The organism is Izhakiella australiensis, from assembly GCF_002006995.1.
In the GTDB taxonomy this organism is placed as follows: Bacteria; Pseudomonadota; Gammaproteobacteria; order Enterobacterales; family Enterobacteriaceae; genus Izhakiella; species Izhakiella australiensis.
On the sequence record NZ_MRUL01000025.1, the window covers coordinates 1 to 45,894 of the forward strand.

Consider the following 45,894-nt stretch of genomic DNA (forward strand, 5'->3'; position numbering starts at 1 on the left):
CTGTAACGTCCTGCGCAGCTTATCAGGATATTTGCCCGGATATTTCTCCTGCAGATACTCAAGAACCGTTGCCGGCGAGATTTGCGGCCGGGATTCAAGTAAGGGAAGAATGTCGCTCAGCCAGACATCCTCCAGAGGATCCTGGCGGGTCCGCCAGTGTCGCTCCCCGAACGGTTGCCACTGTCCTTTTTCAATACGCCGGCCTGAACGGACCGAGATGCCCGCAGTAGCCGCAGCGGCTTCCTGGGTAAGACCTTTATTACGTTGAGTCATGTAAAAACTGACCTGCCTGATATTCAGCGCCACAACCTCTCCCGGGTGGGGAAAAAACGGGACGCTAAGGTTACAAACAGGCCAGAGTAATTGTCGCGAATCGGACGGGGTAATTGTCGCCTAATAGCTGAAATTCATGCTTGATACCAATATCTGTATTTTCACCATCAAAAATAAGCCTGAACACGTCAGAGAACGCTTCAACCTCAACACGTCCAGAATGTGTATCAGCTCCGTCACCCTGATGGAGCTGATTTATGGTGCTGAAAAAAGCCAGGCACCGGAACGTAATCTTGCCGTGGTGGAGGGGTTTGTATCCCGCCTGGAGGTCCTGGACTATGACACGCAGGCAGCGATACATAGCGGGCAAATCCGGGCCGAACTTGCCCGCAAGGGAACGCCTGTCGGACCTTACGACCAGATGATTGCCGGACATGCCCGTAGCCGCGGACTGGTAGTTGTCACAAATAACCTTCGCGAGTTTGAACGTATTCCGGGTATCCGAACAGAAGACTGGTGCTAGGCTGCGTCCCTTAATTTGTATTAGTCGCGACTTGATCTGACACTGGACCTTGAAAGGTTGAGAGTTACCGGTTTTGATATGGGTGTCTAATCCTTATACAAAACACGAGGTAACTCTCATGCTTCATACTAACAATCCCATCATCAAACACAAAGCCGGGCTGCTCAATCTCGCCGGGGAACTCGGTAACGTATCAAAAGCCTGTAAGATCATGGGCGTCTCACGTGGCACGTTTTATCGTTATCAGGAACTGGCTGCAGAAGGTGGTATCGATGCCCTGGTTAACCAGAACCGTCGGGTTCCCAACCTGAAGAACCGCGCCGATGAGGCCACGGAACGCGCTGTCGTTGATTACGCCATCGAGTTCCCGGCCCATGGACAGCACCGGACCAGTAATGAGCTGCGTAAAAAAGGCGTGTTTATCTCGGGCAGTGGCGTGCGCTCCATCTGGCAACGACACGACCTGGAGAACTTCCGTAAACGCCTGAAGGCGCTTGAGGAAAAGGTCGCCAGGGAAGGTATCGTGCTTACCGACGCTCAAATCGCAGCACTGGAGAAGAAGGCTCACGATGACGAGGCCTGCGGTGAAATCGAGACAGCACATCCGGGTTACCTGGGGTCGCAGGACACCTTCTGCGTGGGCAATCTGAAAGGTGTTGGCCGTATCTGCCAGCAGACGTTCGTGGATACATACTCGAAAAGTGGCGCACTGTAAGCTGTATACGAGTAAAACGCCGACCTGCTCAATGATCGTGTACTGCCGTTCTACGGGGCACAGGGACTGCCGATGCTGAGAATACTGACCGACAGGGGTACGGAGTACTGTGGCAGAGTGGAGCAGCATGATTATCAGCTGTATCTGGCCATCAACGACATCGACCATACGAAAACGAAGGCGATGTCTCCGCAGACTAACGGCATCTGCGAGCGCTTCCATAAAACCATTTTGCAGGATTTTTACCAGGTTACGTTCCGCAGGAAGTTATATGGAGACCTTGAAAGTCTGCAGGCAGATCTGGACAACTGGTTGTGGCATTACAATAATGGGTAATGCCTCCAATTGGTTGAACTTGCTGTATAATGCTCGCTTTTGAGGTTCTCTCATGGCCAGCGTTAATGTTCATTGTCCCCGTTGTCAGTCTGCTCTGGTTTACCGGCATGGGCAGAACCCTGAAGGCCGTGACAGATTTCGCTGCCGTGACTGCCACCGCGTGTTTCTGCTGACTTACCTCTATGAAGCCCGTAAACCCGGTGTCAAAGAGCTGATCACCGAAATGGCATTCAACGGTGCCGGTGTTCGCGATACCGCAAGAACGCTAAAAATCGGCATGAATACCGTCATTCGCACTTTAAAAAACTCTCGCCAAAGCGAATAACCTCCTCTCCGGTTGCTCATGCTGACGTGGCGCTTATCTGCGAGCTTGATGAGCAATGGGCCTTTATCGGCAGTAAAGCCCGGCAGCACTGGCTCTGGTATGCATACAATACCAAAACGGGCGGTGTTCTGGCTTATACGTTCGGGCCACGGACGGATGAAACCTGTCGTGAGCTGTTGGCGCTACTCACCCCTTTTAATATCGGAATGATAACCAGCGATGACTGGGGAAGTTATGCCAGAGAAGTACCGAAAGATAAGCATCTGACCGGTAAAATATTTACCCAACGTATTGAGCGTAATAACCTGACGCTCCGCACCCGCATTAAGCGGCTGGCTCGTAAAACGAGCGGCTTCTCGCGCTCAGCTGAGCTCCACGAAAAAGTCATCGGAGCCTTTATCGAAAAACACATGTTCTACTAATTGGAAGCATCACCCATAGTTTGTACATCCATTAAATTGAGAGAATATAATGCCAATCACTCCCGTTATACAACAACCAATATCTTCCCTCCCTGAAAAAGGAAGCCAGTCACTTAAAAATGAATTTATTGGTGTAGTTCATTACATACAGGATGCATTCCCCGGGAAAGTGTCACCATGTTATCTCCGGGGAGCTATGCAAGGTGAAGGGGTTATATCTTCCTATAACAGCAAAAAAGATGATAACTATCTTTATTCGTTAAATGCACAAACTTGTGTTATCGCAACTTTATACAATCATGATAACCGAACTGGCGCGGTTATTCATTTTGACCATAATATATCACATCTTATTGACGATGCTGTTAATACTACGATATCTGGGTCGTGACGCAGACTTAGTGGTAATGGTTAATTGTCAGGTACCATCCTATAATCTTATCGTGCACTTCTTCTGACTTTGAGAAGCAGATAGTCTTACGGGCTAACCGCTTGAGATGAGTTCGCAAATTAAGATTATGACGCTCTATCCGTTGGGTATACTTTTTGCTTATAACATGTAACATGGCTGGCTGAAGTGAGCAGTGTTCGGTATACCGGCCAGGCGTCAGTCATGCAGAAAGCGTTCTTAAACCGGCTCAACAGTACAAGAAGACGCTTTAAAGTCAGAGCATTGCGTGGACCGGGGACATGGGCAAGGACTCGCTTTCGGATGCGAGCGTAAGCATAAAACAACCATCGCTGATTACCTTTGCACCGGACATATGACCACTGCTCATCGGCTTCACAGCAGATAACCACCTCTGCGCCAGGCTCTGCGTTTTGCGCTACCTGATGCGGCGTAAGTTTTTTAGGTGACGCAGAACGGTATTGAGGCTTATCCGCAGAACCCGTGCTGTATCACGGCATCCGGAGCCGTTCATCGCCATATCAACGATGGCCTGATGGATTTCGGGTTTAGCACCGTTGTAGTGACAGCTGAGCTGGAAGGTCTTCAGGCAGTGTTTACAACGATAGAGCTGCGCCCCTGAGCCGGAGTGGCCGTTTCGGATAACCCCATGAATTTCAGAACAGCGGGGACAAACCACATCAATCTTTGCCATCAATCATCCATCCAAAAGGCAAAGGATACAACAACACTAAGTCTGCGTCACGACCCAAGCTTAATACGACACAACCTATTGGCGGTACCCGCGTACAGCCCACAGGATGATGTCGCGCTGAAAATGCCGGCCTTTGAATGGTGCTCCGTCAGCAAAAAGTGAGGATGAGTTTATCATCTACAGATTTTTGCAACAGTCCCTTAAATTAATGCGAAAAACGTTTTTTGATATCGGCATAGTCTGCAGTTGTGGTCAGCTGCGCTTCTGGCTGAGGCCCCCTTAACCCCGGACTGACTTATGCGAATAAACCCTGAACAAAGAAGCGCTGACCGCCTGATGGCGGTCGTTGCAGATACCCTATCTCCCCCTCGTACGCTCTTAGGCCGGATAACCTCTGTCTGTAACGTAATGACGACGCCCGGGGCCAGTAAACTGCAGGGGGATATACGCGACGGTATAAAGGACATCCGGCTCGGACAGCATCTCATTCAAATCCGTTCGCTGCCCCGGCCCGGGAACTATAGTGTCGAGGTCAGGAAGCCTGGCGTTAGCAACACTGTATACAGTAAAAAAATTTTGGACAAAGCCGAATTAACAGATCGGGCTGTGGAATTAAGAAAAAAAATAGCGAAGTCAAAACCATTTCATAAACCGTTACGCGGTGAGTTTTATGATGTTAACGGACGGGTCAATTTACAGGGCGCCTGCCTGCCGAGTATTGACCTGGCAGAGTCTGATCTTAAAGGTATAAATCTTCAAGATGCCCACCTGAGGGGAGCCAATCTGAGAGGTGCTAACCTGATTGGAGCAGACCTGAGCAGGGCAGACCTGATTAGTGCAGATCTGAGTGGGGCAGATCTGAGAGGAAGCAACCTGAAGGGGGCCAATCTGAATTCTGCCAACCTGGATGGTGTCAAGCTGGGTGGTGCCGACCTGAGGGGAACCAGCCTGTGTTATAGCAGCCTGAGAGGAATCAATCTGAGCGGGGTAGACCTGAGTGGTGTCAACCTGAGTGGTGTCAACCTGAGTGGTGCCAACCTGAGTGGTGCCAACCTGAGTGGTGCCGACCTGCATGGAGCCGACCTGTGTGGAGCCAATCTGTGTGGTGCCAGTCTGAGGAATGCAGACCTGCACAAGGCAGAGCTGGGTAATGCCAACCTGAGTGGTGCCAACCTGAGTGATGTCAATCTGCGTGGTGCCGACCTGAGGGGAACCAACCTGATGAATACAGACCTGAGGAAAGCAGACCTGCGCGAGGCAGATCTGGGTAGTGCCAAGCTGAGTGGTGCCAATCTGAGTGGTGCCAACCTGAGTAATGCAAAGCTGTGGGGAACCAACCTGAAAGGCGCTAACCTGGAGGGTACCGACCTGAGGTGGGCTGAGCTGAGTGGTGCCAGCCTGAGTGGTGCCAGTCTGAGGAATGCATCGCTGTGGGGAACCAACCTGATGAATACAGACCTGAGGAATACAGACCTGAAAGAGGTACTTCAGAAGAATCGCAACCTGAGTGGTGCCAACCTGAGTGGTGCCGACCTGCATGGAGCCGACCTGAGTGGAACCAACCTGAGTGGTGCCAACCTGCGTGGTGCCAACCTGAGTGGAGTCAACCTGAGTGAAGTCAACCTGAGGAATGCAGACCTGAGTGGTGCCAACCTGACGGGGACTAAGCTGAGGGGATACGGCGAGTCGTGGCTCCCCAGGGGGACTGAACGCTACCAGCCAGTCCTGAGCGGGGCCAACCTGAACGGGGCCAGCCTGGACTGGGAGCAGCTGCTCAGCATTGACCCGGACAGTTTTACCTGCGAAGGAGCGTTGCTGCATTTTCCTCAATGGGATAACGATAATTTAGACGTACATCTCAATCATATAAACAATACCGCTGACGGCAGCTGGCTGACCAGAATGGACCGCATTGCTGACCGGCACGCTGGTTTAAAACTACACATGGCCCGTGAACTGGTGAGGTCGCTGCGGGATGCGCGGGCCGACACGTCCGCAGTGGCTCTCCCGCTGATGGATGTTCTCTCAAAATCGCCCTATAACCAGGACGCAGAGATTAACGGATGGATGGATACGGTCTGCGAAAAATACCTGCAGCAATATAACAGACTGCCCCTCCCCGGGAATGAGGGCGTGCTCAATCAGTCCTTTAATCTGTTCGCTCAGAAGCCGGAAATGATGCTCACCCACAACGGGGCGTTTATTCAGGTTATTGCCCTTGGAATGTCGGCAAGCAGCAGCCCGGCGATGAAAGAAAAGGCCGCCAGTCTTTATACAAAATATTTAGAGCACGACCAGATAAAACCCTATTGCGGGACGTCATTTTTTGGCGATTTCAGCCAGAAGCCTGACTGGGAAGATGAGGATGCGGTTAATTATATTCTTGTCGCCTCCGGGCAGGGTGCACGCTCCGGGGCGTTCAGCACCATGTTACTGTCGCAGAATTCGCTGAAAAACATGCTGAGGCCGGGGCCGGACTCCGCGTGGGATAAATTTTATTTGTACCGGGGCCCGGAGCATTGCCTGACGCAGGACGAGTTTCCCGCACCCGGTGAGCTCTTTGCCAGAGACTTCCCGTTATTTCAGGACAGCTATCAGTACGCGCATAAAAAAGCCCGATTCGGCTTGTTACTTAAGGCACTGAACCTGGGGAGTCTGCATGAGGCGTTTGTCACGGCCACAGGTAAGCGAACCTCGGCGACAAAGCTGGTCGATACCGATTCCCAGCGTAGTCTGAGCGACATATTCACCCCCAAACTCAGGTTTGCGGCAGAAAGCGGTCGCTGTCGCCTGAGCGACGCGCACTATGATGAGGTCATCCGCACATACGGTTTAGGGGATGCCGGCGACAAAGACAAAAGCCGGACGCTGCTTTGCCTGGCCGCCGTGTTTACCAGATATTCCTCCAGTTACATTTTTGGTACACATGATGACTCGCCGCAGCTGCTGAGAAACTATGCGTATGCACTGATGGATAAAGCGCATTCGCTGGACGCGTCTCTGCTTACCCCGGAGGTGTTTAAAGACTGGGAAAAGCGGCTGCTGGGCCTGGACAGAGCGTTTGCCTGCAGCGAGGTGTTATCCCGGATGATGACTGGACATATCAACTCGCAGTTTCCTGAGGTGCTGGCGGATATTATGCCGCCGGCCTGGCGCTGATGCGTCAGACCGGAAGGAGCTGAAAAGGCTCCGTCGCATTAACGGCAGGGTTGACAGAATCCTGGATTGCTTGTTTTTTGATACGATCAAAAAGTAAAGCTGCTCTGCCGGGGGGCAGAACGTCCCCGCAGGGGGGCTGGTATTGCCCCTTTGCGCAGCATATGTATAAGTTCGATGCTGGCCAGCGGACTCTGCGCCCGGCGGAACGATTTAAGGCCGGGCATCGGCTTTATCCGGGGTCAGTCGCATTAAGGCGTCATCAGGTAACCAGACTTATTGCCAAATTCTACCAAGTTGCTGATCTTTGCAACAGTGCCCTTGATTTTCCATTCCACATAAATGCGTCTATGTCGAACAGGGTTATGTCTCATCTTGAGGAGCTGGCGCCGCGCGTGGAGCAGTACAGCATCGACGAGATGTTTCTGGACATTCGCGGCATAGACCGCTGCATTAATTTTGAGGACTTCGGCCGGCAGCTGCGCGAGAAAGTGCGCTCCGGTACCGGGCTGACAATCGGCGTCGGGATGGGGCCGACCAAAACGCTGGCTAAAAGCGCGCAATGGGCGTCTAAGGAATGGCGGCAGTTTGGTGGCGTACTTGCTCTGACTTCAGGCAATCCAAAGCGAACGGAGAAACTGCTCTCACTACAGCCGGTGGAAGAAATCTGGGGAGTAGGTCGCAGGATCTCAAAAACGCTTAATACGATGGGCATCACTACGGCACTGCAGCTGGCGCGCGCGAATCCTGTATTTATCAGGAAAAATTTCAGCGTTGTGCTGGAGAGAACCGTTCGGGAACTCAACGGAGAAAGCTGTATTTCGCTTGAAGAAGCGCCGCCGCCAAAACAGCAGATTGTCTGCAGCCGGTCCTTTGGGGAGCGTGTCACGACGTATGAAGCCATGCGCCAGGCAGTTTGTCAGTACGCTGAGCGTGCAGCTGAAAAGCTGCGCGGTGAGCGTCAGTTCTGCAGGCATATTGCCGTTTTTGTGAAGACGTCACCGTTCGCTGTGAACGAACCGTATTACGGGAATGTGGCCAGTGAAAAGCTGATGACTCCCACGCAGGATACCAGGGACATCATAGCCGCAGCGGTGAAAGCACTGGATCGGATCTGGGTGAATGGCCATCGGTATGCAAAAGCAGGTTGCATGCTCAATGATTTCACTCCTACCGGGGTTTCGCAGCTGAATCTGTTCGATGATACTCAGCCCCGAAGCAACAGTAATCAGCTAATGAAAGTCGTGGACGGTATTAACCATTCCGGTCTGGGGAAAGTGTGGTTTGCGGGACGAGGCATCGCACCTGAGTGGCAAATGAAACGAGAAATGCTTTCTCCTGCATATACGACCAGGTGGAACGAACTACCGATGGCCATCATAAGGTGATCGGACACTTAAAGATTTCGCATGCGAAATCTTATGAATTAATCACGCCTGTGCAGCTGTATGAGTGCCTGAGAGGGCCGATAGTGCTGCTTCGCCCACCGCCCGTAATTATTAACGGACTCATACTGACGTTCTGCAGCACCATCACGGTAATACAGTACCTGAATAATCCCATGCAACTGCAGATAGCTGGCTACCGTAGTTACATTATTGCGAACGAAGTGTGTGTGGCCCTGGAAGTTATCAAGATCAACTCCGTCCTGTCCGTCATCAAGCGCATCAAGAATAAAAGCTATCAACGCTGAAGCTATAGAACGACGGCCAGAACCTGCGATACAAGCATCAAGCTCCTGAAAGGTCATCTGGATTTCCTGTTATAACGGTAATGGGCGTCCTCTTCGATTGCAGCCACGAGCCATCCGGTAGCGGTTCGCCTGTCTATGTTCTCAGGCAAGGAAGCGACGAGCTGCTCAAGTGGAAGTGTACGATTAGATCTGAATATAAGCGCCGACATTCCACACCAGTCTTGGTTACTTTCTGGCTTCCAGCCGGCGCCGAGCATCAACGTTAATGCCGTCTGAGCCGCCCATAACGGAGTTTCTGCCGGGCTCAAGGACCATGTGGCTAACGCTGCTCCGGGTACAGGCCTGCTTCTTGTTACGTACCCAAGTTTGATAGCCGCTTCTGTTAGTGCGGCAGCAGCTTCGGATTGAGTTCCGGGATACTGAAGCGCCCAGAGGCGGACAATTTGGCCACGGAATTCCGTGGCCATTTCGGTGAATGGAGTAGATTTCATTACTGAGATCGCATCCCTTTAACACGGAGTTCAGATGCCTCAACTGAAATTTCACCAATTTCCAGTTTCACCCACACATATCCCTCTGCGTCTGGCGCGCGGTCAGTCATTATAGTCCCTTGCTGACCGTCTATGTCGACAACGACCTGCCAGTGTTTTACACCTGAATTGCTGTCTACAGGCCTGGCAGGTTTTTTGTTCTGAGCCTTAGATTTCGCATGCGAAATCTTATCTTTGCCTTTGTTCTTTACTTCATCAAGAACAGCTTTAACCTGCGCGCGTGAAATACCTGACTCCCTCGCAGCTGCGACGAGCTTCTCGGCTTCTTCGGGGGAGTTTTCATTCACCTGAATCAATGTGTATGCCAGATCGACATCGGATGTAACTTTATCCCGAAGAAGGGCAGTAACATTTTCTGGTGCATCAATGAGACGAAGGTGTTTACTCACAAACGAGGTAGGTTTGCCCATCGTTTTTGCGATCTGCTCACCTGTCATGTTGAACTGATGCTTGAGCTCATAAAACGATTTTGCAGTCGCTAAAGGTTTCAAACCAGACTGCTGCAGGTTTTCAATGAGCTGACCGATGATGCGTTCTTTTCTTTCCCTCGGTGGTTTACCAACATAAATATCAATATGGGTATCACCACGTTTTCGAGCAGTACGAACACGCGTTTCGCCTAACCATATCTGGTAGCCGCGCCTGTCACGAGGATAGCAACGAGGTGGAGTAAGCATCCCTATAGTTTCAAAGGTGTCCGACATACCCTCGATAACTTCTTCATCGAAGTCTTCTTCAGGTCGCACTTGTTCTTCAGCATATACAAGATTTATATCTACACGGATTATCTGCCCATCAGGTTCGATGTCCGGGCGTGCTATATCCGCCATAATCTGGTGCGCAGCTATATCATGGCTCTGCTCATCTGGCTGTTTGTTTACAATGACATGTTCGATATCAGGTACAGCAGTCGCATTTTTTTTCATTTCCTGCTGCGCCTGGAGACGTTTCATGAACGGTTTCTTAGCCATCACTTACCTCCAGCGAGCTTAATAATTTTCTGTGTAAGTTCTTTATACTGGATTGCAGGAAGACATTTAGGGTCATATTCATCAAAGGATAGACCAAGCTCGATTGCCTCTTTTGCAGCTGCAGGTACAAATGATATATAAGCGAGAATGTATTCTTCGGAGTACCCCTTACCCTGAAGGATCTCGATGAGGAGATTCAGGTTCAGTGTATCAATAGGCCCCAGATACCCTTCTTTGAGCGGCTTTTTATAATTTTTCACCTGCGTCTGGGTCACATACGTCCCCATAAACTGGAGAGAAGGGTTATAGTTCCGCTTAATTTTCTGCATATAGGCAAGCTGTTTACCTACTGCATTACGGGCCTGTTTCTCCAGCAGAGTAGGGATTAGAAGGTAATCAGCTGACATATGAGCTGCGATCATGACATTCGAATATGATGGTGCTGAATCGGCAATAATAAAATCAAACTGCTTCTTCAGTTCTTCAATACGGTCCCTGAAGTCGAACATGCAATCGCTGTTGCGATAGTTAATTTCATTTAGTTCACTGGTAGCACCAATAAAGAAGCGCCCGCCGGGAAGTTCAATGGGTCGAACCTCTGTATCCGGGAAGAAAAGCTGATATGTGTTCGACTCGCCAGGAGTAAAACTGTTACTTAAAGGTTCACGTTCAATTTCATAAGGTAAGTCATCGGGGAAAGCCCTCTCCGTCAGACCAGTTGTCCAGTCCATATCAATTTCAAGCACACGAAAGCCAGCACTACGAAGGTCATGTGCAATTTCACTGGATGACTGCGATTTAACGATTCCGCCCTTCTGGCTGCATACAACGATGAGTTTTCCGATGGGTCCAATTTTCAGGGTCATGGATCTGTCCTTAAGATTTCGCATGCGAAATGTTTGAGAAGGGGCGGCACGACTTGAGAGAGCATTTCAGTAATGTAATGAGATGATTACGGTATTTCATACACACTCCTATGAGTCAGGCGTTTCGCCAGATGCAGAAGCAGCTATCTGCCTCTGCGTTGATTGTCGTGCTTTCAGGACGACACAAACAGTATACAGAAAAACCATTAAGTATCAATAATGATACGCAATGGTTTTCGCATGCGAAATCACATATTGAGTATTTCTGGTGATCATATTTGATTTTGTTGACGCACAGCGCCTGTTCATAGCTTGCATCTGAGCAGGTGAAGGATTAGATATGCCCGACGGGCACGTCAGCCTAGCACATTGGGGTTTTCAGAAAGGTCATGCCAGTGGTCCTGATTAATAACCTCGAACTGCCACTACAATACCGCAGATGATGCAAAGGACAATTACCCAAAGAATGGCTGGCATTGGATTGCCATTTTTAGCTTCAGATGCCAAATACGCATTAAACTCTTTTTTACTTTGTCTTCGACCATGAGATGTAGAGAAATTGTGCTGCCTTAGCGGAACAGTACCAGACTCAACATATTCCTTAGCTGCCGCTAATGTGGGGACAGGTCCAAAATCATGAGCGCCATTAGCATCGACAATAAGCCACCCAGAGTTATTTTTTATAATGCAACGCCCATCATCTACTGCGTATCTTCCGGCCTGAATTCTGGTTACCTTAGCCAACGTTTGCTCCGTGTTGTCTTATGCCCAACGGGCTACTTTGTTCATCAGTAAAAGTTTACAGCTTTATCCCTGCGCCGCAATGGGTTGGACACTCAGCTAATTCTGTCCAGTGGCGCTGCACGATCTGTCCTGGTAGAATGAATTAATCAGCAACATGCGAGGTAATGATGAAGACGGGAACCGGAGTTAACACGGTACGTATCGGTGATGAGGTCAAGCACATTACCGAACTTGATGACACGACGCTCAGTTACGAGTGGTCAAAGCTTAAAACGGAGAATGCTGACCTTTACGGTTATAACCGGAAGGTTAATCAGGGCTGGCGCGGCTTTATTCTTCGTATGATAGGTGTACATTTGCCGGATAAAGAACGAGTTATGCTTGGCGGCATAAATGCCAGGAAAGATTCCGTCTATCCAGACTGAGGCTGCGCCAGCGGCCTTTTTTACGTCCTCGCTTTATTACCTCCTTACCTGGACGTACAGGTAATTCTGCCCAGCATTATGTTTGCCATCTTAATCCACTTGTTGCGGCCCTTCTGTAATGCACAAAAAATGCTATCCATATTGGACATTTCGGCACTATCGGAAAAAGTGTCCACAAAATATTTCAGGTGATCGTATTTTATTTTGTTGACAAGCAGCGCAAACCGTGAGTCTGTTCAGAACTCGTTTTTGAACAGGGGAGGGGTTGGACAAGCCCACCGGGCGCGTCAGGTTGTAACAATTGGGTATCCCCAAAAGATGCTAGCGACTTAGAATCTAAAACCCTGCTAAGATACCATTTAAATGTTACCCACAATTATGATACCACTTAAAAGCAACCACAGGCGATAAAATGTACATTTATGCGTATCTTCGCGCGTCAACAATTGAGCAGGATGCACTTCGAGCAAAAACCAGACTGAAGGAGTTTGCTGCTCATCATGGACAACGCATAGCTGGCTGGTATGTTGAAAACGCATCTGGAGCATCGCTCGACCGTCCGGAACTTAATCGGATGCTGTCTGATATGGAATCAGGTGATGTAATTCTGATTGAGCAGGTAGATCGTCTTTCACGTCTGAGTGATGCCGACTGGGATACACTTAAACGGCGGATAATTGAAAAAGAACTTTCGGTTATCAGTCTAGATCTCCCAACTAGCCATATAGCGCTTACCCATGCTGCTTCAGACAACTTTACACGCAGCATGCTCAGGGCTGTAAATGGGATGATGCTCGATATGCTTGCAGCTATAGCACGCAAAGACTATGAGGATCGTCGAAGGCGCCAGAAAGAGGGCATTGAAAAGGCCAGGCTTGAGGGTAAGTATGCAGGGAGACAGCCGGACATGGCCAAGCATGAACTTATAAGGACATTACGTTTATTGAACGGTAAATCATTAAATGAGACAGCGCGTCTTGCAGGCGTTTCCAAAATGACTGTTATTCGGGTTTGTAAAAACAGTCAGACTGGGCAGGCTACAATTTACGGTAATAAAGAATGAAATTTACAGAAAGTGATATCAAAAATATAAACCAGCTTTTTGAAGACCCACATAATGCAGGCTATGTTCTGAATTTCACAAACAAATCAATGCGCGAGTTTTTCGAATCTGAGCTGTCAATCGATATAGACAACGACATCTATCGGAAAGATGGCGACTCAAAAATGAAGCGGTTGCGTTGCCTTTTGAAGCAAGATGACAGGGAAACAGTTCTTAGAGTGGTCACTCGACTCTGGGAACACAGGAAAACAATGCCTGACAACGTGATCACTGCTCAGGATGATGCTGTCTACGGTAGATTGATATCCAAAATTCAGGGGGCAGACAGTCTTACAGCAGCCGGCAAGACACCCGCATTGATCGTCCCCACCGGCATCGATAATAATTATTTTCTTAAAGGCCTGGAAACCCTCCATAACCAACCGCCTCACCAACGGGGTCACAGCTTTGAATTATGGCTTAACGAACTATTTACCGCTTTCTATCTTTCCCCTAAAGGCGCATTCAGGTTGAAGGGCGAACAGATTGACGGCAGTTTTCTGTTAAATAATGAAACCTATCTTGTGGAAGCAAAGTGGCATAGCACTAAAACAGGAAACGCTGATCTCCATGCATTTCATGGCAAGCTGGATCAGAAAATTTCATGGGCTCGCGGCGTATTTATCAGTTGGGCTGGATTTACAAAAAGTGGTCTGGATGCATGGGGGAGGGGAAAGAAGGTCATCTGTGTCAGCGGTTATGATCTTGTTCTCATGTTAAAAAATAACATCAGTTTCAGAATGTTGATGGAAGAAAAAATCAGACGGGCAGCCGAAACTGGCAACTTATATGTAGCGGCTCGCGTTTGAAAACGCCCATGCTCGCGTTTATCGGCTTTTTTTGCTCACATTAACTGCAAATGAAAATCCCCGCGTGCTCACATTAACTGCCACTGTGCTCGCGTTTATCTTTTCATGCTCGCAATCATTTTTCCCGTGCTCACAATAACTGCAAATCAAAATTCACCTCCCGACGCCACCAACCGTCCTTTTTGGGTATACCACAACAAGACAAAACCATGAGACATTTCGGTGTCTCATGGTTTTTTGTATACCTCAGTATTAACCATACGCTCAGAAGCGGTACTGCAGACCCGCTGTTAGGCTATAATTTTTATTTTCTATACCTGCAGCATCGCCGCCCACATGGCTCGATTCGCCACTCACACGGTCAATTATCTGCGTACCCCCTTTACCCTGAGAGTATCGGCTCCAGGTAAACTCGGTGAATACTTTGGCGTTAGGGGTGACGTAATATCCTACATCCACCGAGGCCGAATAATAATTGGAGCCGCTGGTCTTTTCACGGAAGGTCAAATCACGCATATAGTGTTCATCGTTGTCTTTGGCTTCAACCCACGGGCTGAACTTCAACAATGCATTAAATTCAACATCCCGATACCGATAGCCGCCAGCCAGACCTAAGTACGGCATACTGAATTTTTGCTGGTAGCCAATGCCGCGTTCTCCGCGAGGAAAATTGCCGATATTACTGCCATTATCGTATTGGTAGTGGCCACCAAAAGCGGTCCAGCTAAAACGGGTCTGCTGGTAACCAACTACCGCACCTACTTTATAATCAGGGCGTTTTACCAGCCAGGCTTTGGCATTGACATCAAATTCATTAGCATGATTAAGGCGGGTGTTTGGGCTATTAGACCAATCTGTCCAATGCGCTTGCCCCGCATCCATCCAGTCATAATCATCCATTCCCGCTCCACTTGAAGCTAATGTGGTCCACCCTCTTGCATTCAGCGTCAACCAAAAAAGCGGATCCCAGGAAATATCACCTTTAATTATGGGTGTATTGTTAATCTTCCAGTTGAGCTCGCTGATCTTTCTGCCGGTATCTGCGTCATACACATACTCTTTGGATTCACCACCAAGCCAACCCAACGCGGTACTGACGGTAACGCTATCGGCGGCAAAATTTACGGCATAAGGTCCTTTCTCATTTTGAGCTAGAGTAATATTAGTTGCCGTCAAACCTAAAATACCCAACGTTATCATGTATTTATTCATTGTTAACCATTCCTTTGACAATAGATGAAGGTTTGATTTCAGGTCGGTCAGACCTGAAAGCAAGTAAGTTGCCTTCACCAGTGGCAGAGGCAACTTACTTGCCTATAAACCATCAAATTGGCAACCCGATGGCCAGCAGCCTGTCACGAAACTCTGACGATCGCACCGGGTCGAGCTGATTATTGAAAAAAGCCCGGATTTCCGCCGGCTTGGCGTCAAACAGTTCCACCATCTCTTTCAGACGATACCCATGACGCGTCAGGGTCGGCTCCAGGTCGTTCAGCTGCCTCGAGAGGACCGACTCAATCAGCGATGCTGTTATCGGCTTCTCTCCTGTCTGATAGCCGGCTTCCATGGCCAGCGTCAGATGCAGCTGGATCTGCAACGGCGTGCGCAGTTTCTCAGCCAGCAGTTCGATAGCGTCGGTCGTCAGGATATCTTCCGGTTTGCACTGCTCCGCGCAGGCACTGAGCAGCCAGTGAATATATTCCCGTTGGCTGCCGGTGATACCGTCCAGGGTAAAGATATCGGTACGGTAACCAATTTCCTCCATGGTCGGGCGGCGCAGGTCGTTACGCAACTTGGGGTGACCTGCCAGCACGACTGACAATCGTCCCCCACCATCCTCCACGGTTTCCATCAGCCGCTTGAGCCCGATAAGCGTATGACCGTTCAGGTCGTGCGCTTCATCGACAAACAGCGCCACCGGGCGTTTGCCCTTCTTTACCAGTTTCTGCAGTTCCCGCTCACGCCGTTCACCCTGCTTGGGGATCTGGACCATCTTGTCCTGCGTCAGATCGTAAAAGAGAGCGTTAATCAACGTGGCCAGCTTGATGTTTTGCTTTTCTACCGACAGCGACCTGGCCACGATGACTTTCTTTTCCTCTCTGAGGAGTTGCTGCAGTCGGCGAAGCGTGACGGTTTTGCCGCTGCCTACCACGCCGCAGACGGCAACCAGACGACCTTCATCGATGGCCCCCCTGATATCCTTGATAAGTTGCCTGTGGTGGGCAGTTTCATAGTATCCGGCCTGTGCAACAGGCTGAGTCAGCCCATAATGCTCCATTACCTCAACCCGCATGGTCTGCTCCTGATAATCGGTTGCGGAAGTGTTCCCTGATCCGGGCAAGTACCTCGCGGCGGATCAGCGTTTGCGCCAGAACGCCATCGATAAATGCCCGGTTGTCGTCCGAGAGTTTGGCCAGTGGCGTTGCCAGGTCATCGGCAATGGCCAGTTTCGCGGCGATAACCGTCGGAAAGACGTATTCAGACTCCGTGATATCAAACGGCTGATGCTTTAAATCGTCGCCGGATTGGGGATTGTTGACCAGTTGAAGATCACTGCCGGACAGCGCGCTGATGGGGACATTCAGCTGGACGGCCAGGGAATGGATCCGATCCGACCGCTCGGCCGTTTTCCCTCGCCGAAATGTCCGATACCGGTGCAGGGGAACCGGTCCCGAAACGGGAAAATAGGGCCCCCATGTTTCATGGTCGAACTCCACGAACATCTCGTCGTCAAACAGGCCCCACTGCAGAATAACGGTTTCGCCTGCCATATCCGGTTCGACTTCATAGACGGTGCCGTCGACCGTCACGCGAGCATCACTTCCTACTTTACGAGACTCCGGTTCACGGGCAAAGCGGCGGTACTGCTCCCAGGTACACATGTCCCGCACTCCCTCTGGCGGTAAATTCGCCACCCAATCTTCAATGCGGGAGTGCTTCTCGCTGCGGTGGCGCTGGTTGTTGTACTGCGTCAGGTAACGCCAGAGCCATTCGTTGGCCTGGTGCTCTGTCTCCGGCTTATGGAAGTGGTAAAGGGTTTCATGCGCTTCCTTGACGGTCCGGAATGGGCGCTCAACCTTGCCCTTGGCACGAGCCGTGGTGCGGGTGCCGTCTTTGCCGGCAGGGAGATGCGTCTGCCAGTCAATATGCAATTCCCGCATCACGTTACTGAATACCCGGCTTTTGGCAACGGGGCCGTTGTCGAGATACAGCATCTTGGGGCGTCCCTGGAGATGGGGTTCAGGAATTGAGGGTTTGGGTGCCATGGCATTAAACAGAAAACGCAATGCCGATTCGGCGTCTTCACCGTAAACGCACCGATATTCCTGATAGGTGATGCCACTACGATCGTCCACGACGCTGAATATCGTTAACGTCGGTTCGCCTCTGGCGGGATCAACCCATTCAGGCCGCTCGATATGTTTGAGATCGGACGGGGACATATCGAACTGCCAGCAGTCATTGCTGTATTCCGCCTGAAACCTGACGGCTGGCGGTTCCCGTAATAAACGGGACTGGTCGAGGCGAAACCGGGAAATATAACGGTCCACTGTCTGGCGACTTAGCAATCCTGGCGGCGCTTTGATCAGTCCCTGACCAACCTCGACCCCATGTTCTTCAAGTAATTGTATCGCCCTGGACGTCGACAGGTGACGACCGGATTTGTTGGTGGTACGCAGTTTCAGGGCTGCGATAATCTCGCAATACAGCTCCAGCTCCGAGGTGGACAACACCCTAGATTTGCCGTAATCGCGGCGGTGGGCGGCATGCGGTTTCAGGTCACGCCGGAGAGCCCGGTAGACCGAGGTGGCAGAAACGCCGTACAGGTCGGCGACAGACGCAATCTGAGAGGCCCGTTCAGGGCTTTTAGGGGGCAGACGATCAAGCCGCTGCCGCAATTGCAGCAACGAATCCGCAGGGATAACCTTACGCCGGCTGTCCATAAGCATCCAGAGCCCGGTAGACCGATGCCCTGCCAATCCCAAGTTTGCGGGCGATGGCGGTTGCTCCCATTTTTTCGTCCACATAGAGGCGATGCACTTCGGCCGGATCGATAGAAGGTTTGCGGCCGCGGTAGACACCGCGTGCTTTCGCCGCCGCAATCCCCTCCAACTGACGTTCACGGCGCAGATTGGTTTCAAATTCGGCAAAAACACCCAGCATATCGAGGAAGGCTTTGCCAGCGGCGGTACGCGTATCGACAGGTTGTTCCGTCGCCTTGAGGGTAACGCCTTTCAGATTCAGAGCAAAAACAATGTCCTGGAGGTCTTTGATGCTACGGGCGAGGCGATCGATCCGCGTGACGGTAAGGGTGTCGCCAGGTCTCAGGAAGTCCAGCAACAGCTGCAATTCGGAACGTCCCTTTCGGCTGGCGCCGCTGGCTTTTTCTGCGCGAATAATTTCGCAGCCGGCATCACGCAGGCTTTGTGTCTGCAGGGCCAGATCCTGATCGTTGGTTGAAACGCGGGCGTACCCATACATAACGGCCATATTTGCTTGAAATGTCTCATTTGCCTCTAGATGGACAAAAACTAGCACGAGGACACATTAAAAACAACCCTAATGAGACATGAAAAGCGTCTCACCGAATTGTTTCGTTTTGGTATACCCAAAAAGGACGGTTGGTGGCGTCGGGAGGTGAATTTTGATTTGCAGTTATTGTGAGCACGGGAAAAATGATTGCGAGCATGAAAAGATAAACGCGAGCACAGTGGCAGTTAATGTGAGCACGCGGGGATTTTCATTTGCAGTTAATGTGAGCAAAAAAGCCGATAAACGCGAGCATGGGCGTTTTCAAACGCGAGCCGCTACACTTATATATCAAGATAGACGAAATTTATCCAAACATAAGCAAATGATGCTTCCTGTCCTGTCTACAATCAGCGTAACTGGTGGGATTACAGCTCCACACCTTGCAGCATTAGCACTTCAGCTTGAGCGGATAAAAACTATGGTAGAATTCAAAAAAAATAGCTGGGGATGACAGTGGCTAAGTACCATATTGAATCTGTGCAGGAATGGGCGCCGTTTACTCACAACGGCCAGAGTTACTCTTTGTCACATTTGAATGCACATGAGATTACCTACAAAGGTAAGACGCAAGATTTTAAGTTTGTCGTAACTTATGGCATGCACTGCTTCACTAAAGACGGTACGCCTTACAACATCCCCTTTAAATATCAAGATGCGAGAGAGTCGATCTCCGTTTGTCTTGAACGGTATGAAGCATCAAAGCAACTGCAACACATTCTGCCCAACCTTCCATCGTTGATGCTCTATCAGACCACTGAAGAAAAGTATTTCACGCTTCAGATGATGAATAGTGCTACGAACCAGCTTGAGCCATACAAGATCTGCGTTGCATTCTTCAAAGAGAACCGTTTGATGCGTATACACGTTCTTTCGGCATTTTTTGCTCGTACTGGACCTGGTGCACCGGGCGAGCCTATCCCGCAAAAGCCAGTTAGCTTATTTAAGGTTGCTGTGGATACGGCAAAAAAGCCAAGAAACAGTGGACGACCGAAGGAAGTTAACAACAGGTGAGAAAGTGGCGGCCCCCTTTCGGGGGCCTCAGCCATTTAGTTTGATTAGATAATCAAGACTAAACAGGGCAGGTCGCATTTGCTTCGAACTGGTCGAACCGTTTCCGGCTGCGGGATGCGATTCATTGCTGAACCCCTGTAACCATCCGTTATTAGTATTCTATTATCTGACGTAGATAAGTCAAGTAATGTAGTTCTTACTGCCGCAAGGACTTTCTGAAGAAGATAGTACATCTTGTCGGAAGTTAGGAGTAATTACTTGAGTAAGAAGATGTAGTTCTATCAGGTACGCACAGTGCACACAAAGAAACAAGTTATGCGCTGTGAAGATGTTCAAGATAGACGAGCAAGATTAGCTTAAAAAAACAGCCTTAGCGTAAAATAATTATCGATATCCAGGCTGCCCCCTTAAGAGTTGCATTCACGCGACCCGTTCTTTGCTGGTCAACCAGCGCTGATGGTCACCAGTTTCCAGTGATCGTCATTACTGACGGCCTCCCAGCCACAGCTTTTCAGCAGCGCATTAAGCCCCTCGGCGCGCCCGCCAATTCTCGCAGGCACAGGTAGCACCTGCGTCCCGTCATCATTAAAACCGATATCCAGCGCGCTTTTCAGCAGACAGATACTGTTCACCGATGCCGATGGCAGAATCTTATTTCGACCGCTCCACTCACTGTCGCTGAGGACGTGATACCCCCAGTCGTACTGCTTCGCCAGCTCCAGTGCGTAGGTCAGGCGAAAAAGGTCGTTCTGCTCAGACAGTTCGCCGGTGCAGCTACGCCAGAGATAATCCAGCTTATGGCGCAGCCGCGCACGAACGCCGAGCGTACGGCCCTGGTTGAGGATCCAGTCAACATCGGTGGCCACGTCACGTGAAAAACGGCGCTGTTTTTTCACCTGCGCAAACCACCGGGTGATAAACAGGTTTTCCTGCGACTCAGACTCAACCAGGCCATCTTCCCTGGCTGTCAGCAGGGCGATAAGAGCACACCATGCCAGGTGACCCGTTTTTTCCATATTTCTCATATCATCACCAGCCCGGGGGCTGTCCTTCAGCAATGATGTTTATCATCCAGTTCCATCAGTCGGCTGTTCATCTTGTCGGGATGTTCCCGATATACCTCGCCCCTGACCGGTGCCAGCTGTAGCGTCAGATGCCGGGCAACGCTATCGTCCTCACTGTCCGGCGCACCAATCAGCCAGACCGGGTAGGGGGCATACCTGACGTCATTCCGGAGACGTTCACCCAGAGAGAGCATATCAGCCTCAGACGCGCACTCCGGGGCAAAAACCAGCCGGGCAGTAATTCGCCCGCAGCGGGAGCAGGGGAACATGGTGTTCTCAAGGAGCTTCGTGCCGGGAATGGGAGCCGGTGGTGAGGGAATGGTACCATCAGGTTGCCTGCCGGCATGCTCAATCAACGCATCAGCCATCTGTTGAGCAACCAGCGCCACAATATCTTTGTTCAGTTCCACAGGGTCTTTAACGTACGGGCGCAGCTGCGTGTCGCCGGATGGGGTTTCGGTGACAACCACACCACCCACCTCATTGTTACAATAACAAATAACGTATGTGTTTCCCCGGCGGCGAACCTGAACGTTCGGGGGCAGTCGCAATTTTTGCTGTTCTGGCGATGGTGCCATCCGACTTCCCTGCATTAACGGGGTAAATCTGAACCATCGGTTGGACGACAGACGGCGTCAGACATGATCTGCTGCTGAATGGTGCCAACGTAACACTGATACAGTTTCCCCTGATAACGGGCATTAAAAAAATAACTGTTGGGTTCAGGAGTACGATCAGATTGTTCAAGCGTGACACGATCCTGGGTCACCCCCAGCGCAAAAGCAGCCTTTTCCCGCAGAGCCTGTTCATTCATCTGACCTGCAGCCTGAGAGATTCCGCTGATGGAAAGCGACAGAACGCCCAGAATAAGCAGTGATTTTTTCATGATTACCTTTCCTTTTGATTAATAAGGGCTGTCAGCCATCCCTTCACAGCAATACAGTAACGGGAAAACGTTCGCTCAGGCAATAATGCTAAGCCTGTCCCTGAAGAATGTCTGTAATTTGTGCCAGAACCTCACGTACTTCCGCTTTGTCACAGGCCATAAGTACATCCATTGAAAGCACCTCCAGTCGTGGCTCTCCCATTTGCTTTGCCAGCAGGCCAGCATTAAGTGCCAGCGTTCTCCGCCCCTCTTTTGATGGTTTACGCTGATCATCAATAAACAGGGACAGCACTTCTTCCCTGACCTCCTCATCCAGCCGGGAAAAGTTTCGGTCACGTAAAATATCCAGAGCAAATTTCGTTAAAGAATCCATATATTCTCCTGGTTGTTGAGGTACTGAACACCCGAAACTCAAAAAAAGCGGCTTGTCCTTCATCCTTTTTTTGGCCCAAAAGCCCCGGAATCCATTAATCCATTAAACATTGTGCGTAACTGCTTAACCGTTAGCTGGTTCAGAAGTAGCGACGACCTTGCCCCATGAGGAGACCCGAGAAGCAGGTAACGCATATTTTCCCATGACTCTGACAACTGGGCATATGACAGATCCGCCAGCGTCCTAGACAACATTAAAGGAACCGCCACCGCAGGAGGTATCGTGCCATCAGATTCAAGGGCATGATTATTCCAGCTCCACCAGATTAGCACTGGTTTTGCTGTATTCGCATACAGAGGGATCAAGCCCGATACATCAGAAAGAACATCGCTCCCATCGTAGTCAAAATCACTATTTTTAAACGCGGTAATGAGTTCGTCAGTGATATAAGAAGCCCGCAACTCGATGGAGTCCGATGCCATACGCAACCATCCGGAAAGGCTACTAAAACGCATGTCATCACTGCTCAGATATTGCATTAAATCCCAGTAGGAACGCTTTACAGCAGCGATTAGCTCATCAGTATCCCCATAGGGGCATGTAATAATACCGTTAGCCATATAACGCGTATGATCAAGGCGCGGAAATGATGGCGTCGTCTGCGTGTCCCTGTAACAGGGTATCGACTTATCACGGCCAAGCGCTATAACTGGATGCCATTCAGGATAAGAAGACACTACTGGCCCAAGTTTCGTGCAAATAACGCTTAAAGCATCCTCAGCTCGTTTCCTGTCAGTTTCAGAGATAGCGTCGATATTATCCTTTCGCCATGGTGCGATCTCTTTAATAAGAAAGTAATTGATTGCCTCAGCTTTGAGTTTTTCAGCTTCTTCATTTGCTCGAAACATAACCATACCCCAACATAACATTATTAACTTACGCATTATCTATAACGCATACGCGTAAGTAAATGGTTTTATGTTTACAATAAAAAGGTACGGCTACTTTTGCACAATCACCTGCCTGCATGGAAGCAGGTGCGACTGATGAACAGGATACTGACGGTCTGTGGTATCGATACCCGGCATAGCCGTAAACACAACTTCTATATTCGTATTGTGAATGCCGAGCAGCGCGCAGGCATTCTAGGAATGCGCCAGGGGCGCATAGAGGCGCCCTCAGAAGTGGACTAGAGCATAGTGGTTAATGGCGCCGTAGCCCGGCGTAGCCGGTTACGGTGTTGATAGGTTCCACCAATCCATCCCTTCGCCCTGCTAGACCAAAACCCGCTAAAAGCGATACAGAAGCTTTTGTGCGGCGTCGGAGTGGTCACGACAAGGCGGAAGCCGCAGTCGGGGCGTATCTCCGCGTTAGCGGGCCGTTAGGGCCGCTTACGGGCGTGTACTCAACACCTTCAGCGACACCACTCACAGCCACTCAGAATTCTAGTTACAACATTCATCATTAAAAGCGACGTTGTTCCGGGCCTTCGGCCCGGGGCGGCCTCGCTTTTCAGTGGTGGGGAGGGGCTGTGAGGGTTCAGGCAGGCACTGTTCCTGCTTTTGAGTGAGTATTTTGAATGTTGTAACTATATGTGCTGTGCCGGGGCCCGGCGCGTAGCGATGGGAGCTACCTCAGGTATTTGCCGAACCGGCGCGGACGTGAGTCCGCTGCAAGGGCGGGCATTTTCAGGAGCCTGTCCACAGGTCAGGCGACGAACAGGTTATATATTTATATGAATGAAATAAAAGATATTTAAAAGAAGTACAGAGCAGGTTTTTAAAGGAAACCACGCACTTTGAAATCAGGTCGGCTGGCGCTCTGTAAGCATAACGGTTGTAACCTTATGGAAAGGTCCCTTGCAGTTATTTGTGGGTAACTGAATCTGGCGACGAGATGTGGCCACTCTGATGCAATTTCTGGCCATTCTGATGGCGGAATGGGGTGAATGTCAGGAAGGACGGCCGTCATTTCGTGCAGAAAACCGTCAACGATGGACTGCAGACGTGCGAAACCCTCCGGCGCCAGCCGGATTTTTCACACAGGAAGGGTTATATGGGGACGGTGGCCAGCCGCGTGTAGTTGTTACCACGCGACATCAGCATGCGCTCTTTCACGCGCCGCTCCAGCTCACGCTGGAGAGCATCCCTGTCGCCGACGAAACGCCCTTTGGCGTAGTCACGCGTCAGCTGCTGTTTCACCAGCGTCACAATGTCCTTACGGGCTCTGTCCGCGTCACGTCGGGCGCGGGCGCGCTTCAGGCCATGCTGTTTACGTTCGGACTGGTAGCTGCGGAACCGTTCGCGCACAAACCGCCAGGCCTTCGCTATCAGCTCGTCCATCTCCAGCGGCTTCAGGTTCTGCTTCTTACGCTGCTGATTCTCCCATTCCACACGGCTGCGCCTCGCGGCCACAACGGCCACGTCAGAGACGTCGAGCGCGGAGAACAGTGCCGGCGTGAAGGTGATATCGGTCGGGATATTGCAGCCAATCTGCGGGTCATACTCGGTCTGATAGGTAATCAGCCCCAGCTCCGCCATAAACGTCAGCGCCCGCGTGGCGCGGGTGATGGACAGATTACCGCTTTTCGACTCGGTGGCGAGACCGCACTCGATGGCCAGATTGGTGATGGAGCGCTGAACGCGGTTGGCCAGCGGGTCATAGTGGAAACACAGCCCCTGGAGCAGGGCATCGATGGCCCGGCGGCGCAACAGTGGCGGCATCCGGTGACGTTTACCCAGCGAGCGTAAGAACGCCACATGGATGGAAAAGTCAAAACGGGACGTGAAGCCTTCGGCTTTCGCCATCAGCTTACGACAGAACGGCAGTGTCTTTTTGCCTTCACGCGGCGTGAATGCCGGGTTCGGGTTTTTGACCTGACGGTAATGGGAGAACAGGGTCTGGGCGTCAGTCACACCTTCCCGCACTTATGTTGCACGGAAGGAGTAAATGGCACAGAAACGGGTATTGCAGTTTTCTGAGCATAAAACTATACTCCCTGCATAGAGCAACAGCTTCTATACAGTTTAAGTAGGCCCCGTTAATCTTCTCTTAGTCGCCAAACCTGGTGAAGATTATCGGGGTTTTTGCTTTTCTGGTCCCGGGTAGACACCTCATCAGAACCAGTTCCCTGCCACCTTATGGCGTGGCCAACCAAGAATTCACTAAAACGATCAGTAATCTAGCATCCAATGAGAAAACGTTCAAGAATGTGAAGTCTTTACATCGAGAACGCCGCGTTCAGAAAGTTCACGTTCGAGTAAGGTCTCAATAAACTGAGCTTGAGTGAGCCCTTCCTCTTCACAGATCGTAATCATCCAATCTTTAAGAGGATTTTTAACAAAAACCTTCACTTCTTTATGTGTTTCACGTTTACGCGCAATCGCGGCAAGCTGTCTTTCACTCGCCGACATCGGCTTACCTTTTCGGTAAGAACGCTTTTCTTTCGATGAGGAAGTTACTGCATTTTCGATCTGCGACATCTCTGCCTCCTCAAGGATCAAACTTGGATCGTTTGCAGAGAATACTACAGATATCTGAAATCAGCGACTTAACTTTACGCGAAGGTGTGAGCCATGTTGGCGCATGGTTCACCAGGATAGATGTAGATTGCGGATCAAATGACGATGCGACTTAGTATGAAGAATGCCAGTCCGTTCCTCCGTCCCAGCGCGACTGCCAGTGCTGAAGGTAGGTTTGTGCCACTTCCGGCACCTCATTAATAACCAGCACATTCTCGCTATTCCGCGATGCAGCAGAGCGAGTGTAGTTAAAGCTACCAGCCTCAACTGTATGATTATCAACAATAATGACTTTGTCATGCATGATGGCGTAGCGACCGTTGGTGCGCAGCGGAATTCCCGCGTTCACCACGATGTTCATCGCCGCCTGGCTGGCTTTGCTCCGGTTGCCCTTTTCATCAAGCACTATCTTCACATCCACACCACGACGTTTTGCCCTGACAAGCGCACTAACCACCTCCGGAGACGTAAATGAGTAGCCCATCAGCCGAATTTCCTGCTGTGCTGACTCAATCGTCTTAAGGACCAGCTGCAACGCGCTGCCTTCAGGTGAAAAGCCGACCTGAACGGAGGATGCCGCTGCTGCGGGCTGAATACAGCTCAGCGAAAGACATACCAGACCGGACACGGCCAGCTGGCGAAAGGTGAACTTACGCATTAAATAACCTCAGAAATACTGTTCGGATGTGTTAACCAGAAACGCCGGAGACGGGGAAAACTTGCTTTTACCCTTCTCCGGGGTTGGACAACTGAGCACGGCGAAGGCGTCAGTCTCTTTTAGCGGTATCAGTTGGCGGACGCCTGATTATTTTTTGGTATCACCGGCAGCATGACTGATGGCCTGCTGCAGGGCCTCCGCGCTGGTGTATCCCGGAATAACCGTCACGTTATCAGCACTGGCGCCGGCTGACGGGAGAACCACCAGGGCCGGGGTACCGCTGAAGCCCAGCTGCTGCGCAAGTGTGTTTATGCCATCCAGGGTCCCCTGAACATCTGGGGCTGTTTTCGCATCGAACTTCACGGCTTTTGCGGCCGCGCTGATATCAGCATCGGTCAGCTTACCCTCGTTGTGGGCGGTAGCGTAAATCGCGTTGTGATAGTTAAGGTAAGCATCGGCCCCCTTCTGCTTCCAGATCTGAAGCCCGGTTTTCGCCGCACTGAGCGACGCCGGCCAGCGCTGGCCAAATATCGGGAATTCCTTGAACACAAAGCGCACGTCCGGGTTAGCTTTTATTACCTTCTCCAGTTCCGGCGCCAGGCGGGCACAGTAGATGCACTGGTAATCAAAGAATTCAACGACCGTCACTTTCGCATCAGCAGGACCATATGATGGTGTGCCTTTATCGTTCAGCAGCGCTGCCTGATTCTGAACCACGGCGGCCGTCATCGCCTGCTGCTGCTTCTCCTGCTGTTGGGCCTGCAGCTTCTGGCTGACCTCAACCAGCACTTCCGGATGAGCCAGCAGGTAGTCTTTCGCGATTTCACCAATGCGGGCTTCCTGCTCCGGGGTAAAGGCAACGGCAGGTTTCTCTGCTGCCCCCGCCACGCCGGAGACCAGAAGGCCTGCGGCAAGCATGACTGAAAGGGTTTTATTCATGTTCATCCTGTGTTTTTCTCTTCTCGGTTGTTATCAGTTCGTTCCGTGCACGGGTGGCGACGCTTCTGACCGCCCTGCGCTGTCGTTTAGCGTGCTCCTGAGCCCTGCGCTCCACGGCATACGCCGCCTCCTCCGCACTCACCGCTGCGACCGGTTCACCGGCAAGGTTTTTACGCCACGCGCCCACCGTCATGGCGCCCAGATACGCATCCGAGCGGGTGACGGCGGCAAGGCAGCGTTTCAGCGTCTTCACGGAAATCTCCAGCCCGCGCCGGCGAATGTCATTGACCATTGCCTCCCGGATGTTGACCGCCAGGAGCTGCGGCTGGCCGTCCGTCACCAGGGCTGGCCAGCAACGCTTCAGGAGCGCGAGCGCGTCCGCAAGCGGCATGACCTTCCGGTACACCGGTTCCGGGGCAGGTTTGCGCCTGGCCGCCCGCATGGCCTCCCTCTCCTGGGCCTGTCGCTCAGCCCACTGCCGGGCTTTCTCTGCTTTTCTGGCGGCCTTCTCGTCCGCCTGCGCCTTTTTCGCGCTCTCATCCACCGCCTGCTTCCTGACCTTCCAGGCAGGCGTCGTGTTCACCACCACGGTCTTTTTACGCGTGACCCGGCCCGGACCCGCACCGTCCGGTTCACTGTTGCTTACGGCACGCTGACCTTCTGGCTCCGCTTTGCGGCGCAGCGTCAGCGTGGGGCGCCCCTGCTCTGTCATCCTGCCTCCGGATAAATCTGTTTCACGTATACTCCCCTGACTGACCCTATTCTGACACGGCAGATATCACATCACCATCAGTCCGATGACGGCAAGGTGCACCGCGTAGAACAGCGGGAAAAATTCGCGCGGCCAGAACCTCGGCACGCGGCAACAGGTCCGGCTCAGCACCGTCAGGGTAACGCCGGGTATTACCAGACCCGCGATGGCAAAGGCGGGGCTGTCCGCGGCATTCAGCGCGAGTATCGCCAGTGCCAGACACAGCGCCAGCCCCGTGCGCGTGGTGCGCCGGCCCGTCATACATACGCCGCAGGCCAGCATCAGCATCACTACCCCCGCCAGCCCGTAGCTTCCCGCCGAAAACGGCAGCCAGGCCAGAACCAGCATCAGGGAGAGCGGCCATGTGCGCGGCCCGTGCCGCTGCATCAGCGCCAGTGCCTGTCCGCTGACCGCAAAGGCAAACAGAATATTGCCCAGGTCCGGGCGCAGCCCGGCCAGTATCCAGCCACCCTGCGCACCCCGGCCCATATCCAGAGCCGGTTCAGGGCGCGCTGCTGAATCTGCGGATGGCGGGCGAGGTTCATGGCCCAGACCAGGCCAAAGAGCGGAAACGCTCCCCGACCGGCAAGACGCAGCCAGTCATTATCCAGTCCGCACAGCATGCTGATGTGGTCGGCCACCATCAGCAGCAGCGCCACGGTTTTGATAAGGTCGGTCTGGCCCGGCGTCCACACAAGCAGACGCTGCAGCCAGCAGTCGGCCACCACCACAAGGGGGAAGAGCGGATGGTTTTCAGCGCGCATATCAGTCGCCTCCCAGGGTCTTTTCACGCTCAAGGTCTCGCACCGTTTCGCGCTCCATCTGCTGCAGGCGGTCCCGCTGCACGCTCTCGCGCACCACCTGAGACACCGCCTCATCCCGGCGGCGTTCTTCCGGCGCATCCGGCAGCGTGAGGGGAGATGCCGGCGTTTCTTTTATCCGATCCATATCCCGCACCACATCCCGGACGGCGACGTCAGCCCCTCCGGCCGGCCTGTCGCCGCTGCGGGCCATCTCGCGGACCGCCTCTTCGGCACGCTTATCCAGCTCCCGCTGCACCTCAGCCTCCCGGGCCTGCTGTGCCAGCACCTCCGGCGGCACCGTTTCTGCGGGCTGCGTACCGGTGGCATCGGGCAGGCCGTCGGCCCAGACCCGACCGCCGGTAATGGCGCCGGGGTTCCACGGTCGCGCCTCGCCTTCGAGCCGCACCACCACGCCGCTCTGCGGATTCTCCCTCGCGAGCCGCACGCCCTCTTCCATATCCCGCGCCAGCAGCGACTCGCCGTTACGGCTGGCCTGCAGACCCGCAAACGCCGCGTCCCCGCTGCCCATCACCCGGCCTTCACCAGCGAGCCCCTTAAGCTGCCCGTCTCCGGACGTCAGGGCGCTCAGCCAGACGCCCGCCTTCCTGCCGTTGCGGTCGAAGGCCGGGAGCGCCACGTGCGGCTGCGGGTATTTACGCCCCGGCGAGATATATTTCGCCATCGAGCCCTCGGGCTGCAGCCCGGCCTGGCGCAGCGCGGCGCGACCGGCAGGCACCTCACCCAGCGCTTTTGCCGTCGCCGTCAGGCGGGCGGCATTCGCGACGGCGCGGTCGCCGCGCGGCTCCAGAATGTCATGCGCCGTACTTTTCGCCTGCGATTTTTCCATCGCGGCCACCCACTTATCCCGGTTGTCGGTATAGACCTGCGCGTGCTGCTTCATGCGGCTCAGCGCCACGTAGGCTGACTCGAAGCTCACCATCCGCTTACGTCCGCCGTCCGTACCCTGCAGGGAGATGGAGAAGGGCTCGCTCGCACCCTGTGAGCCTTCAACGGTGACGGCATAGGCCAGGTCGATGTGCTGCTCTGCCTGCTCGGCTGACGGCGTGAGCGTACGGGTCTGTTTCCCGTCCGACAGCGTGACGCTGTCACCTTTTATCTCACTGACCGACCAGACGCTGTTGGCCACGAAGCCCCGCTCGTTGTCGCTTTTCGAAAAGCGCATCCGGTCGCCTTCCGACACGGTAATGGTGTCCTGACGGTAGAGCGTGACGCCCTCTGTCGCCGCCTGCGCGGGCGACAGGCTGCGGGTGTTGCCCTGCGCATCCTTCAGCATCACCAGGTGCGCCTCCCCGTCCAGCGCCTCAATGCTGTAATAGGTGCTGTCCAGCAGAACCAGGCTGTCGCGGGATGCCTCCCACGTTGCCATGCGCCGCAGCTCCCCGTCGCGGATATTGGCAGGCGTGAGAACCGGCAGCGTGACCTCTTTTTCGCCCACCTCGCCGGCACCCTGACGGGCGTCATGAATCATGGCGTTCACCTGGCGGCGGTCGGCGTTCAGGGCGGTGATAACGATGGTCTGCGCCTGCGCCTCTGACGTGCGCCCCGTGTAGTCCTTCACGATGGCCTCCAGCAGCGTCGCGGGCTGCCCGCCGGGCATCAGGTCGCCGGCCGCCACGGCTTTCGCAATGGCCTCCTCCCGTTCGCGGCTGAACTCCATGACGGAGCTGTCCGGCTGCCAGGCATCCGCCCTGCGCGGCACCTGTGCCGGCGCCACGCTCTCAATGGTCGTCAGGGCGCTGCCGATATCGCGGCTAATCAGGCTGTAGACGGCAGGTTTTAGTTCCGGCGTCTGGCGGACGATCTCCTGCATCACCGCCACGTCAATGGCGCTGCGCTTCTGCAGCAGGCGGAAGGGCTGGCCCGGGGCAATGGACTGCAGCTGGTCGGTATCCCCGCTGGAGACCGCGCGCCCCCCGCCCCCGGCAATCAGGCTGTACGCCTTCGCCATGTCGGCGTTACCGACCATTGAGCTTTCATCCACGAGAAACAGCACGTTGCTGAAGTCCGGTCGTTCGCCGCCGCGCAGCTGCTGCTGCGTGTCGTGAATAAAGGCCGCCAGCGTCTGCGTTTCAGGCACGCCCGCATCGCGCATCTCGCTCACCGCCCGGTGGGTGGGGGCCACGCCGATAACGCGCGGCTGCTCCCGTTCCGGCAGCGTGCCGATGGCCGACATGACTGCCCGGAACTGGGTGGTTTTACCCACCCCGGCGTAGCCCTGCACCAGGGTAAAGCGGTCGGGGGATTCAAGTATCATGCGCGTGGCGTTCCGCTGCCCGTCGGTCAGGCCCGCCAGCTGCGCGTCCGGAACCTTATCCATCAGCGGGGTGACGGCCTCCTTTCCCTCAAGGACGTGGCGGATAATGCTTTTTTCAGCGTTGTACGACTGGCGTGAGACCAGCAGCTGCAGGCCGTTTCCCGGCGATACCGGCACCGACAGCAGGTCGCCGCTGCGCACCTGACGGTCCGCTTCCTTTTCGATGGCCTGCAGGCTGAGGCTGTCCTGCTCAAATTCTTTCGCGGCGGCCATCAGTTGCGGCTTCGTGAACGCCAGGCCGTTCCCCTCCAGCACCGGAATGGCCAGATGGATAGCCTGCTGCTCCGGCGTGTGCAGACCGGCCTTCTGGTGCGCCAGGGCATCATCGAGCCTGTCATGCCCCGCCGCATCCTTAATCTGTTCGGACACGACGCTCCAGGCAGACTGACGCGACAGCTTCTCCGTCGTTTTCTGCGCCGTCTGCGCGGAATAGAGCCGCACCGCCCGGCCGCTGAGCGCCAGTTTGTTCAGCGTGGTGTTATCCAGCTCGCGCTGCGACAGCGAGGCAAAAACCGTGGCGCTGTCGCTCACCGAGCGGCCCGGCGACTCCACCCAGCCTTGAACCACCTTCGCGGCGGTAAACGGGCTGTCGCCGGCGGGCAGGACCACGTCCGCCTTACGCCCCGGCTGGCTGACGACGAGCCCCGCCTCCCCGAGCGCCTTAACGGTCACCGTATCGCCTCCCCTGAGCCGCGTCCCCTGCGCCTGACCCAGCACTGCCAGACGGTCGCCTTCGGCCACCTGCAGCGTGCCGGTGCGGTACAGCGACCAGCTGCTGTTGAGTTCAGACAGGCGGGTCACCCGCGTCTCACCCTGGGCGTTGCGCAGCGTCAGGCTGTTGTTGCGGCCCGTCACGCGGTCAATGACAAAGCGTTCCCGGCTGCGCTCTTCGGCATTCCAGCGCTCCATGACCATCCCCTCCCGGTAGTGGTCGCGCACCTGCTGATGGCGGCTGTCGAGCCAGACCGGCTCCAGCGTGGTGATACTGACCTCCCGCTCGCCCAGCACCTTTTCCGCCTTAAGCGCCTCGCGGACTACGCCTGCGAGCACCGCCTGCTCGCGCGGACCGGTGACCTGCGCCACGCTGTGTTCACCTGCGCGGACGCTTCGGGCAAAGTCAGCGGCCAGGCGGTCATACCGCTGCCGCCGGTCAGGCTCGCTGATAACCGAGACCTGCGTCTTCTCACCGCCCTGCCACGCGAGCGTGCTCACTCCCGCTTCCTTCATGACGGTGAGGGCGCTGCCGGTCCCGGTGCGCTGGCCGCTGTCGGCAATCAGCAGCTGGACGTTATGGCGCAGCGCACCGTCGAGCAGCGTGAGCGTTTCTTTCAGGGTCAGCTTCTCCCCCTGGTCCACAATCAGCGTGCTGCCGGGCGTAAAGGCCATGCCCTCCGTCAGCCCCCGCCTGTCGGTGATATGCTCGCCGCTGAGGCGCTCATCCTGCATAAGGGCGCTGCGCGAACGCCTGTCGGCGGCGATAATCTGCACGTCACGCCCCTGTTCGCGCGCCATCATCGTCAGCTCCGCCACGCGCTCACGCTGGCCGGCCGCCCCGCCCTGACCCGAAATGATCGCCACCGGCGGACGGTCCTGGGCCAGGACACTCACGGCATCGCTGTATGACCGGCTGCGGGGCACGCTTTTATCCGGAAAAATGTCGGCCTGCCCCGTCCGCTGTAAATCGCGGGTCATCGCCGACACCGACAGCTCATCCAGCACGTGGATGTTCGAGGTAAACAGCCCCTTCTCTTTATCCAGCGGGATGAGCTGCTCATTTTTTATCGCCGCATCGATGCCGTCACGCGCCATCTCCACCATGCCCGACCGCGCGGGCAGCTGCCCGAGGGTGGTGGCCAGCAGTTCGGAATACGTGAACCGCGCCCGCCGGTCGCTCAGCATCGCGATGGCCTGCCCGACGCTGCTGTTAATATCAATGGCTTCAGGCGTCGTTGCGGGAATATTCCCCTGCACAACCCGCAGGTCTGCCGCCTCACGGTAGGCTTTAATGTCAAACCCCGTCTCTTTCAGGGTCTGCATCCACTCGGCCATGCGCTGTTCGGGGTCAACCTTCTGCTTCGACTGGCGGGTATCGAGCGCCGCCACGTCGCGGGACTTCAGGGACGCGTCATCCCCGACCGCCTCGCTGATGGTCCTGCTGCGGCTGGAATACGGCTCCGTCGGTACGCCCTTCAGCTCCCACATGCCGTGTTTGCCGACCGTCTCAGTCTCATAGCCCATCGCCGCGACGTCATCCTTCAGCGCGGCACGATACAGGCGGCCAAAGGCAATCTGGTTGGCGTAGATATTCTCAATAAACCCGGTTTTACCCACTTTGTCGCTGCTGAGCGTTCGCCACTCATCGCCATGCTGAGTGGCATTGGCCACCACCGCGTGGGTGTGCAGCTGCGGCTCCTGGTCGCGGCTGGTATCGTGGTTAAACAGCGCCATCACCAGGTTGCCGGTCAGCTGCGTCACGCTCCTGCCCTCCGTCATAACCCGCGTGGAGGCCATTGCCTCTATCTGCTTAATGGCGGTCTCCACCGCGCGGTTGTGTGCCTCAATAAGACGCTTGTCGCCTCCCAGCATGGCCATCACGGAGACACTTTTGGGCGCAGAGAAGGTGAAGTCGTAGCCCGGACGGTGTTTGTTCGCCCCGTCCTGAGTCCGGCTGAGGTCGCTGCCGTCCGGCAGGCGTCCCTCCAGAACCTTCGTAAAGACCTTCTGGTCCACCCCGCCGCTGAGCCCCAGCGCTTCAGCCCCTTTTCCGGCCCAGCGCTCGCCCATACTACCGATAACGTAGTAGTTGTCCTTGTCGGTGTAATAATTGCCCGCGCTGCCGGCGGATTTTACCGATCCGATGCTCATCATCAGATGTATCCTCCCGGCTCAAGATCCTTTTCAGGCGCCCGGTGAACGTTGATGTTCACTTCTTCACGACGCTGCCTCTCCTGAGGAGACAGTTCGTCCTGCTCCGCCTGCCACGCCTCCCATGCCGCCATATCCACTACTTCACCGCTTTCACTGATGCCGGGCGGCAGCTGCTCTGCCTCTTCCGCCTTTGTCTTCAGCTCAGGCTCCACACCGCCGGCGCCTGCCGCACCTGCTACGGATGCCGCGTCTGCAGCGCGGGGCGCGGGCGTCAGTTGCTGTGGCTGCTGTGGCTGCTGTGGCTGCTGTGGCTGCTGTGGCTGCTGTGGCTGACCAGCATTCTCCGCACCGCCCTCTGGCGCGACAACATCGGCATCCGGTTCAAAGAGCATGGCGATGCTGCGGGATTCATGTTCACGTGCAGCCAGCGCGGCATTCAGGCGTTCCTCCGCTTTCCCGTCGATGGTGCGCGGAATGAATTCCGGTGCCACCTTTGGACGCTGCTGATACTTCAGCGCCATTTTCACGGCAGGATAAGGTCCGGGAAGCGTGACGTAGCAGGAGAGATCCGGCAACGTCTGGACGTCGGAGTAACTCACCAGGGTGACGCGCTCCATGTCCTTGCCGACCGAGGTACCGTCGCGTACCGGGTCCACACCGTAGGAATACTGCTCGGACGCCTTGAGGATTTCTTTTTCACCGATTTCGCCAGCGGCGAACTCGGCGATATTGCGCGACGGCGAGCGGAAGAAGGCACGGGTGTTCAGCACGTCGAACAGCGTTTCCGCCGGCTTCTGCCCGTAAATATCTTCCAGCTGGGCGTAGGACTGAATGCCAATGACGTAGCAGCCGCCAAACTTACGCGCCTCCGGCAGGATCTCAACCAGGTCCGGCAGCTTGTGCAGGGTAGGCAGCTCGTCGGCGAAGATCCACACGCGGCGGTTACGGTTTTCCCCCATCGCCAGCAGCCCGCGAATGGCGATGGACAACCACATGGAGATAACCGGCTTGAGGGAAGCGTGGGTGTCAGCATTGGAGGAGATAAACAGCCAGCCGTTTTTACCATCCTCACGAACGCCGCGCATCCAGTCGCGTATGGTGAATGACTCGCCGTTATTTTCGATGCCCTGCAGGTAGCGGATAGCCTTGACGTAGTTGGTCAGCACGGCGCGGATGGAGATGGCCGTTTTCTCGATTTTCTCTTCCACCAGGTTCGCCGCCGGGGAGTTTTTCAGGTACGAGCGCAGCTTCTCAATCTTGATGGAAAGCAGCGTGTCGACCAGCTTGCTGTAGCTGCGGTCCTTGTCGTTGCGCATCAGATATGCGGCTTCGGCAAAGATGGTACGTCCCGACCCCTGCCAGAAGGGGTCTTCCTTCGTGCCCATAGGAATAAGCGTGTTGGAAACGTTGTCGAAGTCAGGCTGCGTCAGGCACTCCCGCCACAGGTCCCATGCAGCGCAGCGCGCATCCAGCGGGTTAAGGATTTTATCTGTGGCCGGATCATAGTAGCTTTTGACGAACTCACAGGAGCGGTCATACACGATGACCATATCGCCACGCTGGCGGGCGTAGTTCATCAGACGGCGGATAACTTCTGATTTACCGGCCCCGACGGTACCGTGCAGACAGAAGTTCTGGATCTCCGAGTCCTTAATAAGCGGCAGCTCACCGATTTTGATGTCGGATGCGAGACCGTCGCGCCTGAGCATTTTCGCCACCGCTTTCGGGTCGTCAGTCAGCTGGCGCCCTCCCGTTATCTCGTCCTCACTCTGCTGCTTACCCTGATGGCCCAGAATCCAGGTGGTGACAAAGAAGGTAATAACGCACACCACGGCCGCGATGATGGCAGCAAGAATAAAGGCCGTCCAGACCTGGTCGGCGCACCACTGGATATATTTGTCCTGCAGTATTTGCTGCGCGTTGTACTTCAGCTCATGGCCGTAATAACGGATGGTATAGACAGGCTGGGATTTAAAAATATCGCGCATGGGGGCCAGCGTCTGACACCAGTAATAAACCATGCCGTTCACGAACGTCTGCCAGGTCAGTTTAACCGACAGCGTAATCGCGACAATGATGCCGAAGAGAATGACGAGACAGTACACGATGATATTGGCAATTTGACTGAACATACGGATACGCATGCTCGCGATCTGACCGCCCTGGGTCATATCCTTAGCATTAAAACTCATATTAGCCTCATAGAGGTTGGTCTATATGTATAGCGACCATGATTTCAGAAAGCAATTGATTTAATGTCATCCGTTACAAAACACTAGGATGACATCATTTAACTAAAGGCGGGGAGATTATTAATAATGAATGTTATTTTTTAAGTAAATCACACGCTCCTGCATATCCATGTGAGCATGATTTTTTCAAATAGATATCTGCCATTCCAGAATCTGGAAATACACCATCACCTCTCATATAAGCCCCTGCCAAATTAAACTCAGCCTGTCCGTTATTTTTAATGGATGCTTTCTCCCACCAGATCACCGCCTCGTGCATATCCCTATTAACACACTCACCTGTAGAATACAGGTTTCCAATATTCAAATATGCCAACTCAAAATCTTTTTGAGCTGAGGAGTTAAGCAAATCCATTATTTTATCACAACGGGCATCTTTCAATAATCCATTTTTATAAAGCATTGCCAAGTCATTCTGAGCAGATGCATTCCCTGCATCTGCTGCCTTCCCCCACCAATAGCCTGCTTTTTTTATATTTTTATCAACACCTCGCCCATAATAATAGAGCAGACCTAGGTTATTTTGGGCATCTGAATTACCCTGAATCGCCGACTTATTAGTCCAATAAAAAGCTTTTTTATAATCACCAGATACGACCAAATACATTGCACCTAGCTTATATTGAGCTAATGCGTTTCCAGAATTCGCATCTTTTTTTAAGTTAGTGTAGTAGTCGTCGCTAGCCCTTACACTCAAGGTACACGACAGGAAAACAAAAACTCCCAACATCCCATAGAACACTCGCATTGTTTATCTCCATAAAACTAAATATTATATCCATACACAACCATGAAACTGACTATGAAATCCTACAACTCAATCTAACGCTTCCAACCCATTGGATAATTACTTTCCGGATTATAATTAACATTATCAAAGTCCACGGATTCAAAGTCATTATTTATAGAGTGGGCGCCATCTACCTTGTTTTTTTCAAGCCACTCTTTGATGCTTATACACCCGCTAACCTTATATAAATCCATCAATGTACCCACAATGAATACAAAAAAAGTAACAAGAGGAGGAGCCAGTGAACATATAGGCATTATCACATACCAAACTACCCTGTTGTATGTGTAGGGTTCAACACTGCCTTTATTCTTAGATATTTTATAAAACAAATAGATGAACAATCCTTGCCATAAGAGCACAGTTGCACCAATGAATACCACCTCCGTAACTAACCATCCAGCCAGATAACAAGCAATAGACTGAAACAACACTACCATGAATATCTGAAGCAGATTTCTCATCGCACCCTCTCTGGCATCCTGTTACTGCTTATGTTTATCTTGATATTTTTTTGCCTTCTTCATCAGTTCTTCAGGACTGTCAGCCCCCGGCACTCGTTCTTGAGACTCCTTTTCCTTATTATACGTATTCATTTGCGAAGATTGCTCTGAATTATGATGTTTTTGCAGATCAGAATACTGTTGATTTATGCTGCCTTCTTCATCGCGTATTCCTCCTTTAGTATCGGCTATATTCTCTCTCGATGTTGTGAGCATATTATCAACTTGGTCTTTTACATTATTCTGAATTCCGCTGTCCTGTGTACGTTGTTCGATAGTAGCCTGATGAGACTGGTGATCGGCACTAACATCGCTATTTCCACCGCCACCAGAAATGGCCCCCATACCATGGCCAACATTTCCTTTAGCTGCTGAATATGATGCATCAACGCTCGGTTGTACCTGCTCCTGAACAAATCCCCAAGCCAGTTCCCGACGTTTTCCTGCGATTTCTGCTGAGCTGGTATTAGTAAGCAATGTATCTGCATCTTGAGGTGCATGTTTACGGACATACTGGGCAAACTGCTGATTTAGATCCTCGCTCATTTGACCACTCATACTTTCTGTACGAGACGCCATTTCAGCATATTCATGGCTACGAGCCTGACTTGTGGTGTACTGATCATAGCTCTGTTTTGCTGAGTTCAACGATGCCGAAAGTTGATCTGCTCGGGAAGCCGCATTATTGTCCGTATGGCTCCCAGATTCACTGACTTTACGGCTAGTAAAGTAATCACTCGCCTCCTTAAAGTCCTGGGTTGCTTTAGCATCCATATCATGTCGAGCATCATGGCTAGCTCGAGAGCTATTTGTTGCTTGGTGCATATCGTCATCGGAAAAATCAACTCCCGCCTTAACTCCTGCCTGAAACCCTACCCCTCCTCCGGTACCCAGCACATTCAGCCCCATACTTCCTTTAGCATGTGTATCACCATACAATCCGAGTGACGCTCTGGTGCTCCTTGACGCTAACTCTTGAGTGGCCTGTTCATTACTAATATTATGCCCTTTCGCATAGCTTTCTACTGCGCTGCGCATCCTGCTGGCCATCATAGAATCCTGAGCACTCATAGTGCTGTCTGCGCCACTGGTCATTGAATTACTGCTACCACGGTTTGAGCCAAACTGACTAAGCGTATTCCATGCGCTACTCAAACTACTGTTATATCCATGCAATGCACTCTCTGACTGGGTTTGTGCCTCGCGGGCCATTGCCTGCTGTGCGGTTGCAATCTGACGAGTCATGTTGATACTCATAGGAATACGTGACGTAGCACCACTGGAATCTGTCACTACACTACCATCACGCATTTGCGTCGAACTGGCTCCGTTAGCCAACTGTTGGCTCATTTGTCCAAATACTGTTGAGCTATTGGTATTCCAGTTAAAACCACTCACATTTTCTGTCTGCATGTTAGCGTAAGAGTAGTTACCATCAACAGCACCAGAGGCAGCAGTGGCTGCAGGGCTGATAGCGGAAGAGGCCAGATGGCTGTAGAGATTTGAGAACCCCGCCCCCAGTCCCTTCAGCATTCCCCATGCCAGTGGCGGGATAAGCATCGACAGATAGCCTGCCGTGGTAGCGAGGTCTGAGTATTTTATCTGCACCTGTGACAACTCCGAGAGAACCACTGGTGAACCGTTGGCCTTCGCATAGAAGGTCATGCAGCTGTTGAGGATGGCGTAAAGCAGTGGCCAGCTCTGCACCCACATGATAGCCAGCACGTACCCCTTCAGCACATTAAGGGTGACGGCGTTAAACATCCCGCCCAGCACCATCAGGGGGAATATTCCGATGGTCAGACCGACAATCAACGTCTGAGACATAGGAAGTGAGCGTAATGCCACCTGGCCGACCGTCGCATGCGCCAGCCGCTGCTTCTCCATCGATGACGTAGTGGCGATATTCAGCAGGCTTGAGGTATCACCGTTGCGGGCGGCGTAGCTCATAATACCGTTTCGCAGCGCGTTCATCGTCACATTCTGACGGACAATCGACGCGGCGCTCTGACCGGCCCCATAGAAATAGTTATAGCTGTCCCCGATCATCTGGCTGAACAAAATGTCAGGATTCGGACGTCCGCCAAAAAGCTGACGCACGTAGTAACTCCAGGTTTTTCCTCCGGTCTGAGTATCCAGGGCAAGCTTTGGCTTAATTACCGCAGCGGCTTCTTCACAGGTTAAAAACTGATTATTGTTGTTGAATATCCCTCTCAGCGGACTCGGCTTTGAGAAAATCAGCGTATACGGGTCTGCGCTGTTCATCAGCTCTTCCATGGTATATTTTCCGTTCAGGAAAATATCGCCCATCACGCAGTTCTGCACATAGTCCGTGAATATCGTCGTTATCTCTGGGTTCTGTGATAAAAAGTCCGTACTGCGTGAAACCAGATTCGCCCCAAATATCATGCCGGTTTTGCTGTAGGTGATGCTGTCGGGCTGTGAAAAGACCATTTCGTACCCCTGAACAAGGGCATATCCGATTTTGGTCGTCAGCGATGCAGGCAGAGCCAGCCCGGCGGGCACGTTATCGACTTTATAGACCTTTGTCTGATTACTGATATCGATTATTTGTACGGAGGTGCGAACGCTGACCAGTAGCGACATCAGTACGATAACGCCCGCCCAGCCCAGCATATCCATGATGTTGTGCCGTCGTATCCACGAAATAGCGACAACCAGCACAGAGAAAGCCGTCGCAATACGCCGAATAACAACCCAGTTCTCCGTCGACATGAACGTGACGATGGCATTCAGCGTCTGCGTCAGCCAGTCGCCGCCCGCAATGACATAGATTTCCTGCATCAGCGCGCCCCCCCGAAGTGATAGTTGTTCTGGTAGCGCTGCAGCATGCGTGCCGAGACCTGCTGGCGCATGTAGCTCATCTGGCGGTCAACAACCAGAAGCGCGTCCTGCTGTACCTGCACCTGTGCCTGGAAGGAGGCTATCTGTCGCGTGGCTTCGTTAAGGTTATTATTGATGCTGTCGATAACGGCCTGGTCATAGTTTCCCGTTGCCACCATTGCACGGGCCTGCTGGACCAGCTCCTGGATGTACTGGAGCAGAATGTCGTAGCCGATATAATCGGTTAGCTGATAAACGAGGCTGTTAGAAACACCCAGCATCTGGGGATCAACCAGGTACTTGAAGACCGGGATGGTAGTACTTGTGATAAATCCCTTCTCTTTCTCGGTTAACTTTAGATCGGCAACGGCTTTATTCTGAATGCTGGAAAGGATGTCTTTTATCTGATTTTTCAGTGCATTTTTCTGGCTGATCGTGACATTAGCATCGGCAACCACCTTCAGACATTTATCGCTGTCATTACAGTGATACACCCGTGCAGTCCCCCCCTCCATCATGGCCCGAATAAGGTCGCGATCGGTCGTTCTGGCCGGAAGCGGGGTTATATTACCCTTCTCATCAAAGACCATTGTTCCGGTCAGGGTCATGATGAACTCCTTAAGCTCTTTATTCCCGTCAAACATGCGGTTCTTGCCGAGCGCATTCCAGATGACATTGATATTCTTCGTGATGCGCTCTTTATCCTTATCACTGGCCTTATCACGGACCTTATCCATACTGCCCCCTACCGTACAGCCCTGGCGGGATGCAGCCCAGTCCGCAAACATGTTGCTCTCGCCGGCAATGTCCTGGCAGACCTTCTGCTGGGAGACCTGGGTGCGCGGAAACAGACCGCCGACAATCCCCTGCGCCGCCTGGCAGGAGCTGAGGTTCATGCTGTTAATATCGCTGGCCATCTTCTGCAGAAAGTCTTTTGCGGTCTTGATTTCCGGTACCGTGGTCTGCAGCGCCAGATCGAAGAAGTATCCGGCCGCATTGGACATAATCTGCTTGGCGAAACGCTGCAGCTGATCGCTGTTAATAAAGCTGAAGGAGCCCAGATAGGCATCAATGCCGCCGCAGCCGGCGTTGATGTCGGGCAGCGTCATGGAGATAAGCTGGACGGTTTTCACCTGCGTACGGGCATATAGTGAGCCACCCGTGGCGTAGCCAGCGGCCTGCCCCTGCCAGACCTGTGGCTGGCTGGTATTGGAGTCAAAGCCCAGCTTATTAAAGAAGGTGTTCATGTCGCTGTTCACGTCCGCACTAACGGTTGTTGAACAGACGAGAAGCATGCAGCCCAGAAGACTGCGGTGTCTGAACAGGTTTATCATCATTTCACTCCGCGCATCTGAAGGACCGTATCCATGCGGGCCATAAAGCCCTGTTCGTCGGTCGCGCCCTGCAGCAGGGGCAGGGCTTCAAGGGTGTTTACGTTGACGAGAAAGGTGGTTGGCGTGGCCACGGGCAGGTTAGGGAAAAAGGTTTTCATCACCTCCGGCGGCGCGGGCAGCGCATCGGGATAGGACGCATCCCCCTGACCGTCGATGGTGTAGGCCATCACCCCAAAACCCACCCGTGCCGACAGCGACTTCAGGACCGGATCAAACTGGTGGCAGTACGGGCAGTGCCCCTGCATAAACAGCACGACCTTCCAGTCGGCCAGATTGACCTGGCGGCCGTTGCTGAGGCGGTACCAGACCGGCTGCTTCGCCGGAAGTGGCTTAACTTCAGGGTCTTCCGGGGATGTTGGCAGAGATCCCGACGCTCGCGCCCCCTGTGGATGCCATAACGATTTGATCTCGTCCATTGTGGAAGCCTGTGTGGCCAGACTGAGGGTCATGAGCGCCACGGTAAACACGGTATGTCTAAGGTTCATGTCGGCATCCTCCGGCATCACGGGCCTTTTCGGCCTCACGGGCGGCATCAATCCAGCGGTTGATGATGCGGTATCTGCGCTGACCTGTCACTGAATAATGGGACTGACGCAGAGGCATTCCCGGGACTTATTCGTCAGACCCACCGGAAAGTTAAGGTCGCTTCTGCCGATGGCGCTTATGACACAAAACTTTGCCATGACGAGCTGCGGCGAAAAAAATCAGGGCGCTTATCCCGCCGCGAACCCGGGCGGGTTACCGGGCGGCGTATGCGGACAGAAATCAGGCGGTGGCCGAAACGGCGATGTACCGGGTTAAACAACTGTTCGGTGGGCAGCAGACGCTGCGTGACTACGATGCGCAGGCTGGTGAGGCTATGGCCATGATCCGTGTCTTAAACAAAATGACGCGTGCAGGGATGCCAGAAAGTGTGCGGATTGCCTGAGCAGGTCAGTGACGGGAGGCGCTTTTATCTTAAATCCGATTTATTCAACAAAGCCGATTTAATGCGTTAAAACAGCCGGCATCGAGTTCATCTTCAACAACAGAAAAAGCGAAAGCATCCACAGCCGGGCGGATAGCTGTATGAACCGCCCCGGTAATCCTGGAGACTACACTCTTTGAGAGAGGTAACCAGGATGACAAAACATAACCGATTTCCCCCTGCAGTTCGTCAACGCGCTATTCGTATGGTTCTGGAAAACCAGAATACCTACAACTCACAATGGGCCGCTATCTGCTCCATTGCCCCTAAGATCGGCTGCACTCCCGAAACATTGCGTATCTGGATCCGTCAGCAGGAGCCCGTTGATGATGAGCAGAATGCGCTGACTGCCAGCGAACGCCAGCGTCTGAAAGAACTGGAGCGGGAAGTCCGGGAGCTGCGCCGCAGCAATGATATTCTGCGTCAGGCTTCAGCGTATTTTGCCCGGGCGGAGCCCGACCGCTGCTGGAAAATCTGAGCGGTGAACACGGAGTCGGGCCAGTCTGTCATGAGCTGGATATTGCTCCGTCAACGTACTACTGGCATCAGCAACGCCGGAAGTATCCTAAACGACGCAGCAGTCGGGATAAACGCGATGCCGTGCTGATACCTGAGATACAGCGTGTATACGAAGAAAACTACAGCGTTTACGGCGTGCGTAAGGTCTGGCGACAGCTAAAACGTGAAGGCGTCGGTGTTGCCCGTTGCACCATTGAGCGCCTGATGAAAGCCCTGCAGCTACGTGGGATGAGACGCGGCAAAAGTGTCAGTCCCCCCGCAGCAGCAAAGCCGGAACACCGCAGGATCGGGTGAACCGTCAGTTCGTGGCTGAACGGCCCGATAAACTTTGGGTGGCTGATTTTACCTATGTCAGCACCTGGCAGGGGTTCGCATATGTGGCCTTCATCATTGATGTGTTCGCCGGTGTTATCGTGGGCTGGCGGGTCTCATCCACGATGGAAACGTCGTTCGTGCTGGATGCACTGGAGCAGGCGCTGTGGGCCAGATGCCCGAGCGGCACCATCCATCACAGGGACAAAGGTTCGCAATATGTGTCACTGGCGTACACGCAACGGCTGCAGGACGCGGAGCTGCTGGCTTCAGCAGGTAGCACGGGCGACTCATATGACAATGCGATGGCAGAAAGTATCAACGGGTTGTATAAAGCGGAGGTGATCCACAGGCAAAGCTGGAAAACCCGACAGGATGCTGAGCTGGCCACGCTGAAATGGGTTGACTGGTATAACCATCACCGATTAATGGAACGCACCGGATATATCCCGACAGTAGAGGGTAATCCCCTGAGGGATCCCCACTAACCATCAGTAGATGAGAACCATAGATCTATTTCGCTGGATAAGTAGCTTTAACTGTATTAGTCGCGACTTGATCTGACACTGGACCTTGAAAGGTTGAGAGTTACCGGTTTTGATATGGGTGTCTAATCCTTATACAAAACACGAGGTAACTCTCATGCTTCATACTAACAATCCCATCATCAAACACAAAGCCGGCTGCTCAATCTCGCCGGGGAACTCGGTAACGTATCAAAAGCCTGTAAGATCATGGGCGTCTCACGTGACACGTTTTATCGTTATCAGGAACTGGCTGCAGAAGGTGGTATCGATGCCCTGGTTAACCAGAACCGTCGGGTTCCCAACCTGAAGAACCGCGCCGATGAGGCCACGGAACGCGCTGTCGTTGATTACGCCATCGAGTTCCCGGCCCATGGACAGCACCGGACCAGTAATGAGCTGCGTAAAAAAGGCGTGTTTATCTCAGGCAGTGGCGTGCGCTCCATCTGGCAACGACACGACCTGGAGAACTTCCGTAAACGCCTGAAGGCGCTTGAGGAAAAGGTCGCCAGGGAAGGTATCGTGCTTACCGATGCTCAAATCGCAGCACTGGAGAAGAAGGCTCACGATGACGAGGCCTGCGGTGAAATCGAGACGGCACATCCGGGTTACCTGGGGTCGCAGGACACCTTCTGCGTGGGCAATCTGAAAGGTGTTGGCCGTATCTACCAGCAGACGTTCGTGGATACATACTCGAAAATGGCTCACTGCAAGCTGTATACGAGTAAAACGCCGATCACCGCCGCCGACCTGCTCAATGATCGTGTACTGCCGTTCTACGAGGCACAGGGACTGCCGATGCTGAGAATACTGACCGACAGGGGTACGGAGTACTGTGGCAGAGTGGAGCAGCATGATTATCAGCTGTATCTGGCCATCAACGACATCGACCATACGAAAACGAAGGCGATGTCTCCGCAGACTAACGGCATCTGCGAGCGCTTCCATAAAACCATTTTGCAGGATTTTTACCAGGTTACGTTCCGCAGGAAGTTATATGGAGACCTTGAAAGTCTGCAGGCAGATCTGGACAACTGGTTGTGGCATTACAATAATGAGCGAACTCATCAGGGTAAAATGTGCTGCGGGCGTACGCCGATGGCAACATTGCTCGATGGTAAGCGCTCGATGGTAAGCGGGTCTGGGCAGAAAAGAATCTGAACCAGATTTAATCTGACAGACACCTGTACAAATAACCGGTAACTGTCAGATCAGGTCTGAGCTAGTACATGTCAGGATCGCATAACAGTTGTAGCTGCGGGAAGCATCCTGTCGTTTAACTCTGATTTATTCAACAAAGCCAAGATGAAGTCGTAACCCGGACGGTGTTTGTTCGCCCCGTCCTGGGTCCGGTTGAGGTCGCTGCCGTCCGGCAGGCGTCCCTCCAGAACCTTCGTAAAGACCTTCTGATCCACCCCGCCACTCAGCCCCAGCGCTTCAGCCCCTTTTCCGGCCCAGCGCTCGCCCATACTGCCGATAACGTAGTAGTTATCCTTGTCGGTGTAATAATTGCCCGCGCTGCCGGCGGATTTTACCGACCCGATGCTCATCATCAGATGTATCCTCCCCGGTAGTTTCTCTCCTCAAAGAAACGTATACCCCATTGACATATACGCAACCACAAATCACAATGGATATACATCTTGTATATCCCAGAAAAGGAGAGTGCCATGCATACAACGCTTTTTTTGAGTAACCGGACCCAGGCCGTGAGGTTGCCTAAATCGATATCCTTTCCGGAAGACGTGAAACACGTCGAAGTCATTGCCGTTGGCAGAAGCCGGCTCATTACACCGGCCGGCGAGTCCTGGGACAGCTGGTTTGATGGTGAAGGTGTCAGCGCTGACTTTATGAACGTCAGGGAACAACCCACAGAGCAGGAACGGGAAGGATTCTGATGCTGAAATATTAGACGTCAACTACTCAGGCCGGTACGCGTCAACTATTCTGGCCGCCTTTCAGTTACTTCTTAACTGACTGCTGGGTTACTGCTTTCGACGTTTTCTTTCTGTAGCTTTCTCCTGTTACCTCGA

Annotated in this window: 37 protein-coding genes, 9 pseudogenes and 1 other annotated feature; of the genes and pseudogenes, 16 read left to right on the plus strand and 30 right to left on the minus strand. The window is 53.2% G+C overall.

Going from position 1 to position 45,894, the window contains the following annotated elements:
• A partial coding sequence (locus BTJ39_RS21585) for a helix-turn-helix domain-containing protein (RefSeq protein WP_139356346.1) occupies positions 1–306 on the minus strand: 306 nt, incomplete at its 3' end.
• A 103-nt stretch (positions 307–409) separates the two neighbouring features.
• Between BTJ39_RS21585 and vapC the strand changes: the two genes are divergently transcribed.
• From vapC to BTJ39_RS21600, 3 genes and pseudogenes are all read left to right on the plus strand, one after another.
• A complete protein-coding gene (vapC, locus tag BTJ39_RS21590) occupies positions 410–796 on the plus strand; it encodes a type II toxin-antitoxin system tRNA(fMet)-specific endonuclease VapC (RefSeq protein WP_078004785.1) in 387 nt (128 codons plus the stop codon).
• A gap of 118 nt (positions 797–914) precedes the next feature.
• Positions 915–1,841: pseudogene (locus BTJ39_RS21595) on the plus strand (IS481 family transposase); the annotation flags it as partial.
• Between the two features lie 58 nt (positions 1,842–1,899).
• A protein-coding gene (locus tag BTJ39_RS21600; protein ID WP_096777772.1) for an IS1 family transposase occupies positions 1,900–2,594 on the plus strand; the annotation gives its coding sequence in 2 pieces (ribosomal slippage) (positions 1,900–2,146 and positions 2,146–2,594; 696 coding nt in all).
• Positions 2,595–2,992: 398 nt separating this feature from the next.
• On the opposite strand, the pseudogene BTJ39_RS21605 reads toward BTJ39_RS21600, so the two are convergent.
• Positions 2,993–3,697, minus strand: a pseudogene (locus tag BTJ39_RS21605) (IS1 family transposase).
• A 408-nt stretch (positions 3,698–4,105) separates the two neighbouring features.
• Between BTJ39_RS21605 and BTJ39_RS25025 the strand changes: the two are divergent.
• Complete coding sequence (locus BTJ39_RS25025; protein WP_196239597.1) at positions 4,106–6,856, plus strand: pentapeptide repeat-containing protein; 2,751 nt, start codon at positions 4,106–4,108, stop codon at positions 6,854–6,856.
• A 161-nt stretch (positions 6,857–7,017) separates the two neighbouring features.
• Positions 7,018–8,241 carry a translesion error-prone DNA polymerase V subunit UmuC gene (umuC, locus tag BTJ39_RS21615; protein ID WP_422386060.1) on the plus strand — a complete coding sequence of 408 codons (1,224 nt, stop codon included), beginning with the start codon at positions 7,018–7,020 and terminating at the stop codon, positions 8,239–8,241.
• Between the two features lie 38 nt (positions 8,242–8,279).
• Here the strand turns inward: umuC and BTJ39_RS24950 are convergent, their stop codons facing one another.
• The 4 genes from BTJ39_RS24950 to BTJ39_RS21645 all read right to left on the minus strand — a co-directional run bounded on the left by BTJ39_RS24950 (position 8,280) and on the right by BTJ39_RS21645 (position 11,678).
• Entirely contained in the window at positions 8,280–8,603 is a 324-nt protein-coding gene (locus BTJ39_RS24950) for a hypothetical protein (protein ID WP_016247544.1), read from the minus strand.
• A 433-nt stretch (positions 8,604–9,036) separates the two neighbouring features.
• Positions 9,037–10,068: a ParB/RepB/Spo0J family partition protein gene (locus BTJ39_RS21630; RefSeq protein ID WP_078004787.1), complete on the minus strand. Its 1,032-nt coding sequence runs from the start codon at positions 10,066–10,068 to the stop codon at positions 9,037–9,039.
• Entirely contained in the window at positions 10,068–10,934 is an 867-nt protein-coding gene (locus BTJ39_RS21635) for a ParA family protein (RefSeq protein ID WP_078004788.1), read from the minus strand. Before BTJ39_RS21635 ends, BTJ39_RS21630 begins: the two co-directional genes overlap by 1 nt.
• 405 nt (positions 10,935–11,339) lie before the next feature.
• A complete protein-coding gene (locus tag BTJ39_RS21645; protein WP_072201940.1) occupies positions 11,340–11,678 on the minus strand; it encodes a hypothetical protein in 339 nt (112 codons plus the stop codon).
• 167 nt (positions 11,679–11,845) lie between these two features.
• On the opposite strand from BTJ39_RS21645, the gene BTJ39_RS21650 reads away from it, so the two are divergent.
• From BTJ39_RS21650 to BTJ39_RS21660, 3 genes are all read left to right on the plus strand, one after another.
• Entirely contained in the window at positions 11,846–12,103 is a 258-nt protein-coding gene (locus BTJ39_RS21650) for a hypothetical protein (protein WP_078004802.1), read from the plus strand.
• Between the two features lie 412 nt (positions 12,104–12,515).
• Complete coding sequence (locus BTJ39_RS21655; protein ID WP_032635036.1) at positions 12,516–13,166, plus strand: recombinase family protein; 651 nt, start codon at positions 12,516–12,518, stop codon at positions 13,164–13,166.
• Positions 13,163–14,014 carry a restriction endonuclease gene (locus tag BTJ39_RS21660; protein ID WP_078004789.1) on the plus strand — a complete coding sequence of 284 codons (852 nt, stop codon included), beginning with the start codon at positions 13,163–13,165 and terminating at the stop codon, positions 14,012–14,014. Before BTJ39_RS21655 ends, BTJ39_RS21660 begins: the two co-directional genes overlap by 4 nt.
• 264 nt (positions 14,015–14,278) lie before the next feature.
• Here the strand turns inward: BTJ39_RS21660 and BTJ39_RS21665 are convergent, their stop codons facing one another.
• The 4 genes from BTJ39_RS21665 to BTJ39_RS21680 all read right to left on the minus strand — a co-directional run bounded on the left by BTJ39_RS21665 (position 14,279) and on the right by BTJ39_RS21680 (position 18,496).
• The gene (locus tag BTJ39_RS21665; RefSeq protein WP_078004790.1) at positions 14,279–15,226 is read right to left on the minus strand and encodes an omptin family outer membrane protease; all 948 of its coding nucleotides are present in this window, start codon (positions 15,224–15,226) and stop codon (positions 14,279–14,281) included.
• A gap of 112 nt (positions 15,227–15,338) precedes the next feature.
• Positions 15,339–16,307: an ExeA family protein gene (locus BTJ39_RS21670; protein ID WP_078004791.1), complete on the minus strand. Its 969-nt coding sequence runs from the start codon at positions 16,305–16,307 to the stop codon at positions 15,339–15,341.
• Positions 16,297–17,958, minus strand: a complete 1,662-nt coding sequence (locus tag BTJ39_RS21675; RefSeq protein ID WP_078004792.1) for a DDE-type integrase/transposase/recombinase — start codon at positions 17,956–17,958, stop codon at positions 16,297–16,299. Before BTJ39_RS21675 ends, BTJ39_RS21670 begins: the two co-directional genes overlap by 11 nt.
• A complete protein-coding gene (locus tag BTJ39_RS21680; RefSeq protein ID WP_176110399.1) occupies positions 17,942–18,496 on the minus strand; it encodes a recombinase family protein in 555 nt (184 codons plus the stop codon). Before BTJ39_RS21680 ends, BTJ39_RS21675 begins: the two co-directional genes overlap by 17 nt.
• A 163-nt stretch (positions 18,497–18,659) precedes the next feature.
• Between BTJ39_RS21680 and BTJ39_RS24955 the strand changes: the two genes are divergently transcribed.
• Both BTJ39_RS24955 and BTJ39_RS21690 read left to right on the plus strand, forming a co-directional pair.
• Positions 18,660–18,998 carry a hypothetical protein gene (locus BTJ39_RS24955; RefSeq protein ID WP_078004794.1) on the plus strand — a complete coding sequence of 113 codons (339 nt, stop codon included), beginning with the start codon at positions 18,660–18,662 and terminating at the stop codon, positions 18,996–18,998.
• A gap of 2 nt (positions 18,999–19,000) precedes the next feature.
• The gene (locus BTJ39_RS21690; protein ID WP_032635034.1) at positions 19,001–19,558 is read left to right on the plus strand and encodes a hypothetical protein; all 558 of its coding nucleotides are present in this window, start codon (positions 19,001–19,003) and stop codon (positions 19,556–19,558) included.
• A gap of 443 nt (positions 19,559–20,001) precedes the next feature.
• Here the strand turns inward: BTJ39_RS21690 and BTJ39_RS21695 are convergent, their stop codons facing one another.
• The 7 genes from BTJ39_RS21695 to tap all read right to left on the minus strand — a co-directional run bounded on the left by BTJ39_RS21695 (position 20,002) and on the right by tap (position 24,866).
• Positions 20,002–20,583, minus strand: a complete 582-nt coding sequence (locus BTJ39_RS21695) for a DUF2913 family protein (protein ID WP_045265539.1) — start codon at positions 20,581–20,583, stop codon at positions 20,002–20,004.
• A gap of 26 nt (positions 20,584–20,609) precedes the next feature.
• Positions 20,610–21,200 carry a hypothetical protein gene (locus BTJ39_RS21700; protein ID WP_225368962.1) on the minus strand — a complete coding sequence of 197 codons (591 nt, stop codon included), beginning with the start codon at positions 21,198–21,200 and terminating at the stop codon, positions 20,610–20,612.
• 14 nt (positions 21,201–21,214) lie between these two features.
• Positions 21,215–21,508: a hypothetical protein gene (locus BTJ39_RS21705; RefSeq protein WP_078004795.1), complete on the minus strand. Its 294-nt coding sequence runs from the start codon at positions 21,506–21,508 to the stop codon at positions 21,215–21,217.
• Between the two features lie 88 nt (positions 21,509–21,596).
• Entirely contained in the window at positions 21,597–21,881 is a 285-nt protein-coding gene (locus BTJ39_RS21710) for a hypothetical protein (protein ID WP_032072917.1), read from the minus strand.
• A 59-nt stretch (positions 21,882–21,940) separates the two neighbouring features.
• A complete protein-coding gene (locus BTJ39_RS21715) occupies positions 21,941–22,789 on the minus strand; it encodes a hypothetical protein (RefSeq protein WP_032072916.1) in 849 nt (282 codons plus the stop codon).
• A 1,143-nt stretch (positions 22,790–23,932) separates the two neighbouring features.
• The gene (repA, locus tag BTJ39_RS21730) at positions 23,933–24,808 is read right to left on the minus strand and encodes an incFII family plasmid replication initiator RepA (RefSeq protein ID WP_024191793.1); all 876 of its coding nucleotides are present in this window, start codon (positions 24,806–24,808) and stop codon (positions 23,933–23,935) included.
• On the minus strand, positions 24,789–24,866 hold the full coding sequence (tap, locus tag BTJ39_RS25470) for a RepA leader peptide Tap (RefSeq protein WP_011201829.1): 78 nt from the start codon (positions 24,864–24,866) through the stop codon (positions 24,789–24,791). Before tap ends, repA begins: the two co-directional genes overlap by 20 nt.
• Positions 24,867–24,945: 79 nt before the next feature.
• Between tap and BTJ39_RS25475 the strand changes: the two are divergent.
• A pseudogene (locus BTJ39_RS25475) lies at positions 24,946–25,049 on the plus strand (replication protein RepA).
• 35 nt (positions 25,050–25,084) lie between these two features.
• Here BTJ39_RS25475 and BTJ39_RS21745 read toward each other — a convergent pair.
• The 12 genes and pseudogenes from BTJ39_RS21745 to trbB all read right to left on the minus strand — a co-directional run bounded on the left by BTJ39_RS21745 (position 25,085) and on the right by trbB (position 42,024).
• On the minus strand, positions 25,085–25,363 hold the full coding sequence (locus tag BTJ39_RS21745) for a replication regulatory protein RepA (RefSeq protein ID WP_008324932.1): 279 nt from the start codon (positions 25,361–25,363) through the stop codon (positions 25,085–25,087).
• 151 nt (positions 25,364–25,514) lie between these two features.
• A complete protein-coding gene (locus BTJ39_RS21750; protein ID WP_008324931.1) occupies positions 25,515–26,060 on the minus strand; it encodes a phospholipase D family nuclease in 546 nt (181 codons plus the stop codon).
• Positions 26,061–26,207: 147 nt separating this feature from the next.
• Complete coding sequence (locus tag BTJ39_RS21755) at positions 26,208–26,999, minus strand: DsbA family protein (RefSeq protein ID WP_008324924.1); 792 nt, start codon at positions 26,997–26,999, stop codon at positions 26,208–26,210.
• Positions 26,992–27,711: a fertility inhibition protein FinO gene (finO, locus tag BTJ39_RS21760; RefSeq protein ID WP_008324922.1), complete on the minus strand. Its 720-nt coding sequence runs from the start codon at positions 27,709–27,711 to the stop codon at positions 26,992–26,994. Before finO ends, BTJ39_RS21755 begins: the two co-directional genes overlap by 8 nt.
• Before the next feature lie 66 nt (positions 27,712–27,777).
• Positions 27,778–28,514 (minus strand): annotated as a pseudogene (gene traX, locus BTJ39_RS21765) (type-F conjugative transfer system pilin acetylase TraX).
• 1 nt (position 28,515) lies between these two features.
• Entirely contained in the window at positions 28,516–33,756 is a 5,241-nt protein-coding gene (gene traI / locus BTJ39_RS21770; protein ID WP_078004796.1) for a conjugative transfer relaxase/helicase TraI, read from the minus strand.
• Positions 33,756–35,948, minus strand: coding sequence for a type IV conjugative transfer system coupling protein TraD (traD, locus tag BTJ39_RS21775; RefSeq protein WP_078004797.1), 2,193 nt, complete (start codon positions 35,946–35,948; stop codon positions 33,756–33,758). The genes traI and traD overlap by 1 nt, the downstream gene beginning before the upstream one ends.
• A gap of 133 nt (positions 35,949–36,081) precedes the next feature.
• Entirely contained in the window at positions 36,082–36,756 is a 675-nt protein-coding gene (locus BTJ39_RS21780; protein WP_078004798.1) for a tetratricopeptide repeat protein, read from the minus strand.
• Positions 36,757–36,830: 74 nt separating this feature from the next.
• A complete protein-coding gene (locus BTJ39_RS21785; RefSeq protein WP_008324118.1) occupies positions 36,831–37,262 on the minus strand; it encodes an entry exclusion protein in 432 nt (143 codons plus the stop codon).
• Positions 37,263–37,283: 21 nt separating this feature from the next.
• Positions 37,284–40,106: a conjugal transfer mating-pair stabilization protein TraG gene (gene traG / locus BTJ39_RS21790; protein WP_078004799.1), complete on the minus strand. Its 2,823-nt coding sequence runs from the start codon at positions 40,104–40,106 to the stop codon at positions 37,284–37,286.
• A complete protein-coding gene (traH, locus tag BTJ39_RS21795) occupies positions 40,106–41,479 on the minus strand; it encodes a conjugal transfer pilus assembly protein TraH (RefSeq protein ID WP_045379406.1) in 1,374 nt (457 codons plus the stop codon). Before traH ends, traG begins: the two co-directional genes overlap by 1 nt.
• Entirely contained in the window at positions 41,479–42,024 is a 546-nt protein-coding gene (trbB, locus tag BTJ39_RS21800) for a type-F conjugative transfer system pilin assembly thiol-disulfide isomerase TrbB (protein WP_049047534.1), read from the minus strand. Before trbB ends, traH begins: the two co-directional genes overlap by 1 nt.
• 129 nt (positions 42,025–42,153) lie before the next feature.
• Between trbB and BTJ39_RS25480 the strand changes: the two are divergent.
• From BTJ39_RS25480 to BTJ39_RS21820, 4 pseudogenes are all read left to right on the plus strand, one after another.
• Positions 42,154–42,261 (plus strand): annotated as a pseudogene (locus BTJ39_RS25480) (IS5/IS1182 family transposase); the annotation flags it as partial.
• 53 nt (positions 42,262–42,314) lie between these two features.
• Positions 42,315–42,467 (plus strand): annotated as a pseudogene (locus tag BTJ39_RS25485) (IS5/IS1182 family transposase); the annotation flags it as partial.
• Positions 42,468–42,660: 193 nt separating this feature from the next.
• Positions 42,661–43,825, plus strand: a pseudogene (locus BTJ39_RS21815) (IS3 family transposase).
• Positions 42,939–43,034 (plus strand) — a sequence feature (AL1L pseudoknot). It overlaps the preceding pseudogene by 96 nt.
• 154 nt (positions 43,826–43,979) lie before the next feature.
• Positions 43,980–45,033, plus strand: a pseudogene (locus tag BTJ39_RS21820) (IS481 family transposase).
• Positions 45,034–45,171: 138 nt separating this feature from the next.
• On the opposite strand, the pseudogene BTJ39_RS21825 reads toward BTJ39_RS21820, so the two are convergent.
• Positions 45,172–45,414: pseudogene (locus BTJ39_RS21825) on the minus strand (relaxase domain-containing protein); the annotation flags it as partial.
• A 117-nt stretch (positions 45,415–45,531) separates the two neighbouring features.
• Here BTJ39_RS21825 and vapB point away from each other — a divergent pair.
• A complete protein-coding gene (vapB, locus tag BTJ39_RS21830) occupies positions 45,532–45,759 on the plus strand; it encodes a toxin-antitoxin system antitoxin VapB (RefSeq protein ID WP_078004800.1) in 228 nt (75 codons plus the stop codon).
• Positions 45,760–45,894: the final 135 nt, after the last annotated feature.

Excerpts from the sequence above, each read along its gene's own strand:
- vapC (WP_078004785.1), top strand. The coding sequence starts at position 410 with ATGCTTGATACCAATATCTGTATTTTCACCATCAAAAATAAGCCTGAA.
- BTJ39_RS25025 (WP_196239597.1), top strand. The coding sequence starts at position 4,106 with ATGACGACGCCCGGGGCCAGTAAACTGCAGGGGGATATACGCGACGGT.
- umuC (WP_422386060.1), top strand. The coding sequence starts at position 7,018 with ATGTATAAGTTCGATGCTGGCCAGCGGACTCTGCGCCCGGCGGAACGA.
- BTJ39_RS24950 (WP_016247544.1), bottom strand. The coding sequence starts at position 8,603 with ATGACCTTTCAGGAGCTTGATGCTTGTATCGCAGGTTCTGGCCGTCGT.
- BTJ39_RS21630 (WP_078004787.1), bottom strand. The coding sequence starts at position 10,068 with ATGGCTAAGAAACCGTTCATGAAACGTCTCCAGGCGCAGCAGGAAATG.
- BTJ39_RS21635 (WP_078004788.1), bottom strand. The coding sequence starts at position 10,934 with ATGACCCTGAAAATTGGACCCATCGGAAAACTCATCGTTGTATGCAGC.
- BTJ39_RS21650 (WP_078004802.1), top strand. The coding sequence starts at position 11,846 with ATGAAGACGGGAACCGGAGTTAACACGGTACGTATCGGTGATGAGGTC.
- BTJ39_RS21655 (WP_032635036.1), top strand. The coding sequence starts at position 12,516 with ATGTACATTTATGCGTATCTTCGCGCGTCAACAATTGAGCAGGATGCA.
- BTJ39_RS21660 (WP_078004789.1), top strand. The coding sequence starts at position 13,163 with ATGAAATTTACAGAAAGTGATATCAAAAATATAAACCAGCTTTTTGAA.
- BTJ39_RS21665 (WP_078004790.1), bottom strand. The coding sequence starts at position 15,226 with ATGAATAAATACATGATAACGTTGGGTATTTTAGGTTTGACGGCAACT.
- BTJ39_RS21670 (WP_078004791.1), bottom strand. The coding sequence starts at position 16,307 with ATGCGGGTTGAGGTAATGGAGCATTATGGGCTGACTCAGCCTGTTGCA.
- BTJ39_RS21675 (WP_078004792.1), bottom strand. The coding sequence starts at position 17,958 with ATGGACAGCCGGCGTAAGGTTATCCCTGCGGATTCGTTGCTGCAATTG.
- BTJ39_RS21680 (WP_176110399.1), bottom strand. The coding sequence starts at position 18,496 with ATGTATGGGTACGCCCGCGTTTCAACCAACGATCAGGATCTGGCCCTG.
- BTJ39_RS21695 (WP_045265539.1), bottom strand. The coding sequence starts at position 20,583 with ATGAGAAATATGGAAAAAACGGGTCACCTGGCATGGTGTGCTCTTATC.
- BTJ39_RS21700 (WP_225368962.1), bottom strand. The coding sequence starts at position 21,200 with ATGGCACCATCGCCAGAACAGCAAAAATTGCGACTGCCCCCGAACGTT.
- BTJ39_RS21705 (WP_078004795.1), bottom strand. The coding sequence starts at position 21,508 with ATGAAAAAATCACTGCTTATTCTGGGCGTTCTGTCGCTTTCCATCAGC.
- BTJ39_RS21710 (WP_032072917.1), bottom strand. The coding sequence starts at position 21,881 with ATGGATTCTTTAACGAAATTTGCTCTGGATATTTTACGTGACCGAAAC.
- BTJ39_RS21715 (WP_032072916.1), bottom strand. The coding sequence starts at position 22,789 with ATGTTTCGAGCAAATGAAGAAGCTGAAAAACTCAAAGCTGAGGCAATC.
- tap (WP_011201829.1), bottom strand. The coding sequence starts at position 24,866 with ATGCTCAGAAAACTGCAATACCCGTTTCTGTGCCATTTACTCCTTCCG.
- BTJ39_RS21745 (WP_008324932.1), bottom strand. The coding sequence starts at position 25,363 with ATGTCGCAGATCGAAAATGCAGTAACTTCCTCATCGAAAGAAAAGCGT.
- BTJ39_RS21750 (WP_008324931.1), bottom strand. The coding sequence starts at position 26,060 with ATGCGTAAGTTCACCTTTCGCCAGCTGGCCGTGTCCGGTCTGGTATGT.
- BTJ39_RS21755 (WP_008324924.1), bottom strand. The coding sequence starts at position 26,999 with ATGAATAAAACCCTTTCAGTCATGCTTGCCGCAGGCCTTCTGGTCTCC.
- finO (WP_008324922.1), bottom strand. The coding sequence starts at position 27,711 with ATGACAGAGCAGGGGCGCCCCACGCTGACGCTGCGCCGCAAAGCGGAG.
- traI (WP_078004796.1), bottom strand. The coding sequence starts at position 33,756 with ATGATGAGCATCGGATCGGTAAAATCCGCCGGCAGCGCGGGCAATTAT.
- traD (WP_078004797.1), bottom strand. The coding sequence starts at position 35,948 with ATGAGTTTTAATGCTAAGGATATGACCCAGGGCGGTCAGATCGCGAGC.
- BTJ39_RS21780 (WP_078004798.1), bottom strand. The coding sequence starts at position 36,756 with ATGCGAGTGTTCTATGGGATGTTGGGAGTTTTTGTTTTCCTGTCGTGT.
- BTJ39_RS21785 (WP_008324118.1), bottom strand. The coding sequence starts at position 37,262 with ATGAGAAATCTGCTTCAGATATTCATGGTAGTGTTGTTTCAGTCTATT.
- traG (WP_078004799.1), bottom strand. The coding sequence starts at position 40,106 with ATGCAGGAAATCTATGTCATTGCGGGCGGCGACTGGCTGACGCAGACG.
- traH (WP_045379406.1), bottom strand. The coding sequence starts at position 41,479 with ATGATAAACCTGTTCAGACACCGCAGTCTTCTGGGCTGCATGCTTCTC.
- trbB (WP_049047534.1), bottom strand. The coding sequence starts at position 42,024 with ATGAACCTTAGACATACCGTGTTTACCGTGGCGCTCATGACCCTCAGT.
- vapB (WP_078004800.1), top strand. The coding sequence starts at position 45,532 with ATGCATACAACGCTTTTTTTGAGTAACCGGACCCAGGCCGTGAGGTTG.